Below are 57,671 nucleotides of genomic sequence, written 5' to 3' on the forward strand. Positions count from 1 at the left end.
GCGTGTTGGGAGTTCGAATCTCTCCACCCCTGCCATCTCACTGAAACCTTAACAGAAATGTTAAGGTTTTTTCGTTTCTATTCCTTCAGAAACATATCTAAATTAAAAATTTTTTACCATTGCTATTAATCGGGTTATTACTTTAATTTGCGACGTTGATCTGAGTTGTTATAACTCGCCAGAGAGCACTGACTAGTGGATTATCAAGTTGTGAACGTTTGCAGCATACGCCTAATTTAAAGGGCCTGATTGCAGGAACATTAATTCGCTGCACTTGATCTCTAAGTGGACTGTTATTGATCACAACATCTGGAGCGATCCCAATTCCACAACCAAGGGCGACCAAGCTAACAATCGCTTCATGACCTGCAATCTGAGCATAAATATTGGGTTTAATTTTCATCTGTTTAAACCACGCATTAGCTCGATCTCGAGCGGTACCAGCTTCAGGAACAATAAACGGTATTTGATTCCAGTCAGGAGACTCTTTTTGAATTTCAGCTAAAAAAAGATGGATACCTGTAGGGGCTATAACCGAAAGAGGAATTTCACTAATAGTTGCAAATTCAATTTTTGATGGGAAGCTAGACGGTATGGCTGAAATGGCAATATCGGCTTGATCATTAAGGACCTGATCAATTGCTTGTGCTGGATCGCCAGTGAGCAATTTAAATTCTATATATGGATGTTGAAGTCGAAAAGCGTTGAGAAGCTCAGGTAAATGGCTATAGCTGGCGGTGACCGAGCAAAATAAGCGAATCTTTCCTTTTAATTCATTATCTTGATACTTGAGTTGAGATTGAATTTGTTGCCAATCATTCACGATTCTTAGTGCAAAGGGAAGTAGTTGACTGCCTGATGGGGTCAGTTCGACGCTGCGGTTATCTCGAATAAATAACCCATGACCAATCTCTTGCTCTAATTTTTGAATTTGCCTGCTGAGTGCAGATGGGCTGACATGCATGGTGTTTGCTGTCTTGCTGAAATTTTTACTCTCACATAGGTGAACAAAGAGCTGTAACGTTTTTATATTCATCAATCATCCATTCTTGCATTTATTGCAATAACTAATTGTGAATATATCACTTTAAGCAATTAAATGTCTGCATTACTATGGAGTTATTCGGTGCAAAGCCACCGGCTAAATGGAAAATTATCAAGGAGCACCCAATGGCTAATTATTTCAATACATTAAATTTACGTGAACAACTTGATCAGCTTGGTCGTTGTCGTTTTATGGCTCGAGATGAGTTTGCAACAGAAGCTGAGTTTCTAAAAGGTAAGAAAGTAGTCATTGTTGGATGTGGGGCTCAGGGTTTAAACCAAGGTTTGAACATGCGCGATTCAGGTTTGGATGTTTCCTATGCATTACGTCAGGCTGCTATTGATGAACAGCGCCAATCTTATAAAAATGCGAAGGATAATGGATTTGCTGTAGGTAGCTATGAAGATCTTATTCCACAAGCTGATCTTGTGATCAACCTAACTCCAGATAAGCAGCATTCCAATGTTGTTGAAACTGTAATGCCTTTGATGAAAGATGGCGCAGCATTGGGTTACTCGCATGGCTTTAATATCGTAGAAGAAGGGATGCAGATCCGTAAAGATTTGACAGTTGTGATGGTTGCGCCTAAGTGTCCAGGTACAGAAGTTCGTGAAGAATATAAACGAGGCTTTGGTGTACCTACCTTAATTGCTGTGCACCCAGAGAATGATCCAAAAGGTGAAGGTTGGGATATTGCAAAAGCGTGGGCTGCGGCGACAGGCGGTCATCGTGCTGGATGTTTGGAATCTTCTTTTGTTGCTGAAGTAAAGTCTGACCTGATGGGTGAACAGACTATTCTATGTGGTATGTTGCAAGCGGGTTCCATCGTATGCTACGAGAAGATGGTTGCTGAAGGTATTGAACCCGGTTACGCCGGTAAATTGCTGCAATTTGGTTGGGAAACAGTGACGGAAGCCCTGAAGTTTGGTGGTATCACTCATATGATGGATCGTCTTTCTAACCCTGCGAAAATTAAAGCATTTGAGTTATCTGAAGAGCTCAAAGAGTTACTACGTCCGCTGTACAACAAACATATGGATGACATCATTTCTGGCCATTTCTCTAGCACCATGATGGCAGACTGGGCGAATGATGATGCTGAGTTATTAGGCTGGCGTGCGGAAACAGCAGAAACTGCTTTTGAAAACTACCCTGAAACTGATGTAAAGATTGCTGAACAAGAGTACTTTGATAACGGCATTTTGATGATTGCCATGGTCCGTGCTGGGGTTGAGCTAGCATTTGAAGCGATGACCGCATCAGGAATTATTGATGAGTCTGCTTACTACGAATCTCTGCATGAACTACCACTGATCGCTAATACCGTTGCACGTAAGCGTCTGTATGAAATGAACGTAGTGATTTCGGATACGGCAGAATATGGTAACTACTTGTTTGCTAACGTTGCGACGCCACTATTGCGTGAAAAGTTCATGCCAAAAGTGAGCACGGATGTCATTGGTAAAGGTTTAGATGCCACTTCAAATCAAGTGGATAACGCGACTCTGATTGAAGTCAACAGCATTATTCGTAATCATCCAGTGGAATATATTGGTGAAGAACTGCGAGGTTACATGAAAGATATGAAGCGTATTGCGGTTGGTGATTAATTAAATAATCTAAATATAAAAATGTAAACACAACACTATAAAAAACCGAAAGGGCTTAGTCAAAGACTAGGCCCTTTTTATATTTAGTGTCGAGAAAGTAGAGTGCTATTGCACGTAACGAGCTTCTACTTGTCTGCTAATTTAGCTTCTAATTCAGAGAGCTTTTGTTCCATTTCTGTTAGCTTTTGGCGAGTTCGCAACAATACCTGAGTTTGTACATCGAACTCTTCACGGCTGACCACATCGAGTTTATTGAGTTGGCCCTGAATGACCTGACGAACTTTTTGTTCAACATCTGCACCGAGCTCTTTAACAGGCTGCGGCATCGATTCGTGAATCTGTTTTGCAATTTGCTCAAGTTTTTTTGGATCAAACATTCGTTATTCACTCCTATATTTATTCCGCTCATTCTATGTAATTCATCATTGAAAGTCGTTAATAAGTGGCATAAAAAAGGCCACCAGTGTGGCCTTTTGTGATGATGAATATTCTTCACCGCTTATTTGTTTTCAGCGAATTGGCGTTGCGCAGCCTTAGCTTCATCAACTCGAGCCAGCTTTTCTAAATCTTTATCTTCAACAAAGATAGGTAGTGGTTTGTGTTTTTCAGCAAGATAACTGTAAATCACAGGTAAAACAAACAGGGTGAATAGCGTACCAATGGATAAACCTGCCACAATAACGATACCAATACTAAAGCGCTGAGCGGCCCCAGCCCCAGTGGCATACATCAGTGGAACTAAGCCGGCAATCATGGCCGCCGTTGTCATGAGAATTGGACGTAAACGAACTTTTGCTGCAGCTGTTACCGCATCAATTCGGCTTAGTTTATTGTGAAGTTGCTCCTCTTTGGCGACCTCACAAATTAAGATTCCGTGTTTGGTGATAAGCCCTACTAAAGTAATCAGCCCAACTTGTGAGTAAATATTCATGGTTGAGACTCCCCAAGCAAGGGCAATCAATGCACCACAGATGGCGAGAGGAACAGAGACCATGATCACTAATGGATCTTTTAGTGATTCAAATTGAATCGCAAGAACCAAGAAAATAATTGCTAGAGCTAAGCCGAAAGTGACATACAGAGCGCTTCCTTCCGTTACATATTGGCGAGCTTCACCCATATAGTCATGGTTATAGCCTTTAGGTAGCTTAGTTGACGCAATATTCTCAAACCAGTCAATAGCATCGCCCATCGCGGTTGTTGGCGAAGGAACCGCCCCAACGGTTGCTGAGTTGAGCTGGTTAAAGTGAGGTAATGCTCTTGGTTCAGCCACCACATCAATGGTAATTAAACTACCGAGAGGAATCATTTTTCCATCCACGGCTCGAACGAAGTAGTTTTTCATTGATTCAGGGTTTAGTCGCCATTTCCGTTCAACTTGCGGAATAACCTCATAAGAGCGGCCATTAAGATCGATACGGTTGACATAACCATCTGCCATCATAGTACCTAGAGTGATACCAATATCTTGCATGGTTACACCATAGGAACCTGCTTTGTCTTTATCGATGTTAATTTTCATCGTTGCAGAGTCATAATTCAGATCCAAGTTTGAATAAACAAACAGTGGACTGGATTGCACTTCGGCAAGCACATCACTTGCAATAGTGAATAAGCTTTCAAAAGCATTTGGCGTGGTCATGACAAACTGGATCGGTAACCCTGAACCTGCTCCTGGTAGCTCTGGCATTTGGAATGTAGTTACAGCCATACCTGGAATGTCTTTAACCAAGTTACCAACACGAGTGGCAAGTTCAGCTTGGCTCGTTTGTCGTTCACTCCAAGGCACCATGGAGGCAATTCCAAAGGCTTGGTTTGATTCAGGTACCCCAGTAAAGACCTGTGCAAATTGGACCTCAGGCTGAGCCGATAAGATTTTATTCACGTCATTCATGGTATTAGAAAGGTAATCCAAGTTCGCATTGGATTGCCCGGTTCCGAGTAACATGATCACCCCTTTATCCTCTGATGGGGCAAGTTCGCTGGGAATAAACTTAAACAACACGGGAAGGCTGGCAAAAACAATGAAAGCAAAGGCAATGACAACAGGTCGATGAGCCATGACCGATTGCAACATATGCTCATAACGGAGCGTCATTTTATCAAGGATATGATGGACTTTTTGCTCAAATTTATTTGGCTTCTCGTTAGCTTTTAACATTTTCGAACACATCATCGGGGAAAGTGTTAAAGCTATAATGCCGGAAACAAAGACAGAGCCTGCCAGAGTCAGTGCAAACTCTTTAAATAGTGCCCCAGTAATTCCTCCCATCAATGCGATGGGGGCATATACTGCACCTAAGGTGAGCGTCATTGAAATAACCGGAACAGCGATTTCTCGTGTACCAATGATAGCGGCTCTGAAGGGAGACTCCCCCTCTTTAATGTGTCGGTCAACGTTTTCTAAGACGACAATCGCATCATCAACCACCAAACCAATCGCCAGTACCATTGCCAGCAAAGTCATCAGATTCCAAGAGAACCCCATGGCTTGCATGACCATCGCAACCCCAATAAGAGACAAAGGAATCGTTACAATTGGAATGATGACTGCACGAAGTGAACCAAGGAAAAGGGTTATCACGATCAATACAATCAATGCGGCTTCAGCAATTGTTTTAATAACTTCATGAATGGACTCATTGATCGCTACTGTCGAATCGTACATCACATTCATTTTGATATTGCTTGGCATATTGCGTTTAAGCTCTGGCAATACATTCCAAACATCTTGGGCAATGTTTATCGGGTTTGCGCTCGGGGCTGCGTTGACGGCCGCAACGACCGCTTCCTGACCATTTGCACTGGCGCGGTAGGTATCATGACTTTTGGCTAGCGTTACTTTGGCGATGTCACCTAAGCGAGTAACACTACCATCTTCAGTTTTTACCACTAGGCTTTGTAGATCTTCCACATTGGAGACTTGTGTGTCAGCACTTCCATTAAACAGCACAAATTCACCGACAGCTTGGCCTGTGGCTGATTGGTAGTTATTGGCGCTTAAGACACTCATGACATCTGTGGCCGTTAAATTAAAGGCGGCCATTTTTGCCGGATCTAACCAGACACGTAGGGCGTATTTCATCCCACCATAAAGGTCAATGCTGGAAATACCATTAATGGCATACAGTTGGGGGTTGATAACCCGTTGTAGATAGTCCGTAATTTGGCTGGAGTTTAACTCATCACTGGTAAAACCAATGTACATGACGGCTGTTGTTGAACCCGTTGACATTGTCACAGTTGGGTCTTCTGCTTCCTTAGGAAGCTGAGAACGAACAGAGTTAGTTTTCGCCAGAATGTCGGATAATGCTGCATTAGGGTCAGTGTTTAGTTTCATACTGACCGTGATTTTTGAGCTACCTAACACAGACTGTGACGTCATATAGTCAATGTTGTCAGCTTGTGCAACTGCTTGTTCCAGAGGCTGAGTGATAAAGCCTTGGATCAAGTCAGCACTAGCACCATAGTAACTAGTTGATACCGTTACTATCGTATTTGTCATTTCAGGGTATTCACTGACCTGCATTTTGAATACGGCTTGCAAACCAAGTAACGCAATCAAAAAGCTGATCGATACCGCTAGAACTGGACGTTTAATAAAAACATCAGTAAAGCGCATAATTCCTCCGGTTACAGCATCGGTGTTTCGGCAGAGAGTGTGGTGGCATCACTTTCAACGATACGAACTTTCACACCATTACTTAAACGTACTTGACCGGATGTGACCACGACATCGCCTGCGTTAATACCTTCAAGGATGTGCGCAATATCTTTGGTGCGTTCACCCACTTTCACAACTCGTTGCTCAACGCGTTTCACGCCATCTTGCTCGGTAACCACAAAGGCGTTATTACCGTAAAGCGTAAAGGTGATCGCGGTTTGAGGAAGGGTGACTTGGTCGGTGAGTTTAGGCAGAATAATATTCGCACGCGCAAACATACCGCTGCGCAATTTGCCTTCACTGTTCGGAATATCTGCTTGAACTTGGATCAAACCACTTTGCACACTGACGGCAGGTTCTATTGCTGTAATGGAGCCTTTGAAAGAGCGGCTTGGGTAGGCATCAACAAAAATATCGACTTCTTGCCCCATTGAAATACGAGAAATATCAGTTTGCGGTACAGTAAAACGTAAACGCATAACAGTGGTATCTTCTAGGCGCACAATATCCGTGCCGGGCTGTAAATATTGGCCAAGGTATACGTTACGAATACCGACCACGCCTGCAAACGGCGCTTTGATTTCCCGGCGATCAATGGTGGCTTTTAAGCTTTCAATATCCGCAGAAAGTGAATAGTAGTTTGCTTCAGCTTCATCAAATGCTTCTTTAGAAATCGATCCTTTGCTAAATAGCCCTTTATAGCGCTCATATTTTGCTTTTGCTGCAGGCAGCCGAGCTTGTGAACTTTTTAAGTTGGCCTTTTCAACTTCAGAATCTAGCAAGACTAAAGGTTGGTTTTCTTCAACTTGGGTGCCAGATTCAAACTGAATGCGGTCAATTACGCCACTGGTTTCGGTTGTGAGTGTTACACCTTGATTTGGCTCGATAAAGCCAATGGCTTCAATCGCTGGAACCCAATCAACGGGGTCGACTGTAGTGACGGTAACTGGAAACTCAGCTTCTGGGCGATTAGCCAAATATTCAGCAATCTTCTGTTGTTTAAATACATTGAAACCTATCACGCTACCAAATAGCAGCACCACGATAAGTAACATAAAAAATGTCCACTTTTTCATTCTGGTGAGAACTCCAAATTAATATTGAATGATTGTGTCCCAACGAGCATCGATTACTACTTTCAGGCTTTCGTCATCCAGTTGAAATGCCCGTACACAAAATAGTGTATAGGCGACGGTTATTCAAAGACTAGGCTGAGTTATCGCACAGACCCTGATATGCATTCAAAAAAGAGAGAATGTCGATAAGAGTCCACATTCTCTGCTTAAGCGACCTTAAATTGCAACCCGTTGTTATCGTTTAGTTTGCATATTATTTATGACGACTTCGTTATATCGCCTATCGGCGGGTCTTAATCATCATGTTTGCATTATAGCCTATAACCCCGATAGTTATGCAATACACTTGTATAGCAAAATAAAAATACTCGGTTCTTTTCTTGGTACTAACCCCTAACCAGCATTATCATGACCAGCCCGAACCCTAGATCAGAAAACACGATGAAGCTGAATTTAAGACAAGACGAAGCGGTCAAATATGTGTCAGGCCCTTGCCTCGTACTCGCTGGTGCAGGTTCGGGAAAAACTCGAGTGATTACCAATAAAATAGCCTACCTCGTTCAGCAGTGTGGTTATAAAGCTCGTAACATTGCAGCGGTTACCTTTACCAATAAAGCGGCCCGTGAAATGAAAGAGCGGGTAGGCCAAACGCTGGGGAAAGCTGAATCTCGAGGTTTAATGGTTTCAACCTTTCACACATTAGGGCTCAATATTATTCGGCGTGAATATAAGTATCTTGGTCTAAAAGCGGGCTTTTCATTATTTGACGATCAAGATCAGTTAGCATTACTTAAAGAGCTCACGGACAAACAGTTAGAGGGTGACAAAGATTTATTACGTCAACTATTGAGTACCATCTCCAACTGGAAAAATGACATGATCTCTCCTGAGCAAGCAAAAATTCTGGCAAAAGGAGAGCAACAGCAACTCTTTGCATTCTGCTTTGAGCTCTACCAAAAGCAGATGCAATCCTATAATGCGCTGGATTTTGATGATCTCATTTTATTACCAGTATTATTGTTACGTAGTCAGCAAGAAGTCCGCGAACGCTGGCAAAGCCGTATTCGTTATTTATTAGTCGATGAATACCAAGACACCAACTCCAGTCAATATGAGCTGGTGAAGCTGCTGGTGGGAGAACGTGGGCGATTAACCGTGGTGGGCGATGATGATCAGTCCATCTACTCTTGGCGAGGTGCGAAACCACAGAACCTCGTTCAACTGGGGCGTGATTTTGTTAATTTAAGGCTGATTAAGTTAGAACAAAATTATCGTTCAACAAGTCGGATTCTGCGAGCGGCGAATATTTTGATCGCCAATAACCCCCATGTGTATGAAAAAACGTTATTTTCTGAAATACCTGAGGGTGAAAAACTCAAAGTGATTATGGCCAATAATGAAGATCATGAAGCTGAACGAGTAACGGCGGAGCTCATTGCTCACAAATTTCTTAACCGTACCGAATATCGTGACTACGCTATCTTATATCGTGGCAACCACCAATCACGATTAATTGAAAAGTCCCTGATGCAAAACCGTGTGCCGTATAAATTATCAGGTGGTACCTCATTTTTTGCTCGGGCAGAAATCAAAGATATCATGGCGTATCTACGTGTATTAGTGAACCCTGATGATGACAACGCATTCTTACGTATTGTGAATACTCCCAAGCGGGAGATAGGCCCCGCAACATTAGAAAAATTGGGTCGTTATGCCAATATGCGCGGGAAAAGCTTATTTTCGGCCAGTTTTGAGTTAGGGCTTGAGCAACATCTTTCCGGTCGAGGTTTAGACAATCTACGCCGTTTTACTCAGTGGTTGGTTGCCATTGCAGATAATGCTGAGCGAGGAAACACCGTTGAAGCGGTACGCTCATTAGTGCGCGATATTCACTATGAAGATTGGTTATATGAGACTTCTCCAAGTGCAAAAGCGGCGGAAATGCGGATGAAGAATGTTTCTGAGCTCTATTCATGGATTGTTGCTGATTTAGAAGGCGATAACCACGATCAACAAGAGAAAACCTTAAAAGAAGTTGTACAACGTTTAACGCTACGCGACATGATGGAGCGTGGAGAACAAGATGATGACAGTGATGCGGTACAACTGATGACGTTACATGCCTCAAAAGGCCTCGAATTTCCGTATGTCTATTTAATTGGCGCGGAAGAAGGCATTTTGCCACATCAAACCAGCATTGATGAAGATAACGTCGAAGAGGAGCGGCGGTTAATGTATGTTGGCATTACTCGTGCCCAAAAAGAGCTCACTTTCACCTTATGTAAAGAACGCCGTCAATTTGGCGAGTTACTCAAACCGACTCAAAGCCGTTTTTTAGATGAATTACCTTATGATGATGTGGAATGGGAAACCAAGAAAAAAGTCCTTTCGCAAGAAGAACGGATGAGTAAAGGGCAAGCCCATATTGCTAATTTAAGGTCGATGTTTAATAAAAAATGACCGACTCGGAGCTTGGTCAGCCAATGCCCCAAGCTCTGAGTGGAGGGTGGATTACAGCCCTGCAATCATATGTTCAATGGCAGCAACAATTTCTTCATCGGAGCAATTCATACACGTACCACGTGCGGGCATCAAGTTAAAACCTTGTATAGCATGTTCTGTTAGCACGTCTTTCCCTTGTGCGATACGGGGTGCCCAATCTTCAGCATTACCAATTTTAGGTGCCCCTGTGACGCCAGTCGCATGGCAAGCCGTACAAAAGGTTTTATACACCGTTTCGCCATCACGTGGGCCAGTTGGTTCTTCGTTGACAGGTTCACTACCAGCAAGATAAACGTTGCCAACGGGTTTGATGCGTTCCGCAATGGCATCATAATCACTTGGGTTTGTCGCAAATGCTGCAACTGAAAAGGTGAACGTAGCGAACCATACGCTTAAGGCTGATCGAGACATATCCATTAACTCACTTTACATTCCGAGGATAAGCGTGGCTTACCCAAATTTTATACTAAGTCTAGAGCGGGATTGATTTAAAGTGATATTTTCTGTTAAATCAATGTAAAAACATGGTGAGTATATCCTGTTCGGATGTTGCAATAAACAACAAGTTGCGATCTTCAAGGCATGAATCACATCCCATTAATCAGCTTTATAGCAGACGGTTGATGAAAAAGCCGTCAAACGAGAAAAAAAGTTGAAAAAGTACTAGACGACCTAGGGGGATATACGTATTATTCCACTCCGCCGATAGGGCATGCGCCCGTAGCTCAGCTGGATAGAGCGTTGGCCTCCGGAGCCAAAGGTCGAAGGTTCGAATCCTTTCGGGCGCGCCATCCGGTTGGTTGATTGGTGCATGTTGGCAACATTGATGGTGGCTATAGCTCAGTTGGTAGAGCCCCGGATTGTGATTCCGGTTGTCGCGAGTTCAAGTCTCGTTAGCCACCCCATTATTTAGGTAACGGATGTTTCCTTTCTTGATTAACTTCGAGATAAAACAAGGATAAAGTGGGGAATAGCGTAACTTAGTCGCGCATCTCCAGTTTTAGGAATAGCAGACCAGAGGGTGACCTTCTCGTCAAATATCCTTAAACAAAATTTCGTCGGTGAATAGCGCAGTTTGGTAGCGCATCTGGTTTGGGACCAGAGGGTCGGGGGTTCGAATCCCTCTTCACCGACCACTTATTCAAAAGCTAGGTAATGACGTAGCTTAAAATAACGGCAGATAAGCGGTTATTGCAAAAATTGATGGTGGCTATAGCTCAGTTGGTAGAGCCCCGGATTGTGATTCCGGTTGTCGCGAGTTCAAGTCTCGTTAGCCACCCCATTATTAAGTTATCGGTGAATAGCGCAGTTTGGTAGCGCATCTGGTTTGGGACCAGAGGGTCGGGGGTTCGAATCCCTCTTCACCGACCACTATATTAAGCTCTAGTCGAAAGACTGGGGCTTTTTGCTACCTGTCTTTCTATTAAGAGAAGAGAGGGGTTCGTCTGATATTCAAATTCGGCTCTTCACCGACCACTACATTAAGCTCTAGTCGAAAGACTGGGGCTTTTTTCTTTCTATGTTTTATTCATCAATGAGTGGGGTTGCCATGATTCAACCTGAGTTTCTCATTCACCACTCTGGTAGTTTTCCCTTATATTCTCAAATGGTGAGAATGATGAATTTTCAAAATCAGAGTTTTTATTTTTGCAATCATGCATAAAACCAGTGAGAAGTGATCAAGACGATGTACAGAGAGCCAGTATGGCAACCCTTGTTTATAAGAGGATGAAGCCTTTTTTTAACCTAGACTTTCGTAGGTTAATATACTGACTTTTGTTTATGTATTGTGTTTTATCACTAGTATTTTTATTAGATTCATTCTTTTGGGCTGTCTTATGGTTATACATCGATATTTGTTTCTATATTGTTAATTTTTAGCTTGGGTCGTGGTTGAGATAATATGCAAGCATGATTTTTATGATCTCTTTCTTGTTTTATAAAAATTAGCGATAAACTCTAACTTGTATCCATGTGTTATCAATATGGTTCGGTGGTTTGACCATTTTTATATCTATTAATTGTGCATGTTTATTCGATTAAGATGCTTTGTTTTACTGTGTTATCGAGTTTTTATCCTTTGATTGTTGCTTTTGTGTGAGATTTTTGCCACAATGATGAACTTGTAAATAGCCAGCAGATTGTACTGTGTTGGTAGAAGGGAATCATAGGTTTTATGCCATCAGCGATGCACATTGCAATGGTGTAAGCCTCAGACAGGGCAGTATTGTGCCAAAGCAGTGAGGTCTGGTTTACATGTCACTTTTAGAGGTTAGTCATCTACGCATTGAATATCCGTCACGTCATGGTGTCCATGCAGCGGTAAAATCGCTCAGCTTTAATATTGAGCGTGGTGAAATTGTTGGCGTCGTGGGTGAGTCTGGCGCAGGTAAGTCTACGGTTGGGAATGCGATCATTGATTTATTAAGCCCTCCCGGAACGATTGCAGGAGGTGAGGTATTCTTAGATGGAGAGAAAATCTCTGGTTTATCTCCTGAAAAAATGCGTCAAGTTCGAGGCTCAAAAATTGGGTTTATCTTTCAAGATCCCATGACATCACTTAACCCCTTGTTTACGGTTGAACACCAATTAACTGAAACTATTCACGCTAATATGAAGGTCAGCCATGAAGAAGCTTATCAACGGGCTTTATCTCTCATGCAGCAGGTGGGGATCCCTCAGCCTGAAAATCGCTTAAAGCAGTACCCCCATCAGTTTTCGGGTGGTATGCGTCAACGGGTCGTGATAGCGATTGCGCTGGCGGGAGAGCCGGATTTAATTATTGCTGATGAACCAACTACAGCGTTGGATGTATCGATTCAAGATCAAATACTGTCGCTGATCCGTGAATTATGCAAAAAGAATAACGTGGGTTGTATGTTGGTGACTCATGATATGGGCGTGGTTTCCAATGTGACCGATCGGGTTGCGGTTATGTATCGTGGCGAGTTAGTCGAATTTGGCCCAACGGCAAAAGTATTAGGTAACCCCGATCATCCTTATACGCGTAGTTTAATTTCAGCCGTTCCTCGCTCAGATATCAAGTTAGAGCGCTTTCCTCTCGTCAGTTACATCGAAGAAGCCAGTGAGCTGGCTCCACTAGATATTAAGCATCATTGGTTAGGTCAGAGCCAAGATCAGCGTGCTTATACTGGTCCACTGTTGAACATTGAGAATGTTAATCTTCGTTTTGTGACTAAAGATTCTCTATTTGAAAGCCGCCGTGAGTATGTGCAAGCGTCCAATAATGTTAGCTTTCAAGTCCATGAAGGGGAAACCTTTGGTCTGGTGGGAGAATCGGGCTCAGGAAAATCGACCATAGCACGAGTGATCGCCGGCCTATATCAACCCAATGAAGGGCGCGTAACTTTTGAAGGGATAGATCTTACCGGGCTCAAGTCAGAAAAACAGCGCCGCCCGATGCGCCGTCAGATGCAAATGGTCTTTCAAAATCCTTATACCTCCATGAACCCTCGAATGAAGGTATTGGATATCATCGCTGAGCCTATTCGTTTTCATAAACTGACCGACAATGAATCGCAAACCCGAAAAATTGTGAATGATTTATTGGACTATGTGGGACTGGGTCGAATGGCGGGGCTTAAATATCCCCATGAATTTTCTGGAGGGCAGCGGCAGAGGATTTCGATTGCTCGCGCTTTGGCAACCCGCCCTCGATTATTGATTTGCGATGAGCCGACCTCGGCGTTAGATGTGTCTGTTCAAGCGCAAATTCTTAACTTGCTGAAAGATTTACAGCAAGAGCTGAATTTAACCATGTTGTTTATCAGTCACGATTTACCCGTGATTCGGCAAATGTGCGATCGAGTGGGGGTGATGCAAATGGGAACCTTATTAGAAGTCGCCCCAACCGAACAGCTTTTTACAACGCCACAGCATGAATACAGCAAACAATTGATTTCCTTGATGCCTGAGTTTACCGGGTTAAGAGAAAAGGCAGAAACCGCTTAGTCGGTTTTCATTCCATATCAAGTGGAAAAAGCACGCATTAACAGCAGTACAATAACATAAGGGATATAAATTCCCGCATAAGGAGTTATGCAATGATAACCTTTAAAAGCAAGCTGACCTTAGCTTTAATGGCGGCAGGATTGAGTTTTTCACTCAGTGCTGCGCAGATTAAAGTTGCCTACGATTCAGATCCTGTCTCCATGGACCCTCATGAGCAGCTTTCGGGGGGAACGCTGCAATTGTCACATATGGTCTTTGATCCATTAATTCGTTTTACGCAGGACATGAAATTTGAACCTCGTCTGGCTCAGTCTTGGCAGCGCTTGGACGATGAAACGATGCGTTTTACCCTGCGCCAAGGTGTAACATTTCATTCAGGCAATCCTTTTACCGCAGATGATGTGGTATGGACCTTTAATCGATTGAAAGATTCGGCGGATTTTAAAGGTATTTTCGAGCCTCTTGCCTCAGTCACCAAAGTGGATGACTACACGGTCGATATTAAAACAAATGGGGTTTATCCGCTGATTGAAAACGTGGCGACTTATATTTTTCCTATGGATAGCAAGTTCTACACTGGGACAACGGCTGAAGGTAAAAATAAAGCAGAAATCGTTAAACACGGATCTTCCTTTGCTTCAACCCATGCCTCTGGGACGGGGCCTTTTATAGTGACCGAGCGTGAGCAGGGAATACGCGTCGAATTTGCTCGCTTTGCCGATTACTGGGATAAAGACAGCAAAGGCAATGTGGATAAGTTGACACTGGTGCCGATTAAAGAAGCCGCAACGCGAGTGGCTGCTTTGTTGTCTGGGGGCGTTGATATGATTGCTCCTGTTTCGCCCAATGATTACCAGCGAATTCGTAACGCTAAAGATATTGAACTGTACACCATGCCGGGTACACGAGTGATCACCTTCCAACTCAACCAAAATAGCCATGAAGCGCTGCGTGATGTACGTGTTCGCCAAGCGATTGTTTATGCGATTAATAACCAAGGTATTGTTGATCGAGTGATGCGTGGTGCAGCAACCGCCGCAGGGCAGCAAAGCCCAGTGGGTTATGCAGGTTATAACGAAAATCTCAAACCACGTTTTGACCTTGAAAAAGCCAAACAATTGATGAAAGAAGCCGGTTATGAGAAAGGCTTTAGCATGAGTATGCTCGCTCCTAATAACCGCTATGTGAATGATGATAAAATTGCGCAAGCCGCATCAGCCATGCTGGCTCGTATCGGTATCAAGGTCGATTTGAAAACCATGCCTAAAGCACAATTTTGGCCAGAGTTTGATAAATGTGCCGCTGATATGTTACTGATTGGCTGGCACCCTGATACGGAAGATTCAGCAAACTTCACTGAGTTCTTAACCATGACCCGTAATGAACAAACGGGTAAAGGTCAGTATAACTGCGGTTACTATTCAAATGCGGAAGTGGATGCTTTAGTTGATGCCTCTAATGTAGAAACCGACTTAGTTAAGCGTGGTGAAATGCTGAGAAAAGTAGAAGAGATTCTCTATAATGAAGCGGCCTTCGTTCCGCTCCACTGGCAAGATCCTTCATGGGCAGCTAAGAAAAACCTAGAGTTGGCTCCGATCATTAACGGTATGGATTTCCCTTACTTTGGTGATTTGGTGGTTAAAGAATAACCCATAAGGAAACTCAACCTGCATTAAGTGGGTTAACGAAAAGCGACAGAAGAGTCTCGTCGCTTTTCGTTTTATCTCTCACAGTGATATGTTTTTACGGGATACTGCGCTTACCTTGTCGAGCTTAATTTTTATTCGGTCGGATTAAGCATGCTATTAAGGTCGAAGAGTTTCGTTGTGCGAGTTCAAGCACAGCAGTTATGGATAGTTTAAGGGGCAGGGAATGTTTTCTTTTCTGGTCAAACGCCTGTATCAGGCAGTGATAGTAATGTTTGTCATCAGTTTGGTGGCATTTGCAATTCAAGATAACCTCGGTGACCCATTGCGTGAGTTGGTGGGGCAATCAGTTTCAGAAGAACAGCGCCAAGCGATGCGTGATGAGTTGGGGCTTAATGACCCGTTTCTCGTCAAATATACCCGTTTCTTAAGTTCTGCCGTTCAGGGAGATTTAGGCACCTCTTACACTTTCAAACGGTCAGCAGTTGAGGTGATATTAGATAAATTAGTCGCCACACTGGAGTTGGTATTTGCCGCAACCCTAATCATTATTAGCCTCTCCATTCCTCTTGGGGTGTATTCTGCCATTCATCCTAAGCGTTGGTTCTCAAAGTTGATCATGGCGGGCAGTAGTGTGGGTATTTCCATTCCGGTCTTTTTAACCGCTATCATGCTGATGTATGTTTTTTCCATTGAATTAGGCTGGCTACCCTCTTATGGACGGGGGCAAACCACCCAGTTATTGGGGTGGGAGTCGGGCTTATTTAACTTGGATGGTTTAAGTCATTTAGTGCTACCTAGTATTGCTTTGGCTTCTATTATGTTGCCGCTCTTTATCCGCTTGGTGCGTTCAGAGATGCTCGAAGTCTTAAGTTCCGAATACATAAAATTTGCTAAAGCCAAAGGCTTAGCCATGAATAAAATTTATTTTCAACACGCGTTAAGAAATACATTACTCCCAGTGCTCACCGTCGGTGGCGTGCAGATAGGGACCATGGTGGCCTACACCATTTTAACGGAAACCGTTTTTCAATGGCCGGGAACGGGCTTGCTCTTTTTAGAGGCGATTAACCGAGTGGATACACCGCTGATCACTGCCTATGTAATTTTTGTCGGGCTGCTTTTTGTGGTGACGAACACCATTGTCGATTTGCTGTATGGGTTGATCAACCCAACTGTTAATTTAACCGGAAAAGGGGCGTAATCATGACTTCGACAACAAGTACGCCTTCACTTTGGCAACGTTTTAAACAATCGGATTTTCTGTATTACTTTCTACGCGATAAAGTGGCGATGATCAGTTTTGCCTGCTTTATGCTGTTTTTGGCAATGGCATTAACCGCTCCGTTATTGGCTCCAACCAACCCTTACGATTTGGCTTCCATTGACATTATGGACTCAGAATTGCCTCCGGTTTGGTTAGAAGGCAGTGATGAACGCTTCCTGTTAGGGACGGATGAACAAGGGCGAGACATTCTATCGACGATTTTGTATGGCTCTCGGTTGTCTTTGACCATTGGTTTTTTGGCGGTGGGGCTGCAACTGCTTCTTGGGATTGTGATCGGACTGTCGGCAGGGTACTTTGGCGGCCGGATTGATAGCTTCTTGATGCGTTTTGCCGATATTCAGCTCTCTTTCTCTACCATGATGGTCGCAATTATTGTCTCGGCTATCTTTAAAGCCAGTTTTGGTGGTGAGTTTTATAGTCAATATGCAGTGGTGATGTTGGTGGTCATTATTGGCATCGCCGAATGGCCTCAGTATGCTCGAACCATTCGAGCGTCGGTATTGGCTGAGAAGAAGAAAGAGTATGTCGAAGCCGCACGAGTGATGGGGTTTAAATCGTTACGTATCATGTTTAGGCATATTTTACCTAATTGCCTGTCACCCATTTTGGTTATCTCAACGGTACAAATTGCCAATGCCATTATGTCTGAAGCGGCACTTTCTTTCCTCGGGTTAGGTTTACCCGTTGATCAACCCTCGTTAGGCGCACTCATTAGTATCGGTTTTAAATATATCTTCTCCGGTGCTTGGTGGATAACGGTCTTTCCTGGTGTGGTATTGATCAGCTTAGTTTTGGTCATTAACTTACTGGGGGACTGGTTACGGGATGTGTTTAACCCCAAAATTTATAAAGGGTAAGACGAGTCGGTTGATTTTATAGTGATAAGCCTCCTAAACTGAGAGTCGTAAGTAATTACGGCTCTTTTTTTGCATCTATTTTCGCACCTGAAGCCATTTACGCTGTCACTATAGTAGGGATAACTATGGATATAAAAGTGGTCGAAATGTCTAAAATCACCCATCGAATGCTATTAAGCTTGTTCTGCTGCGCGGTTTCTCTCTTCTCATTCCCCGTGCTTGCTCAGGATTTTCTCTGTGACGCGACACAAGCGGCCAGTGATCAACTCCCGGTTCTAGAACCGTCCTGTCCACTGGGGCAAGGGTTGTGGGGAAAGGCTTTGCCTAAAGGGCAACATTCCAAATTCTGGATTCAGTGTGGCTTATTAACGTCTCCCTTATCGGTGGAACAGGCGAAAGCACTCTACACAAAAATATCGACCGATGTGTGGATGAAATCAGAAGGCAACGGGACCCGTTGTTTAATTGGGCCTTATAATGATTATGCTCAAGCCCGTAAAGAACTGACGGGAGTACGTACCCTTGCTGGATATCAAGAAGCATTTCTTCGTGAAGTTGGAAAAAGTGCGGAATCTCAGCCCCCAGGCACTCAAACCAAACCGAAGTCCAAACCACGCTCGTCCGCGACAGTAGAAAAGGTCAAATCGGAGACAAAACCCAAGCCGGTGAAAAGTGCGCCACTCAGTAAGCCCCAAAATGGCAAGATTGTGATTCGGCACCAAACTTCTTTAAATGGATTAACTTACGCCATTCCCTATACCTCGTCACAGGCGGTGCAGTTTTATATGGAGCATAATCAGGCTTGGAATCGTTTGAACTATCGTGGCGCTAAAGCGATGTGTGAGAGCCTGAATATGCGTTTGGTAACCGAGGATGAATGGCAACAATTGCTCCGTTCAAAAGTCATGGAGAAAGAGCAATGGCCCATGTATTTGCCTTATTGGGGGACAAATAATAAAGGGTTATTTACCAGTGGGAAAATGACCAACCTTAAAGGAAATTCTCTGCTGAGCGTGTTGTGTGTGAAATAAAGGATAATGAAAAAGCCCGAACCATGCTGGTTCGGGCTGTATTTTAATCGAGCGCCATTCATGGACTAAGCATCTTTAGGGATTTTATGTCTTTGGGTGCGGAAAAGACGCATCACCATCACAAAGAATACCGGAACAAAGAAGATCGCTAGAATAGTGGCAGCGAGCATCCCGCCCACGACCCCCCAGCCAATCGCGTTACGACTCGCAGCTCCCGCCCCGGTACTTAGTGCCAAAGGTAAGACCCCAAGAATAAAGGCGAATGATGTCATCATGATGGGGCGCAAGCGCATACGGCAGGCTTCGACCGTTGCTTTCAGTAAGTCCATACCTTCGTCATAGAGGTCTTTAGCGAATTCGACAATCAATATCGCATTTTTCGCGGATAACCCAATCGTTGTCAGTAGGCCGACTTGGAAATAAATATCGTTGGACAAGGATTTGACGGTTGCCGCGGCAATCGCACCGAATACCCCAAGAGGAACCACGAGAATAATCGAGAAGGGAACGCTCCAGCTCTCATATAACGCCGCCAGACTCAAGAACACGATCAAAATCGACAACGCATAGAGAAGAGGGGCTTGTGAGCCAGATTCAATCTCTTGATAAGAAGAGCCTGTCCATTCCAACCCAATACCTTGTGGTAGCTGGTCAACGATATCCTGAATGGCTTGCATGGCATCTCCCGTACTTTTTCCCGGTGCCGCAGAACCTTGGATATTGAGAGCTGGAACACCATTGAAGCGTTCAAGACGCGGTGAACCATATGACCATTCTGTGGTAGCAAAGGCATCAAAAGGTACCATATTTCCTTCGGCATTGCTGACATGCCATAAACTCAGATCATCAGGGTTCATTCGGTATGGTGCATCCGCTTGTACATACACTTTTTTCACCCGTCCGTTATCAATAAAGTCATTGACATAACTAGAGCCTAGCGCTGTTGACAGTGTGGAGTTAATATCTGAAACAGAAACCCCCATTGCCATGGCTTTTTCATAGTCAATATTGATGCGAAACTGTGGTGTATCCTCCATCCCGTTTGGGCGAACAGAGGTTAGGTTTGGGTTGCTGGCTGCCATTCCCAGTAGTTGGTTGCGAGCGTCGATCAATTTGTCGTGACCCATATTAGTGGTATCTGTCAAATAGGCATCAAAACCACTGGCACTACCAAGCCCCTGAATAGCGGGGACGTTGAAGGAGAAAATTTGCGCTTCTTTAATTGAGGCAAAAGCTGGATAAGAACGCCCAACAACCGCATCGACCGATAAAGCAGGATCTTTTCGTTCATCCCAATCTTTCAAGCGGATAAAGGCCATTCCCATATTCTGTCCTTGACCGGCAAAACTAAAACCTGCAACCGTAAAGACGGATTCCACGGCATCTTTCTCATTGTCTAGAAAGTGGTGGCGTAGTTTGTCCATCACTTCCAGCGTTTGCTCTTGAGTCGCTCCTACAGGCAATTGCACAATGGAGAGGAAAATACCTTGATCTTCTTCTGGTACAAAGGAGGTTGGAAGGCGAACCCAAAGTGTCGCAAGAATGCCGACAATAACCCCATACACCAACAAGTAGCGGAACTGGCGGTTCACGCCGCGATCCACCACATTTTTATAACCGTGTGTTCCTCGATCAAACCATTGGTTGAACCAAACCAGAGGGCCACGGCGAACATGGTGATCTTCCCCTTTTTTTATCGGCTTTAACATGGTGGCACACAAGGCGGGAGTTAGAATCATTGCGACCAGTACAGATAACACCATGGAGGAGACAATGGTTAATGAGAACTGGCGGTAAATCGCCCCAGCAGCACCACCAAAGAAAGCCATCGGAATAAATACAGCACTCAGAACCATTGCTATACCTACGAGCGCACCAGTGATTTGTCCCATGGATTTACGCGTTGCTTCCCGAGGTGATAGCCCCTCTTCACTCATGACCCGCTCAACGTTCTCCACCACGACAATGGCGTCATCCACCAGTAGGCCAATGGCAAGAACCAAACCAAACATGGTGAGCGTGTTAATCGAGAATCCAAAAGCGGCCATAACCCCGAAGGTACCTAATAACACGACTGGTACCGCGATGGTTGGAATCAGTGTGGCACGGAAATTTTGCAAGAATAAGTACATCACAAGGAAGACCAGTACAATGGCTTCCACCAGAGTATGCACAACCTCCTCGATCGAAATTTTTACAAATGGTGTGGTATCGTAAGGATAAACCACCTCAATATTGTCTGGGAAAGTCGGCTCTAACTCAGCTAAGCGTGCTTTCACGGCATTCGCGGTTTCCAGCGCATTAGCGCCCGTGGCAAGCTTGATGGCGATGCCGGATGAATATTTCCCGTTGTACAGTGCAACCGCATCGTAACTTTCGGCACCTAACTCAATTCGTGCCACGTCTTTCAGACGAATCTGTGCGCCATCGGTATCCACTTTGAGTAAGATATTTTGGAATTCTTCGACTGTGGTAAAACGGCTTTGTGCGGTAATCGTGGCGTTCAGTTGTTGTCCTTCTACTGAAGGACTTGCTCCAAGTTGACCAACCGATACCTGAGTATTTTGAGTGCTGATGGCACTTTTGATTTGAGCGGGTGTCAGTTGGTAATTATTGAGTTTGTTGGGATCTAGCCAGATTCGCATCGCGTGTTGCGAGCCAAACACTTGAGCCTCACCCACTCCATGAACACGGCTAAGAGGATCTTTGACTTGCGAAACCATGAAGTCAGCAATTTCGGTGTTATCCATGCTACCGTCAGTCGAAATAAAAGCCGCCACCATCAAAAAAGAGGTGGAGGATTTCGCAACGGTAATCCCCTGCTGGGTGACTTCGGTGGGTAGGGTCGCTTCTGCCAGAGACAGTTTATTTTGTACCTGAACTTGAGCGATATCGGGATCGGTCCCGGATTCAAACGTCAAGGTGATATTAAAATTACCAGCAGAGTCACTGGTGGCAGACATGTACAGTAAGTTATCAATACCGTTCATGTTTTGTTCAATGGTCTGAGTGACGCTATTTTCGACGGTTTTTGCTGATGCGCCAGGGTAAGCCCCAGAAATCGAAACCGCAGGTGGTGCGATATCTGGATACTGCGAAACGGGCAGTGTCATGATGGACAATACCCCCGCCAGCATGATGATGATGGCGATCACCCATGCAAAAATAGGGCGATCTATAAAAAATCGTGCCATGTCTTATTGTTCCTTAACATCGTTGAGGACATTGGTGGTCACTGTGCTTCCTGGCTGGATTTTTTGCAGACCTTTGACGATCACTAACTCGCCAGCTTGCAAGCCAGAGTCAACTAACCATTGGTTGCCGATGGTACGGCTGGTTGTGATGGTACGTTTCTCGACCTGATTTTGTTCGTTAACGATAAATACGGAAGCTTCTCCTCGAGCATTACGGCTCACCGCAGCCTGAGCAATTAAGATACCGTTGGCACGGCGCTCCGTTGGCACGGCGGCCCGAACGTATAAGCCGGGAAGTAAGAACTGATTTGGGTTATCAACCGTCGCCCGGACATTGACGGTGCCGGTGTTTTCATTGACAGACACTTCCGCGAACTGCAATGTAGCTTGCTGTTCAATGGGGGTTCCATCGTCTAAAAATAGTTGAATACCGCTTAGTTCTTGGGTGTCTACTCCCGCTGATTGGCGTAATTTCAGCAGCTCCGTACTTGGCTGAGAAAGGTCAACATAAAGAGGATCCAATTGCTGAATGGTCGCGAGCACATTGGTTTGGTTGGCGGTAACAAGAGCCCCTTCCGTAATTAAGGTTCGGCCGATTCGACCTGAAATCGGTGCTTTAATCTGCGTGTAATCTAGGTTGATTTGTGCTGAATGTACATTGGCTTTGGCGGCGGCAACAGAAGCTAACGCTTCTTTATAGCTTGCTTGCGCATCTTCATAGTCCTGCTGGCTGACCGATTTCTTCGCCACTAATTCACGATAGCGTTTAGCTTGATATTCGGTTTGAGACAACGTTGCTTCTGCTTTAGCCAAGTTGGCTTTGGCGCTGGCGAGTGTGGCTTGATACGTCGCGGGATCGAGCGCGAACAAAATATCCCCTTGTTCAACCTGAGTACCTTCAACAAACAGACGTTTGGTGACAATTCCGCTGACTTGAGGGCGTACTTCCGCAATTCGGTAAGCGCTGGTGCGGCCCGGTAAGGTACTGGTCACTTCTACCGATTGCGTCATGACTTTAACCACATCCACGGCAACCGGTGGAGGCGCTGCATTATTCGTCGCTTGTGGGCTAGCTTCTGGTTGACATCCTGCAAGCGCAACGGTGGCCATGATGCTCATCAGCCAGCGTTTAGAAAAGGCTTTACCTTCGCCCATAATTTTTATCTCCTTTATCACTAGAGCGTATTAAATCCAGTCACTTTTTCAGGTAGACAGCTTCACTATCCCTTAGATTCACCGATTCTAGTGTTTTTTATAAAATGCTTGTTAATGCAAGGCATGGCGACATCCTCGGATCACCCTACTAATTAGGGTTAAGAGTCGTCATGATAAAACTACGATAGAACTCTGTCATTTATTGTACAGATGGACAAGTAATTTTTACTGCACGAATGGATAATTAATAGAATGTGATTTATTGGGCGGCAAATTGAATAAATAATAGTCGTCATCAAAGCCGAACTGTGTACCAAAAAAAACGCCCCGACACGAAAACGTGACGAGGCGTAAGTTTATATTTTTACGCCTCAGCGCATGGTAACAAATTCCTCACTGCCGGTTGGGTGGATGGCGACGACAGAATCGAAATCAGCTTTAGTTGCGCCCATTTTCATTGCCACGGCAAAACCTTGGATCATTTCATCGACGGTATAACCAATACCGTGTAAACCCACGACGGTTTCTTCTGGGCCTGCACATACCAGTTTCATTTTACAAGGCTGGCGATGAGAGGTGACGGCGGTGTACATGGCCGTAAAGCTGGAGGTATAGACTTTGACCTGTTCTGCGCCATATTTAGCAATGGCATCGGGTTCACTTAAACCGATGGTGCCAATCGGCGGGTGACTAAAGACAACGGTAGGGACTAAATCGTAATCCATTTTCGCTTCTGGTTTGTTATTAAACAAGCGCTCAGAGAGTTGTCTCCCCGCTTTGACCGCCACCGGAGTGAGCTCAATGCCGCCCTGCATAATATCGCCCACGCAGTAAATGCCCGGTACGTTGGTATTTTGGTATTGATCAACCTTGATGTAACCTCGTTCTGTGGTTTCAACACCGGTTACCGCTAGGTTAATTTCATCCGTTGCGGGGTGGCGACCAATGGCCCAAATGAGTGTATCGACATTTTGGCTATAACCATTTTCTAAATGAAGCGTGAGGCTGCCATCGGCTTCTTTCACCACTTCTTTCGGAATGGAATGCGTATGCAGGGTTGGGCCTTCGTTTTTCATCACTTCGGTTAAGGTATCGATGATCATCGGGTCAAAGCTGCGCAGAGGGGACTCTTTTCGTACAAAAAGGTGGGTTTCGGTTCCTAATGCATGTAGTACGCCTGCAATCTCGACAGCAATATAACCAGCACCGACGACGGCTACACGTTTAGGTTGTTCCGTTAATTCAAAGAAACCGTTTGAGTCGATACCATACTCGGCACCAGGAATAGTAGGAATGCTCGGGCGACCACCCACGGCAACTAAAATATGATCCGCGCTGTATTGTTTGCCATTCACTTCGACGGTTTTTTCATCAACAAAACGAGCAAAACCACGGATAACGTTTACCTTGTTGTTACCTAATACACGGTCATAGGATTGGTGAATTCGACCAATGTATGCTTGGCGATTTTTGATCAGTGTTGACCAGTCTAAGCCTTTTACATCGACATCAAAGCCGTAATCTTTGGCGTAAAGATGCAATGCTTCTGCGACTTGCGCGCCGTGCCACATGACTTTTTTCGGCACACAACCGACGTTAACACAAGTACCACCGAGATCCTTGGCTTCAATCAGAGCGACTTTGGCTCCGTACATGGCGGCACGGTTTGCTGAGGCGATACCGCCACTACCGCCACCGATACAGAGATAATCAAAATGTGTGGTCATTACTTTCTCCATTATTCTTTTTGAGTGCTTCTTGAATAGATTGGGTCAGTTTATTCTGGAACAACCCATTCGACTTTAAAATGTCCCGTTACGGGGGCGATGGCCTGTTTGAGAAACGGCAGTATTTCTTGCATTTCACTTTCCAACTTCCATGGCGGATTAATCACTATCATTCCAGAGGCCGTCATGCCACGTTCATTGGTATCTGGAGCGACGCCCAATTCAATTTGCAAAATTTTACGGATACCAAGGTTGGCTAAGCCTTCTAACATGTCATCAATATCACAGCGATTAACCACGGGATACCAAATCGCATAAATGCCGGTAGACCAGCGTTTATAGCTTTGAGCAATGGCTTGCACCACATCTCGATACTCTTTCGCCAGTTCATATGGTGGGTCGATCAGCACTAAACCTCGGCGCTCTTTCGGCGGGAGGCTAGCTTTTAAGCGGGTGAAACCATCTTCTTTATAGATGGCAACTTGACGATCACGCTGAAATTCTTGCTCAAGCAGTGGATAGTCACTTGGGTGTAGTTCGGTCAATACCATGCGATCTTGTGGACGGAGGTGTGTCCGAGCCACTCGCGGAGAACCCGGATAATAGCGTAGCGTGTTGCCATTATTGAGTGCTTTGATGGCCGCTAAATAGCTATCGATAGCGCTAGGCGTTACATTTTGTTGCCAAATGCGCGCAATCCCTTGCTTATATTCGCCGGTTTTTTCAGACCATTCGTGGGTCAGGTCATAACGGCCAACTCCAGAGTGGGTATCATGGTAGACAAAAGGCTTGTCTTTTTGTTGCAAGGCATTGAGGATAAGGCTTTGCACAATATGTTTTAATACATCTGCATGGTTGCCAGCATGAAAGCTGTGACGATAACTTAGCAAAATAAGCCCTCAAAACACTCAAATTGAGCGTTGGTTGTGAATCAAAAGTATTGACTGATTATACGCCACTATTGAAATTTGCTGAACCTACCTATATTTACTATTTCATCGCTGCAAAATATCTAGGCACATGTCTTAACCCAAAAGGAATGTTTTATGTCTAATCCACTTCTCACCTTTACGGATTTACCTCCGTTTTCTGCCATTAACCCCGAGCATGTAAAGCCTGCGGTTGAGAAAGCGATTGAAGATTGCCGCACTCAAATTGAACAGGTGCTGCAAGAGAATCGCCAACCCACTTGGGAGAGTGTGATCGCTCCAATTGAAGAAGTGGATGATCGTTTAAGCCGTCTTTGGTCGCCAATCAGCCATATGAACTCAGTGCTCAACAGTGATGAACTGCGTGACGCGTATGAAAGTTGCCTGCCACTGCTGTCAGAATATGGAACTTGGGTTGGACAACACAAAGGGCTATTTGAAGCTTATAAAGCGATCAAAGCCAGCCCAGAGTTCAGTCAGCTGAGCCGCGCGCAGCAAAAAACCATTAATGATGGGCTACGTGATTTTGAGCTATCCGGTATTGGTCTGCCTGCCGCTGAGCAAAAACGCTACGGTGAGATCAGTAAACGTATGTCAGAACTTAGCTCTAAGTTTTCCAATAATGTATTGGATGCGACCATGGGCTGGACGAAACATATTGCTGATGCAGAGCCATTGGCGGGTATGCCTGAGTCGGCGTTAGCGGCGGCGCAAGCGGCCGCACAGGCAAAAGGGCTTGATGGGTATCTCTTAACCTTGGATATGCCGTCTTATCTCCCGGTCATGACGTATTGTGAGAACCAAGCATTGCGTAAAGAGTTGTATGAAGCTTATGTGACTCGAGCTTCTGACCGCGGCCCGAACGCAGGGAAATGGGACAACAGTGAAATCATCGCTGAGAAGCTCAAGCTGCGGCATGAAATCGCTCATATGCTGGGTTTTAGCACTTACAGTGAAAAATCGCTGGCCACCAAAATGGCAGAAACGCCGGATCAAGTGCTCAGTTTCCTCAATGACTTAGCGAGCAAAGCTAAGCCGCAAGGGGAGCGTGAAGTGGAAGAACTGCGTCAGTTTGCCGAGCAAGAGTATGGCGTAACTGAGCTTGAGTTGTGGGACATCGCTTATTACAGCGAGAAACAAAAACAGCATCTGTTTGATATTTCTGATGAAGAGCTGCGTCCTTATTTCCCTGAAGCTAAAGTTGTCAGCGGCCTGTTTGAAGTGTTGCAGCGCGTATTTGGCATGCGTGTGCAAGAGCGTGATGGCGTGGATACTTGGCATCCGTCTGTGCGCTTTTTTGATATTTTTGATGGTCAAGATCGTTTGCGGGGCAGTTTTTATCTCGATTTATACGCTCGTGAGCATAAACGTGGTGGTGCATGGATGGATGATTGTCGAGGTCGCCGTATCACCCTCAATGGTGAGCTGCAAACTCCCGTGGCTTATCTCACCTGTAACTTTAACCGCCCAGTAGGGGATAAACCTGCCCTGTTTACTCATGATGAAGTGGTGACGCTATTCCATGAATTTGGGCATGGTATTCACCATATGTTGACGCAAGTCGATGTGGGCGCGGTTTCGGGGATTAATGGCGTGCCATGGGATGCGGTGGAACTGCCTAGCCAGTTCTTAGAAAACTGGTGTTGGGAAGAAGAGGCGCTGGCCTTTATCTCGGGTCACTATCAAACAGGCGAACCGCTACCTAAAGCGATGTTAGATAAAATGCTGGCAGCGAAAAACTTCCAATCTGCAATGTTTATTTTGCGTCAGTTAGAATTCGGCTTGTTCGATTTTACTCTGCATACCACGTATGACCCTGAAGTTGGTCCGAAAGTGTTAGAAACATTAGCGGAAGTGAAAAAGAAAGTGTCCGTATTGCCGAGCCTAGAGTGGAACCGCTTCTCCCACAGCTTTAGTCATATTTTTGCTGGCGGTTATAGCGCAGGATATTACAGCTATTTATGGGCAGAGGTGTTATCTGCTGATGCTTTCTCTCGTTTTGAAGAAGAAGGTATTTTTAATGCGGAAACTGGGCGGAACTTTTTAAATCACATCCTAGAAATGGGCGGCAGTGAGGAACCGATGGAACTGTTTAAACGCTTCCGTGGTCGTGAACCACAAATTGATGCCATGTTGCGTCACGCCGGAATTGCCGCATAATTCACGCGGAAATACCTTGCAAGGGGAGTCATAGTACTCCCCTTTCTTGTCATTTGGTTATCCCTTCGTTTAAGAGTATAATCGTGCAAAATATGTATAAATAACCAGTAGCCTAGCCATGATGGATCCTTCTCTTTTACTCGACGGCCTCAATGATAAACAGCGTGAAGCGGTCGCCGCGCCACTTGAAAATCTGCTTATTCTCGCGGGGGCGGGAAGTGGTAAAACACGGGTACTGGTCCATCGTATCGCCTGGTTAATGTCGGTGGAGCGCTCTTCCCCTTTTTCCATTATGGCAGTGACTTTTACCAATAAAGCCGCCGCTGAAATGCGCGGGCGAATTGAAGAACTGATGATGGGTAGCGCATCCGGCATGTGGACGGGTACTTTTCATGGCATTTGTCACCGCATTCTCCGCGCTCACTACCTCGATGCTAAGCTACCGGAAGATTTTCAAATCCTCGACTCAGAAGATCAACAGCGTTTGTTGCGCCGCTTGATTAAAGCACAGAATTTGGATGAAAAGCAGTGGCCCGCCAAGCAAGTGTGCTGGTGGATTAACGGCAAAAAAGATGAAGGGCTGCGCCCCCGCCATATTGACGCTTATCGAGATCCCGTTACCCAAACCTATTTACAGCTCTATACCGCGTACCAAGATGCGTGTGATCGGGCGGGGTTGATTGATTTTGCGGAAATATTACTCAGAGCCCATGAACTGCTGCGTGATAAACAGCATATTCGTGAGCATTACCAAGCGCGTTTTAAGCATATTCTGGTGGATGAGTTTCAAGACACCAACAACATTCAGTATGCATGGTTACGGATGATGGCGGGCCCTGACTGTCACGTCATGATCGTTGGGGATGATGATCAATCCATTTATGGTTGGCGCGGAGCAAAAATTGAGAATATCGAAAAATTCACGCTGGAATTTCCGAGTGTGAATACCATTCGCCTTGAGCAAAATTACCGCTCCACCAAAACCATTTTGCAAGCGTCCAACGCATTAATCGCCAATAACACCGAACGTATGGGCAAAGAGTTATGGACCGATGGCAGTGAAGGTGAACCGATTTCTGTCTACTCAGCGTATAACGACTTGGATGAAGCGCGGTTTGTGGTGAGCAAAATCAAAGAGTGGCAGGATAAAGGCGGGGTGCTGAATGATTGTGCGATGCTTTACCGCAATAACGCCCAATCACGGGTGTTGGAAGAAGCGTTGCTGCAAGCAGGATTACCTTATCGTATTTATGGTGGAATGCGCTTCTTCGAACGGCAAGAGATCAAAGATGCACTCAGTTATTTACGCTTAATGGCGAACCGAAATGATGATTCGGCATTTGAGCGAGTGATCAATACCCCCACCCGTGGTTTAGGTGATAAAACCTTGGAAACGGTGCGCTTTGCCGCGCGGGATCGGGGCTGCACGTTATGGGAAGCCTCGCTTGCTCTACTCAATGAACAAGTACTGACGGGGCGTGCAGCGGGAGCTTTGGGCCGCTTTGTCGAACTGATTAATGCATTGGAAGATGACAGTGCGGAAATGCCGCTCCATGTACAAACTGACCATGTGATTAAAACCTCAGGCCTGTACGCCATGTATGAGCAAGAAAAAGGTGAAAAATCCAAAGCCAGAATTGAAAACTTAGAAGAACTCGTTACCGCGACGCGTCAGTTTGAAAAACCGGAAGAAGCGGAAGAAATGAGTCTATTAACCGCTTTCTTAACCCATGCCGCATTAGAAGCAGGGGAAGGGCAAGCGGATGAGTTTGATGATGCGGTGCAATTGATGACCTTGCACAGTGCGAAAGGCTTAGAATTCCCTCTGGTCTTTATGGTAGGGGTTGAAGAGGGCATGTTCCCGAGCCAGATGTCGGTTGAAGAAGCGGGGAGTTTAGAAGAAGAACGCCGTTTGTGCTACGTAGGCATGACCCGTGCAATGCAAAAGCTCTACATGACTTATGCAGAAATTCGTCGTTTATACGGGCAGGATAAATACCATAAACCCTCGCGTTTTATCCGAGAATTGCCTGAGCAATGTTTGGATGAAGTGCGAATGAAAGCGCAGGTAAGCCGTCCGGCAAGCAGTGGACGCTTTAGTGCTACTGCAGTGAAAGACAATTTTAATGAAACGGGCTTTAGTCTCGGGTCTCGGGTGCGCCATCCAAAATTTGGTGAAGGTACCATTATCAACTTTGAAGGTAGTGGCCCGCAGAGCCGAGTTCAAGTTGCGTTTAATGGTGAAGGCATTAAGTGGTTAGTGACTGCTTATGCCAAATTAGAAAAAGTGTAGTCGCTTTCAGCGATACTTCGGTGTATCGCTGATACTGAACGGTCAAGTTTTAGCTCGATAGCAAAAGAAAACCCCGCGGGCAAAGCCCTGCGGGGTTATGGTCTTACTCGCAGCAATCCAGCTACTAAATAGGTGCTCCCTGCATCTATTCCTTGATAGTGTGCTATTCCTTCAGCGTAATCCGTTCATCGCCTTCCTAGCGGTGTCCTCGATCATCCTGATCTGCTAACCATCCTGTTAGCGCACATTACTTGTTCCCTGAGCAGTGTCCTTGACATCATCCTGATGTTTAGTCCTTGCCTCATCCAGAGGGGTCCATTGTCATTCCGTTGTCGCTACCATCCTAGTAACGATCGAGTCCGTTCAATGTCCTTGATGCTATCCTTGCCGATTGTTTATCCTCAACAATCGCGCCTTCATCCTGAAGCTCACTATCCTTAGTGATTCCTTTTCCCTGTCAGCATCCTTCCGACACCCTCCATATTACGGATTTGTCTGAACCTCACAAGAGTAGGAAATTGATGATTTTATCCATACTTTGATGTCTTTTGTCTATATTTCTTACTTATCAATAAGTTAAATTGTTTTCTTCGGTTTTTGTCAGTAAGGAAAGCGAGATTTACTTACTTATTTGTGCGAGATCTCTTACAAGAGCTCAGGGCGATTTACTGCTGTTAAAAAATAGCTTCGTAGGCTTAAACGCTATGTCAGCACGCTAAACAGTGCTTGGCATAGAATGATTGAGCCAATTAAGCTAAAAATTATGCCACAGAGCGCGTCAATATAACGATGGGCTTGCTGCAATCGACGTTGCAAGCTTTCTGTTGAAAGCATCCAAGCCAGTGATGCGAACCATAGCAGCGATAATCCCCATAGAATAATTAAAGCGAATCCTTTTCCTTGTAGCGACATCTCAGTTGGTACTAGGGTCGACATCAAGCTAATGAAAAAGACTAAGGCTTTCGGGTTTAAAATATTGGTGATAAAACCCCGCGAAAAAGCCTGACGTTTGTTACTGAGCAGCAAAACAGGACGTGAAGAGGTTTGGTCAGTGGTTGTTTGCCAATGTTGTACCGTGTGTCGTAAGGCATGAAGGCCGAGATAAAGTAAATAACCCCCTCCTGCGAGCTGTAAAATCGCAAACAAAACGGGGTGCTGATGCACTAAGTAGCTGATGCCCGTCAAGCTCAAGAGTGAATGAAGAAAAATACCACACGATAGTCCAAGTGCGATAAATAGACCGGTTTTTCGTCCGTACCGTGTCGCGTTTTGGATCACTAATGCGACATCCGGCCCCGGACTCATTAAGGCGATGAAATGGACGCTAGCAAGCGTAAGTAGTAGGCTGATTTCGTTCATGGTTAAGTCTTGTGATGAATCATTTGCAATAGCCTGCCAGAAGAATGGGCCAGACGATTGTAAATTTTTGACATGTTAGTTAATCGCTGAGGGGGATACGCCATAGGTGAGTTTAAATGCTTTGGTAAAATGAGCTTGATCGTAAAATCCAACTTGCAGAGCAACGTCAGTACCACACACACCACGTTGCAAGAGTTTCATGGCTTGCTCTAAGCGTAGCCGAGAAAACCAGGCATAAGGGGTGATGCCCATTTGTGCTTTAAAATGTCGTTGAAACTGTGTTGGGCTTAATTGACAAAGTTGCGCGAGTTGCTCTAACCGTATTGGCTGATCTAAATGAGCGAGTAAAAACGCTTTCAATGTCCCGATGGTCTGTTTACCTAAAGGAATAATGGGCTGTGGTTTATGGACACCATAGCGGGAAAGTAGTGAGTTAAAGCCTTCATAAGGTAAGCAATCTTTCGCCAGTTGGCTTAAGTGGGGCTGAGTCAACGCTTTGTGGAAGTGATCTAATTGTGAAAAGATGGCGCTATCACTCACAATCAGATGCTTAAAGCGGATGATGTTTTCTGGCGAAGAAAGCTCAAAATATTCACTAAACCACTCGGGTGTAACGGAAAAAACTCTCACTTGATAACCGGAATCTAACAACGACCGACCATCATGTAATTCATCCGGAGGCATAATGACCACTTCTCCCGGTCCAACCAAATGCTGATCTCCACGGTGAGCAAACTTTTGTTGCCCACCGGTGATGAGTCCAATGTGGAAATCCAAATGGTAATGACGCCGAAAAGCAAACTTTTTATAGTCTGCTTCAATCAAGCTTATCGCTTGGTGCGGTGTTGAATAATAGTGAACTTTGTCCATGTGAAATCAGTGGTGGAATAAACATCATCTTACTAAGTTAGCGGCTGGAAAAACGCTTGTCTTGTAAAAAATGATCAGCGATTGCGACGTCTACGGTTATAGACGGCGGCATCAAAGCTAAATACCAACAATGCTCCCCAAATAAATAGAAAGGTCACGGCTTTATCACTAGAGAAAGCTTCGCCATACACCAACACGGCCAATAGAAACATAAAGCTTGGCCCAATATATTGGAAAAAGCCGAGCGTGGATAATTTTAGCCGAGTGGCTGCCCCAGTAAAACAGAGCAAAGGGAGTGTGGTGATAATGCCCGCACTGACCAGCAAGAGATTCAGGTGCCAGTCATTGCTTGTCAGTGAGCTGGTGGACGAATCTGCCAGAAAAAACAGATACAAAGTAGCCACGGGTAGTAACACTAACGTCTCAATAAATAAACCACTTTGTGCGCCGACGCCCACTTTTTTACGCAGTAAGCCATAGATACCAAAGGTGGAGGCGAGCGCTAAAGCGACAATGGGAATAGAACCAAATAAGATTAACTGAATCCCCACTCCAATGGCGGCTAACAGTACGGCAAACCACTGCAATTTACGTAGTCGCTCACCTAAAAACAGCATCCCGAGAAAGACGTTCAGAAGGGGGTTGATGTAATAGCCTAAGCTGGCATCCAGCATATGGTTGGAGTTAATTGCCCAGATAAAAATCAGCCAGTTTCCCCCGATCAATAGAGAGGTCAGTAGCAGATAGAACAGCTTACTTTTTGACTGAAAAACATTGATTACGGCTTTCCATTGGCGGCCAAAGTGCAACAGCCCAGCCAGTAAAAAAAAGGACCAAATGATTCGGTGGCTGAGAATTTCAAGTGGGGAGACCTGACTAAGCTGTTTGAAATAAATCGGGGCAATACCCCATATGGTATAGGCACAGATGGCGAATATAATGCCTTTCTTGGCTTCTTGTTGTTGTTCCGGTGTCATGCTTTACATCTCGTTGAGTACGCAACCATGAATATTGCGAATAGGCCGCCAGTATAGCGTGTAAATCGGATTCCTCGAACATTTTGCGGTTTTATTCACCGACAAAGGGCACTACAATAGCCGATCTGTTCTGATGCTGAAGTATCAGTCTCCCCACTCATAATAAAGAGCCAGCATGACCGCCACTTTACTCGCTGAACAATCGGATTTCGCCTTGCACCCGCAGCATGTATTGCGTGAGGTTTTTGGCTATCAGACTTTTCGAGTCGGCCAACAAGAGGTGATTGAGGCGGCGGTGGCTGGTCAAGACAGCTTGGTGATCATGCCAACAGGTGGGGGCAAATCGCTCTGTTATCAAATTCCAGCCCTTATCCGCGACGGCGTTACTGTGGTGATTTCTCCGCTGATTTCGCTGATGAAAGATCAGGTTGACCAACTTAAAGCAAACGGTGTGGCGGCTGAATGTGTGAATTCAACCCTGAGTCGAGAAGCGCTACAAAGTATTTATCAACGTATGCATGCGGGCCACCTTAAACTTTTGTATGTGTCACCGGAACGGGTTCTCACCTCCGAATTTATCGAACGGCTCAACCATCTGCCAATCGCTATGATTGCAGTGGATGAAGCGCACTGCATTTCACAATGGGGGCATGATTTTCGCCGCGAATATGCCGCATTAGGTCAGCTTAAACAGCAGTTCCCTCATATTCCGTTTATGGCTTTGACCGCCACCGCCGACGATGCCACTCGCGGCGACATCTTGCACCGCCTGCAACTCAATGAGCCGCATATTTATCTAGGTAGCTTTGATCGCCCCAATATCCGTTACTCATTGGTCGAAAAGCATAAACCCGTGTCGCAAGTGATTCGTTATTTGGAAACCCAAAAAGGGTTATGCGGGATTATCTACTGTGGTAGCCGTAAAAAAGTGGAGATGTTGACGGAAAAATTGTGCAACAACCGTATTCGTGCCGCCAGCTACCATGCAGGAATGGAAGCCGATGAACGCGCTTATGTTCAAGAAGCGTTTCAGCGAGATGATATTCAGATCGTGGTGGCAACGGTTGCCTTTGGGATGGGTATTAATAAACCCAATGTCCGTTTTGTGGTGCATTTTGATATTCCGCGCAATATTGAATCTTATTATCAGGAAACCGGACGAGCCGGGCGCGATGGTTTGCCTGCCGAGGCGATGATGCTGTATGACCCCGCTGATATTATCTGGCTGCGACGTATGCTGGATGAAAAAGAAGAGGGGCCACAAAAACAAGTCGAAAGCCATAAGCTGACCGCTATGAGCCATTTTGCCGAAGCGCAAACCTGTCGTCGCCAAGTGCTGCTCAACTATTTTGGCGAATACCGTGATAAGCCGTGTGGTAACTGTGATATTTGCCTTGATCCGCCTAAGCATTTTGATGCAACCGAACAGGCGCGCAAAGCGCTCTCTTGTGTGTATCGAGTTAACCAAAGTTTTGGCATTGGTTATGTGGTGGAAGTGCTGCGTGGGATGCAAAATATCCGTATTCGTGAAAATGGCCATGACAAGCTCTCCACTTACGGCTTAGGGCGCGATCATAGCCATGATTACTGGGTTAGTATCTTTCGGCAGTTGATTCACAAAGGGTTACTGCACCAAAACATCACTCGCAACTCGACTTTACAGTTGACGGAAGAAGCGCGTCCGGTATTACGTGGTGATAAAGCGATAGAGCTGGCGGTGCCCCGTTTAGATACGGCCGCTCGGACCGTAAAAGCCGATAAACTATCGAGCAAGAACTACGATAAAAAACTGTTTGCGAAATTGCGTAAGTTACGTAAATCCATTGCTGATGAGGAAGGCTTACCGCCTTACGTGGTCTTTAGTGACGCCACCTTAATTGATATGGCGGACATTTTACCCACCTCTTATGGAGAGATGCTGGCAGTCAATGGGGTCGGACAACGCAAACTGGAAAAATATGCCGACCCATTCTTAGATGCGATTCAGGAGCATTTGACCGGACATGGCTGAGTTTGGCTTAAGTGAATATTTAGCCTCGCAAGGGCGCATTATTTTACGTATTCCACCATGGGATTTTGACGCTTTTCCTGAGCTAGCCGAGCGTCTACTCCGGTTACTTTCGGCGACGGTGATCGAAAAACAGTTGGATGCCGATATGCATAGCTGGCTGATCGATTTTGAAGGTTGCCATCTGTTGCTACGAGCGGAACATTACAGCACCAGTGTATGGATTGAAGCCATGAGTGAAGGGCAAAGCCGTGAAGAGCTGGACTTTATCGCTCAGCTTTTGGCTAATCGGGTGCGATAAGTCCGCTCTTGGTGATTTGGCAAAAAGGTCATTTCACCTCAATATCGGTTCGTTGCAAATGAGAGTTATGGTTCGGTGGTTTCCCCAATGAATCCACCAGTTTGATGATCCCACAACTGAGCATAAAGACCATGACGGGCGAGCAGTTCTTGGTGTGAGCCTTGCTCAATGATCTCTCCCTGATCCATTACGATTAAACGGTCCATGGCCGCAATGGTAGAAAGGCGGTGTGCAATCGCAATGACGGTTTTACCTTCCATCAGCCGTTGTAGATTGTCTTGAATCGCAGCTTCCACTTCGGAATCGAGAGCCGATGTCGCTTCATCCATAATTAAAATGGGCGCATTCTTGAGCAAGACCCGAGCAATCGCAATACGCTGACGTTGCCCTCCGGAGAGTTTCACCCCGCGCTCACCCACTTGTACATCGTAGCCACTATTCCCGCTCTCATCTTGTAGAAGATCAATAAAGTCATAGGCTTCTGCTTGGTGGCTGGCATCCATCAGCGCTTGTTCATTGGCATCTGGGTTGCCGTAGAGAATATTGTCACGAATCGAGCGGTGCAGCAGTGAGGTATCTTGAGTGATCATACCGATTTGCTGTCGTAGTGACTGTTGCGTGACTTGGTCGATGGCTTGCCCATCTATCTCTATCTTACCAGATTGAATATCGTAAAAGCGGAGCAGGAGATTCACTAAGGTTGATTTTCCGGATCCAGAACGGCCAACAATGCCCACTTTTTCACCCGCTTTAATATGCAGGTTTAGGGCGTTAAATACAGGTTTCTGCTCGTTATAGCGAAAAGAGACCTGATGAAAACGAATATCGCCCTGGGTCACGGTAAGTGGCTGTGCATTGGCGGCATCTTCAATGTCTACCTCATTGGCAATGGTATTCATGCTATCGATGACCATACCAATACTTTCAAACATGCCGCGAATCTCCCACATGATCCATTTCGACATACCTTGTAAACGCAGGGCAATGCTGATCCCAATCGCAATCACGCCAACAGTGATGGATTCGGCTAACCAGAGTTGAATGGAGAGTGCTGCAATAGAAAATAGCAACAGATAGTTCAGGACATCAACGCTGTACAGTAGGCTGGTTAAGGTTCGCATCTGTTGATATACAGTGGCGAGATAGCCTTTCATGCCTTGTTGGGCATACTCAGTTTCTCGCTGAGAGTGGGAAAATAATTTGACGGTCGTGATATTGGTATAGGTATCGACAATACCACCAGTCATGGTGGACTGCGCATGCGCTTGCGCGGTCGAAATGCGTTTTAAACGGGGGATAAAGTAGCATTGAATCAGAATATAGAGGTAGAGCCAAATCACAATGGGGAGCACCAATATTTGATCAGCACTGGCGATCATGACCAACATCGAAATAAAGTAAACCGAGATATAGACCGATAAATCCACCAGTTTCATCACCACCTCACGTACGGAATGCGCACTTTGCATCACTTTGGTGGCGACGCGCCCCGCAAAATCTCGATGGAAGAAGCCGACACTTTGTTTGAGTAGGTAGCGGTGTACCCGCCAGCGGATCGACATTGGGTAGTTACCCATAATGGTTTGGTGTAGCAAGTTTGAGTGAACCAACGCCAAAATCGGCATGATGACTAACACCAGCGCCGCCATGGTGAGTAGGGAAGTGCCGTTATCTTCCCAGAAGTGGGTACGGTCACTATGACTGAGCATATCCACCAACTCCCCTAAATAGCGCACCAACGTGACTTCAGCGATCGCCACGCAAGCACTGAGTAGAGACATGACCAGCAGTGGTTTTTCAAACCCCCGAGTGTAATAACGGCAAAAGCCAAATAGGGTTTTAGGCGGTTGTTGGGGATCGTGCTCAGGGAACGCGTTGGTAAGATTTTCAAACCATTGAAACATGCAGAAGTTGACCTAGGTTAATGAAAGTAAGAGTGGTTCGCATTTCTTCTTTTAATTGTGAGAATTATTAGTAAAATACCAAAACAATAATAATGATAATTAAAATAGTTCTCAAATACTACCGCAGAGGTTTTTCCTAATATGGTCGACATTCGCCCAACTCGCTTAATTTTGTCTATTCGTCATGCACTTTGTTTAACGATGATCCCGTATCTAGGAGGAATGAGCCCTTCGGTACTGGCGAACGAGCAGGCACCTGCTGCGGAGATAGAAACTATGGTGATCAGTGCTTCTGCCTTAAAAGTGGATACCCCTGCTCAGGAAACACCTAAGTCGGTGTCGGTGGTGACGGAAGAAGATTTACAATATCGCGCTCCCCAGAAACTCGATGAAGCCCTGCGTTATACCGCCGGAGTGATGGCTCAGCCTTATGGCGCAGATAACGATACCGATTGGTTGAAAGTCAGAGGGTTTGATGCCGCCTCTTATCTTGATGGGCATCGCCTATTTCGGGATGGTTATTATACTTGGTTGCTGGAGCCTTACGGGCTAGAGCAAATTGAGGTATTAAAAGGTCCGACGGCGATTTTGTATGGTGAAGCGCCTCCGGGCGGGGTAGTGAATGCGGTGCAGAAAAAGCCCACTGAGGTTCCCCAAGGTGAAATTAAGCTAGAAGTCGGTAATCAAAATCATCGAGGCATTGCCTTTGATTTTTCTGATTATGCGAATGAACAAGGGTCGGTCCGTTATCGGTTAGTGGGGGCGATGAAAAATAGCGATGGCGAGCTCAATGGCTCAGAGAACCATCGTTACTACTTGGCACCCAGTTTAACGATGGATCTTTCAGAGCGAACTCAGTTAACCTTATTAGCCAGTATCTTGGAAGATAAAGGCGTACCCACCAACCCGTTTTTTCCCGCAGCCGGAACCTTAATAGGGAGCGAGCATGGGCATATTGATCCCGCAACGAATTTAGGCGAACCGGATTACGATAAATATGAGCGCACTCAGATCTCGGTAGGTTATCAGTTAGAGCATGAGCTGGATGAGGTTTGGAAGTTATCGCAGCGCTTTAATTATGGTTACAACGAACTTTATCTCCGTAGCTCTTATGCCTTTCCTAATGATGATCCCTCGGCATCTGAAGTGCCTCGCGGTATCGTGTTTCGTGATGGGCGTACCCATAGTTTTAGCTTAGATAATCAAGCGGTAGCGAAGTGGTACTCCACACGGTTAGAACATACGCTCTTGATGGGGCTGGATGTGCAGCAGCATAAAACCAAAGGGATGGAGCAAGACAATTATAACTTTGGTAATATCAACCCGTTTCATCCTGTCTATGGCAAATATAATCCTATTGATGAGGCGCTCTCCGTTGATCGTGACATTGTGAAACGCCAAGCCAGTGGTTATAGCCAGTATCAGCTCAAACTGGATCAACAATGGGTCGCTACACTTGGGGCGCGATATGATTGGGTAAGTACCGAAAATGAAAGCCACAAGCAAGCTGAGAATGAAAGCCGTGATGATAACCAATGGTCATTCAGTACCGGAGTGATGTATCTGGCTGATAATGGCTTGAGCCCTTATGTGAGTTACTCGCAATCTTTTGATGTGTTAAGCACCATCGACTCCAGTACCGGCAAGCTGTACAAACCATTAGAAGGTGAACAGACCGAACTGGGGATAAAGTATACCCCTGCCTTTTTCAATGGCTATATGAACTTAGCTTGGTTCGATATTAAGCAAAAGAATGCGCTAGTGACGGATCCGGCAACCTTTCAAGCAACCCAAACTGGGGAAGTGACGTCACATGGTGTTGAGTTAGAAAGTGTTGGCTATCTGACTAAGCAACTAAAAATGACCGCCAGCTATACTTTCACCGATGCGAAAACGGAGGAAACCAATGGGCAAGGGAAAAAACAAGCAGGTTTAATTCCTCGCCATATGGCTTCGCTTTGGTTGGATTACAATGCAGCACCAATGGGCTTAGATGGATGGAATTTTGGTTCCGGCGTGCGCTATATCGGTGAATCAAAAGATAATCCGAAAAGCAGTGATCGCACTGTACCGAGCGCTACCCTTTGGGATGTAATGGTGTCGTATGACATTACTCCGCAGTGGCAAGCGCAGCTCAACATTAATAATGTGTTGGATAAAGAGTATGTGTCTGCCTGTGATTATTGGTGTTACTACGGTCAATCACGCAGTGCGGTATTAAGTGCAAATTACCGTTGGTAATCCTTATCACATCTTATGCTACAGACCAAAGCGTAAGGCGTGCATGATTCCCGTTGCGACGGGAATTTGATTTTTTTACTCTGGTCGATTTTCAAAGGAAAAGCGATGTTTACCTTATCAGATATTCAGATGGTGCGGGGTGGGCGAACAATTTTAGCGATTGAGTCGCTCTCTATCCCCACCACAGAACTGACTGTGGTGCTTGGGCATAATGGGTCTGGAAAATCGACACTGGTGAGTTTGCTCTCTGGTCAGCAGATGCCTGATACAGGCAATATCTTGTTAAATGGGCAATCCTTAGCGCAACATTCGGCGAAATCATTAGCGAAAGCGGTGGCTTTTTTACCGCAGAAACTGCCGACCTCGGCGGGGTTAACCGTGCGCGAGTTGGTGCGGCTGGGGCGCTTTCCTTGGCGCGGCGCATTAGGTCGTTGGAAGTCTGATGATGAACACGCTATTGACCAAGCGATGGAAAAAACCGGTGTAACGGCTTTTGCCAATACCTTAGCCGATGAACTCTCTGGTGGTGAGCGGCAACGGGCTTGGGTTGCCATGTTGCTGGCTCAGCAATCTCCAGTGCTGATTTTAGATGAACCAACCTCAGCACTGGATGTGCACCACCAATATCAACTGATGTCGTTACTGGCGGAGCTAAACCAGATACAAGGCTGTGGCATTATCGTCATTTTGCACGATCTTAATTTAGCGCTGCGCTATGCTTCGCACATTGTTGCCTTGAAAGGCGGCAAAGTGGCTTTTGATGGTTCAATCGAGTTAATGCTAGATGAGCAGCGTTTAAGTGAATTATACCATTCCCCCATTCAACTGCTTGACCATCCTCACCCTTCTTCAGACTCAAAAACTAACAAGGTGGCTATTGTATGTGCGTAAAGCCGACGACTCTTTTTCTGCGTCTTTTGTTGCTGCTGGTGCTAGGAAGTAGCCACGCCATGGCAGCCATTCAGATTCAAGATGGGCGGAAAACACACAGCTTTGAGCAAGTGCCACAACGTGTGGTGGTGCTGAATTGGGATTTATTAGAGCAAGTATTGGAACTTGAGGTAACACCAGTCGGTGCGCCGAATTTACCGGGTTATCGTGAGTGGGTGGTCTTTCCTGCGGAGCCTGACCAAGTGGTTGATATTGGTACTCGCGCTGAACCGAATCTAGAAACCATTGCCGCGTTAAAACCGGATGTGATTTTAGCGGCTTCTCCTCAGCGGGATCTGATTACGACGCTGGAGCGCATTGCACCGGTTATCTATCTGCCTAACTTTGAGCAGCAGGACAACGCCGCTCAAATTGCTATTCAGCAATTTAAAACCTTAGCGATTCTGTTTGATAAAACCGACTTGGCTGAACAAAAGTTAGCCGATATGGCGCAGCGGTTTGCGGAACTCAACCAGCAATTACAACAAGTGTTGGGTTCCCCTTTGCCCTCTGTGGTGGTGATGCGCTTTTCAAACCCAACCTCGGTTTTTCTCTATGGAGAAAATTCCACCACTCATTATGTTTTAGAGCAATTGGGACTTGCTGAGGCATTGCCTCAACCGGCTCGGCAGTGGGGCATCATCCAAAAACGTTTGAATGTGTTGCAACATGTGAAACAAGGCTATGTGCTGTACATTTTACCGTTCGCGGAAGAAGAGAAGATCAAACAGTCCATATTATGGAAAGCCATGCCTTTTGTGCGCCAAGGTCGGGTTAATTCCGTGCGCTCGGTCTGGAGTTACGGGGGCGCGATGTCATTGCGCTATACCGCCGAGGCAATAACCGAAAGTTTACTTGAGGTGGCGCCTAAGTCATGAGAGTTCGTCATCTTGGTTTTTTATGGATTGGTGTCCTACTGACGGCTGCGCTGAGTTTACAAATGGGTAATGAACTATCGCTCTCGATGCAGTGGCAGCTCGCCTCGCTGCGCTGGGAGGCGGAAGAATTTGCGGAGATTAACTTTCTCTATGCTCAGCTTCCGCGTGCGGTGATCACCCTGTTAGTTGGTGCGATTTTAGGCTTAGTGGGCAGTTTAATGCAGCAACTGACGCAAAATAGTCTCACTTCCCCTTTAACCTTAGGCACCTCTTCTGGCGCTTGGCTTGCGCTGATCATCGTCAATATCTGGTTCCCTCATTGGGTGGCGGATTACAGTGCATTGGCCGCCATGAGTGGCGCATTAATGGCGTTTGCGTTGATCATGTTAATTGCTGGTGTACGCAATATGACTGGGCTGCCGTTGGTTGTCTCAGGGATGGTAGTCAATATTTTATTGGGAGCCATTGCTACCGCCTTGGTGCTGCTTAATGAGCAGTTTGCCCAAAATGTCTTTATGTGGGGAGCGGGGGATCTTGCGCAAAATGGCTGGCAGTGGCTTGCTTGGTTAGCGCCAAGGTTGTTGATTGCGATTCCACTGTTGATGGTTGCTCCGCGGATTTTAACCTTGATGCGCTTAGGGCATCAGGGAGCAGCGGCGCGTGGTTTAGCCGTGGTTCCCGCTTTTCTTATTTTAATGGTGGTGGGGATCTGGCTGGTCTCTGCCTCAATTACCGCCGTCGGAGTGATCAGTTTTATTGGTTTACTCACGCCCTATATAGCACGAGCCATGGGGGCTAGAACGCCAAAAATGGAGCTGTACAGCAGTGCCTTACTCGGTGCTTTACTGTTACTGCTGACCGATATGCTGGCTATGGGGTTAAGCCAATGGACGGCAGAGGTGGTTCCCAGCGGTATTACCACCGCACTGATTGGCGCTCCTGCGTTAATCTGGTTTAGTCGGCGTCAACTTAAAGCGCAAGACTCGTTAGCGATTTCTCTCCCGCATCGGCGGGCGAGTGTGAGTGGCTACACCATTGGGTTACTGATTGTTGCCTTTGTACTGGGGCTGGCACTACATGGGTTGTTGCAGGTCAATAGTGGCAGTTGGCAGTGGGTGGTGCCGAATGAATATCAGTGGCAGCTACGTTGGCCAAGGGCGATCACCGCTTTGTTTGCTGGCATGGGGTTGGCAGTAGCTGGAACCATTTTGCAGCGTTTGATTTATAACCCATTAGCCAGCCCAGATATTCTTGGTGTCTCTTCGGGGGCAACCTTTGCTTTAGTGTTTGCCAGCTTGTTTCTAGGTCAATCCATGCTTGGTGCACAGTGGCTGACGGCATTACTCGGTAGTTCTATCGTATTGATCGTATTATTGCTGCTGGGTAAAAAGCACCACTATGCGCCTTCAAGCTTAATTTTGACGGGGATAGCCATCACCGCATTACTCGAAGCGCTGGTGCAATTTTGTTTAGCCAAAGGCAGTGCCGACAGTTATCAAATCTTATTGTGGCTAGCTGGGTCCACTTATCGCGTTTCTCCCTCACAAGCTGGTTTACTTGCCTTGGGCGTGATATTGCTTTCTGGCGTGGCTTTCGCCACTTCGCGTTGGCTTACCTTAATTTCGATTGGTCGGCAATTTGCTGGTGCAAGAGGGTTAAACCCACAGCAGGCGAGCGTTATTTTACTCAGTGTTGTGGCTTTACTCTGTGCGCTGGTGACGTCAACCATGGGGCCGGTTTCTTTTGTTGGGTTAGTCGCTCCACATATGGCAATGATGTTAGGAGCACAGCAGGTTAAATCCCAGCTTATGATCGGCAGTTTGGTTGGCGCTAGCTTGATGTTATGGGCCGATTGGCTTGGGCAAACGCTGCTCTACCCAATGCAAATTGCTGCCGGTACTTTAGTGGCGATTCTTGGTGGTGGGTATTTCCTCTTATTGCTGGTGACAAGCCGTAACCGCTAGCTTTTTCGCAGCGTCACTCGACAAATATTGCTATAGTTTGCCGGAAAGCGCCGCTTTGGAGCGCTTACTCTGTTTTGATGATAGGTCAGTGATGAAGATGGATTTAACCCAATGGATTACCGAAAGCCGTAATCCTGCCAGTGCGGAAATTGATACCTTATCCACCTTGGATATGTTGCGCGTCATCAACCAAGAAGATCAAAAAGTGGCCCTTGCGGTAGAAAAAACCTTACCGCAAGTGGCTCAAGCGGTTGATGTAATCAGCACTGCTTTTCAGTCGGGTGGACGCTTGATCTATATGGGCGCGGGAACCTCGGGGCGGCTGGGTATTTTAGATGCCAGCGAATGCCCTCCCACTTATGGCTCGTCTCCAGATTTAGTGGTGGGGCTGATTGCGGGAGGGCATCCGGCAATTTTAAAAGCAGTAGAAAATGCAGAAGATAATTCCGCGTTGGGAGAAGCCGATCTTCAATCGTTAAACCTGACCGATAAAGATGTGGTGGTCGGAATTGCGGCCAGTGGGCGAACGCCGTATGTTCTGGGTGGAATGGCGTATGCGAAAGCGCTCGGAGCCACCGTTGTTGCGATTGCCTGCAACCCAAACAGTTTGATGGAACAGGCAGCAGATATTGTGATTACGCCGGTGGTTGGCCCGGAAGTGGTGACTGGTTCATCGAGAATGAAAGCGGGCACGGCGCAAAAATTGATTTTAAATATGCTCACCAGCGGGGCAATGATCCGCAGTGGTAAGGTATTTGGCAATTTAATGGTGGATGTGGAAGCCACCAATGCCAAGCTGATTAAACGGCAAACGCATATTGTGGTGGAAGCCACCGGTTGTGGTGAAGAAGAAGCAGAACAGGCGTTACAGGCATGTCAGCGGCATTGTAAAACCGCCATTTTGATGATTCTCGCTGAGCTAGATGCAAAGCAAGCCCATACGCTATTAACTGAGCATCATGGATTTCTACGGCAAGCTTTGCAAGCGAGTTTATCGTAATCGAAGCCCTGTTGGTTGACCTCAACAGGGCATGAGTTACTGCGCTACTTTTTAGTGATCTTATCGAGATAGCCCATGATAAAGGCGGACAACACAAAGGTAATGTGCAGCAGCAAATACCATTTTATTTTGTCATTGGCGATATTTTCCGTGTTCATAAACACTTTAAGTAAGTGAATGGAGGAAATTGCCACGATAGACGCCGCCACTTTATTTTTGAGTGAACTGGCATCCAGTTTCCCTAGCCAGCCTAATTTGTCATCCTGCTCATCCACATCAAGTCGAGAAACAAAGTTTTCATAACCAGAGAACATCACCATCACGATCAAACCGCCCACCAACGAAATATCAATTAATGATAGGGTGACCAGAATCAAGTCCACTTCTTTGATGGATAGAATATTGGGTAATAGGTGAAAAATTTCTTGAAAGAATTTAATGCCAAGCGCGATCAGAATAAAGCTCAACCCGAGGTAAATTGGGGCCATCAGCCAGCGAGATGAGTAAAGCAGTTTTTCTATAATTCGTTCCATAAACATTCCATTCAACAGGCGGCGAAAAGTAGGCCGATATTACTCTGTTTCTGAGAGGCTTGGCTACGTTGTTTATGGGAAAAATAGAAGAGAGTGAGGAGTGGCCTCCTCACTTTATGGGCTTTATTAGAGCGTATTTTTATACAATTGGCCATCTTTCATGATGGCTTGAATGTTGTTTGTTTGTTCCAAAAGGTGGATGTCTTGCAGTGGGTTTCCATCGATGATTAATACATCGGCCAGCGCCCCTTGTTCTATCACACCTAATTTACCTTTATAAGGTGAACGTTCACCAGACAGCATCAATAATTGGGCATTATCGTGAGTGGCCATTTTTAATACTTCAAATGGAGTGTACCAGTCCGTCATTTTCGTGAGGAGCTTCGTTTGTTCACTGAGGCGTTCTGCACTGAATAAAATATCGGTTCCCCAAGCCACTTTGGCATGGTATTTCTTCGCTAAGCCAAAGACACGTTGTGTGCCTTGTTCAACCAAAATCTGTTTATTACGCTGTGCAGACCCTTCTTTAAAGGCTGAACCTCGCTCTGAAGTAAAGGGTTGCAAGCTCCACCAAACGCCCTCTTTCGCGATACGTTTAGCCGTTTTTTCATCAGCAAGTTGCCCATGTTCAATGGACTTCACACCAGCATCAAGCGCTTGGTTAATGGCTCTAGGTGTATAAGCATGAACGGCGACATAGGTGCCCCAGTTTTCAGCGGCTTCTGTCGCGGCTTTAATTTCTTGGGTGGTGTATTGAGTCACGTCAATGGGGTCATAAAAAGAAGAGACGCCGCCGCCCGCCATGACTTTGATTTGTGATGCCCCTAATGCCAACTGTTCCCGAGTATGTTGACGGACTTCATCTGGGCTATCGGCAAGCGCTGCGGTAGCCGTTTTCACTGAGAAGGTGGTTTTTTTGCTGTCTGGGGTAATGATTTCATTGGGTAAACGGAAATCACCGTGACCTCCGGTTTGGGAGATAAATGCTCCCGCCGGCCAGATACGAGGCCCGGTGGTGATGTGTTTATCAATCGCCATTTTTAACCCAAAAACAGGGCCACCTAAATCGCGCACACTAGTATAGCCACGCTGCAACATATCAGATGCAGTTTTTGCGGCAACGATATTAATAAAGCCTTGATCAGCAAGCATTAATGTTTGCTGCGGCAATGCGGCAAGCATCAAGTGGGTATGTGCATCAATTAACCCAGGCATTAAGGTTTTACCTTGCCCATCAATGACGATGAGATTATCACCCGAAGTGATGCCGTTTGATGAGTAATCTTCTATCTTGCTGATGTATTGATCTTGTATGTAGACATTTTTAGCTGCGCTCAGCTCAGCTTGAGTACCATTGAATATGTGCACATTTTTAAAGACATATTGAGCGGCAAAAGTGGGTGAGGTCAGTAGACTTGAACCTAGCAATAGGAGGAGAGACTTGTTCATCATTAGCTCCAAAAGAAATGATCAGTGACGTTGGCGAGAGCAGCATAAAGAACCCAGTTTGCTGTAACGCTAGGGGTTAAGTGTAGCGAAAAATGAGCTAAAGGTAATGCAACAATATGACTATTTGGCTTTTTATTCTCAATATTTTATTAAAGTAAAAGATTCGACTTTCGTTATCCATTTCTCTGACAATGTATCGAAGTATCATATAATCAGTCGGTTATATTTTGGTGATGAAAAGCTTTCTTAATGAATATCAATAAAAAGTGAAGGTATGGTCTTTAGAGCAAAGAGCAGTGGTACGAAATGATGATTATGCAAAAAATGTCTCAAAATTGGCTGTTAACTGGCTTGTGGTTCGTTTTACTTTCTGTCGGTTTACCGGTGCAAGCCGAAGACGCTCCGTGCTCTGCCACCAAGCAGTTAGTCAACACTTTTCCTCTTTTGGATCATACGTGTCCAATTGGGCAGGGGTTATGGGGGAAGTTGTTGCCGAAAGACGAGCCCTCTTTTTTCTGGATTCAATGTGGCTTATTTAAGAAACCCACGTTTCTAACTCGAGTCACAATGCTCCATTCACACATATCTACTCATATTCAGCTTAAGCAGGAAGACGAAAGCCAAGCTTATCGCTGTTTAATCGGCCCTTATAATGATTATGAGCAAGCTAAAATTGAATTAGCCGCGATACAGAAGCAAGCTGATTTCCGGCAAGCCTTTTTGCGTCAAGTCGCAGTCACTTCATTACCTCAAGCTGAAAAGAACAAGATAACCACTAACGTCAGTGCAACCGTTAATGGGGTTGAATATAAAGTCCCTTATTCATGGGATGAAACGATTCCTTTCTATACTGAATATCATTTAGCATGGAACCGCCTACGCTATGATGAAGCGACGAAAATGTGTCAGACCCTGAACATGCGCCTTGCCAGCGAGCATAAGTGGCAGCAATTCTTAGCGAGTAAAGCGATCCAAAATAACCCATGGCCAGTGGAGCTTCCTTACTGGGGCGATGGGCAAAAAGGATTATTTATTAATGGGAAAGTCAGCACGTTAAAAGCCACGTCCCAATTAAATGTTTTGTGTGTACAAGAAGCTCCAATGGAATAAGACCCCATTGGGTTAGGAGCTTTCCTAACAAGAAAGAGGGTGTGCTTACTAATATGTCGATAGCCTCGACATATTAGCAAAAGACCATGATATCTTTAGGTGGGTAATCGAACTATTCGATGTTTTGGATCTGTTCGTCGAGCAATAAGTTTTATTACTTAAAAATCAGAAACTTAGTGGCTTTGTATTGTCTGATTTAGAATTTTACTACCCAATATACTACCCAGTTGGTTTAAGTTGCTATGTTTCTTACGTTGACAATAGTTCTGTTTTTGATGAAATAATCTTCACTCAGTCACTTTAAGTTGTGACAGTATCCTGTAGTTCAACTATCGATTACTATGTCGCCAGAATATTAATGATAATGATGTTCATTTGCATGTGTTCTGTTTGACTAATCGAAGCACCAAGCTGTCAGAGTGAGTTATATTTGTATACTGAGGTACTACACATAGTGTCATGTAATTCTGCCGTAAACAACTGTGCCTTTGTTTTAGGTGTTGCTACACCAGAGCATCTAGAGCAGAGCTCGATAGGCGTGAGCTTTAACCACCTCCTCCACCTTTGGCTTTCTTACTAAGTTCAAGAGTCTCACTTTAAGAGTGTATATTTTATTTTGATACCAGAAGAAGCCTTCCTTACCATGTAGATAATAATCTGGCTTTTTGGCAGTTAAGTTTTCCTCTGTGTCATCATAGATGCTTTCTTGAGCGGCAATGCTTTTTATGAAGTTGTCATAATCTTGTTCAGGGGCAGTCTGAATCTTAGGTGTACCTGCTTCTGGCTCTTCTTTTGGTATTGTTTTCCCTTTTCTAAATAGAGAAGTAAATTTCAGTACAAATGTGCTGGTAGGTTCAATAAAACAAGGAAGAGTCACCTTGTCGATATCTGCCCGTCTTTGGTGAAAAACGATTAATCCCATTTCTTCGAGTGATTTGATACTGACGGTTATCTTACGGCTGTTAGTTCCAAGTCTAGTGGCCAGCATTTTTATCCCCATTGGGATTCCGCCTAGTTTCTCATCATAATTTTTTGCTAGCAACATACACAAACAAATGAGAGTAGATTTTGGCTGTTGCCTGATGCTCTTTTCTTCGAAATAACGATAGATGTTTTGATACTCAACGAATTCATCAGCTATGGGTTTATTTCGAAATCTTGATTCGCTTAACGGACTGAATGGCATCAGGTAAGCGTCATCAAAAGGGGTGAACCCCGGCCATATTGATTTTAGTTGTTCCCAGTTTTTTATTCCCAAATAACGTGTGGGAGAGTGACGATTTTTATCAATAACTAGCGTCTTTGAATACCCTCCTGAAAGCAAAATATAACTGTCTTGCCTATCAAACGGGTTGATGAAATTGTGGAGCTGGTAGGTTGTATCTGTTATCTGATTTGGGGTCATAGTGATCTACTTATTGGTAGCTGTTTTTAGCTGATTATTTATGTTCATAAAGTGTAGTCCGATTGATCTATCTAAATAAATTATTTTTTGGATTGTCACTTTTTATGTGAGTGAACTCCAGAAGTAAAAATGCATGAGCCGTGATTTTTGATAAAAAATGAAGGTTAGCTGGTTGGATTTAGCCGATGTGAAGACTCAGTAATCACCTAAAAACAGAGTGGGAGTGAATCGAGGGGGATCGGTAATTAATAATATATATACCTCTCCATCTACTCATCTAATCCCACACCTCAACCAACGACCTCATCACTCGATATCTTGGTAGGGGATGGGTTCCCCTACCCAAAGAGAGACTTAGAAAATAACGTCACTATCAGTACCTATGTCATTAACAAAACATAGGTCTCTATCATGTCTAAAAATCTAACCATCACACACGAATCCACTTTCAACGGAAACAAGATATACATCGACAAGGAGGGGTTGGTCATTGAATACCTAGAAGGGATAGAGTCAGTCCTTGAGAAAGCTCTAGAGCAATATGCGAGAGTTTTTATCGTTCGAGTGGATCTTAACTTACCAACAGACTTTAGAGGGGATGATTCAGCAGTGATGACTCGTTTCTTCCGCTCTTTGAAATCTCAGGTAGCGGCATATCGAAGACGTAGTGCTCGCCTAAATCGCAAACTCTATCGAGAGACCACTATTCGTTATGTGTGGGCTAAAGAATGTGATACCTCAACGAGCAGTCATTACCACGTTGCACTTATCTTTGACCGGAACATATTTCGCTCTCTGGGGGATTTTGGAGAGTATCAGCAAAGTTTGGCTAACCGTATTCGTAATGCATGGAAGCGTTCAGTGGAAGCCATGTACTCAGGTAAAGAGAAACCAGCTATCCATTTCTCCAAACAAGGCCAGTATCACTTGCTACGTAACTCTGAGGAGTTTGAGGAGGTGTTTCAATCTGTCTTTTATCGACTGAGCTATCTAGCGAAACGAAGAACGAAGCATTTTGGAAAGCGTATGAATAATTTCGGTCATAGTCATAAGTAGCTTAAAAAGTAACGGTAGTACCAGTTCCTGTGGGAATCACAACAAACCACAGGAACCAATCATGACTCATCAACTTAACGTTACTCATAGTCGTTCAGATGCTCTTAACCACCACACCATCACTTATGACCGAACCTTTAATGGAAAGCCACTCTACTACCACAAGGATGGTCTCGTTCTCGAATACCTAGAGGAGATAGACCGAGCGCTGACTGAAGCACTAAACCAATACCCAAGAATCTTTGCTGTTCACATCAACCTAAACCTACCGAGTGACTTCGGGGAAGATTACCTAGCGGTGTTTGCCCATTTCTTTCGTATTTTAGAATCGGAGACTAATGAGCTCTGTAGAGACAAATACACCGACAGAACTTATCAATACCAGCAAACGGTCATTCGCTATATCTGGGCGAAGGCCAGTGAATCCACCAGCCAGCATCATCATCTTATCTTGCTCTTTGATAGGGATCTCTTTCAAAACTTCGGCACTGGACGAGAGGGTTGGGGGCGTTTTCTCTACAAAAAAGTGAGGAAGACATGGGATAGGGTGGTTGAAGCTTATTACAGCCAACCATGCTCTGGATTAGCTTACTCTCCTACGAATGAAGGTTTTGAGCTGTTGTCTGACGCTGAAGTGTTCCCGTTACAGTTAAACGAGTTCTTCTATCGAATCAGTCGTCTCGCGAAGCCCATTGCCAACCGGAACGATCACTTCAACAAGAGCTTTGGTTGCAGTCACGACTCACCTAAAAAATACAGCGCGAGTAATGCCTATGTCATTCACACACAAAAAGGCATTACTCATGGCGAATAGAACCTACCTCCCAAGCATTACTCTTGATAGAACTTTTGAAGATTACCCGCTGTATTACAGCGACAAGGGGTTATACGAGTCAGCATTGACCTCGATGGTCGATGTCTTTGAGCAGGCACTCAGTCAGTTTGACATCGCTCTCGCCACACGTTTGGACTTGTTTTTGCCAGAAGACCATCAAGATTCCGACCTCAGTATCCTCAACGATTACTTTAATCTGCTTAAAGAAAAGCTTGATACGGATTCTCTGTTCTATGTATGGCGTAAGCGGGAAGACAAGGTGCCATCCCACAACTATCGCGTGATGCTGTTTAGTGACTATAGCCAGCACTTTGGTCCCGCTATTTGTTGGGATAAGCGCAATGAATTGGTCGAGCACCTTAAAACGGCTTGGCAAGAAGCGATAGAAAAGCACTACAGCGGCGAAGCGCGTTCATTGGTGTTTCTCAATGACCGAGGCAATTATGGGGTAGGGACTCGTTGTCGTAGTAAAGACACCAACATAAAGAACACTGTCTTCCACCGTATGAGTAGCCTTGCTGAAGCGTGGGAAGAAAAGCGTTACTGCTTTGGCTTTAGCTTGGAGTAGACCGACTGCATTTTTTTACAATGGCGGCTTATCACATGGGTATATACAAAGCAGGAGACGATTCCCAGTGAAAATGAAATTTCTACGACTTAAAGACGTGATGTCACTAACAGGGCTAGGCCGCTCCACTATCTACAAGTTTATGGACGACGAAGTTTTTCCAAAAACCATTCCACTCGGCGGACGAGCGGTAGCTTGGGTCGAAAGTGAAATCGAAGAATGGATGGAGCAGCGTCTAGCACTGCGAGACAACCAAGAATCCTTTCAGTAACACAAACATCAAATCACATCATCAACGGGGCGCTGGCTAAGCAAAGTCATGCGCCCTTTTTACAATTAGAGAGAGATAAAAAATGAGCTATTCAATTTACGTAGACGGCGCTGCACCAAACAACCAACACGGATGTACACGAGGTGGTATCGGGCTGGTGGTTATGGATGAAGACAATGAGATTGTTCATGAAGAGAGTTTTACCATCAATCGAAAAACCGACAATGCTGAGCTGGAACTACTGGCCTTAATTGAAGCATTGGAATACGCAGAAGATGGGGACGTTATCTATTCGGACAGCGATTATTGTGTGAAAGGTTTCAACATCTGGATGGATGATTGGAAAGACCGAGGCTGGCGTCGAGCGGATAAGAAACCGGTTAAAAACCGCCAGCTTTGGCAACAAGTGGACGAATTGAGTTCTAGGAAGTATGTCGAGGTATTTAAGGTCAAAGCACATTCGGGCATTGAAGGGAATGAAAGAGCTGACCTGTTGGCGGTTGAAGCGGCGGAAGCCGACTAATACAAGAATTCATAGTTTGGGAGGGTAACACCTCTCAAGCTATGCCCTATTTTTTGTTTGGGCTAAGTTGGTTAATGATGAAGTCATTATCAATAGGTTTGGTTCCAGTGGGTGAAAATCACAATGTCTGCAATTGGTAGACCGAACTTATGGTTATCAATCCTGCAACTCCCGCAGCTTAGGTAGAATACACCCATTGAAAGTAGCGGATGGATTTAACTGTGGGTTATCGAGTGGTACGGTTAACCGAACTGATGGCATATGAGTTTGGTCAGGTTGAAGGTGACATTGGTCGGCTGGACGAAAGAGCGTTAGGCTCAGCACTCCCTCAGGGGATGAGCTATTCGAGTTTTATGGAGAAGTTGAAAAGTGGTGAGTTAGCACTATTGACGGACTCCCCTTCTAAGCCTGTGATGCTCCGAGATGGCATGAGCAAATCATGGAGCTTGTCGGCGCAAGGGCAAGAGGCGTTATCGCCAGAAGCGAAGAATGCCTACTTGTCCAGAACGAGAATGTCAGGCGGTGCGGCTGGCAGTGCTGCGCCCACTCAAAGCGCCGCGGGCTATGCGCCAAACATTGAAGAAACCTATGTTCCTGAGCCCGTGAAACCTGATACCTCAGATGCACCACCAAAACTGCAATACGAATATTGCTTTGAAGTGGCTTGCTCGGATGAGGCGTTGAGAAAAAGCGTGGGGTATGCGTTTGAACTGGCGAAAACCAAACAAGAAGCCCTGATTGGCCGCTGGCAGACGGAGGCAACCGAACACGGTACAAAATATACCGCTCATGCCGCCTTTGATGAACCGAAAAAATTAGTCGCTAAAGTGGCTTCCAATGCTTTGGGAATGAGTGTTCCCGACAATGTGCAGGTAAAGCCTATAGGCTCCGGTGTAGTACGAGAGGCCTTTATTCCTGTTGTTCCTTCAGTGCAGCTTGGTGAGCGTTTGGGGCTACCAACAGAAGGCTACTACTACCATTTCTACAATGGCCGTTTAGTTCAAGAATACAAGCTGCTAGGAAATGGCAAGTGGGCCTTCTACGCGACACGTTCCACTCACGAGCAGCTTAATGATGAGCAAGGCTACAACGTCTATCAAAGTGCCATTCTGGTTTACTGGAAGCTCGAAGGTAAAGACGTTGAAAACCAACATCTGATTTATCTTGAACAGCCAATTACCCGAGAGGAGCTCGACGGCCTCAATGATGACTGGTTGGCGCAACATGGTATTAAGCTCGATATCAACGAATTGCTTGCTGCACCCAAACAATCTGTCGCCGAAAGACAAAACACTCAACCAGCGGAAACGGAGAAAGCAGAGAGCAAACCAGAAACGCATACTGTTGGGGCGGATTCTAAAACCAACCAACGAGAATCATGGGGAGCCATTGCAGAGCAATATGGCTTGTCGGCGAAACAATTACTGGATTTGAACACACAGTACAATGCCGATCTGATGTCATTGAAAGTCGGGGATACGCTGACCGTTAAGGCCGTCGAACAAAACCAGAGCACTCCAGAAAAAGCGACCGATTTACCTCCGCTTTCCCCTTGCACCTATAGCTGCTTGGCGAACACGCATTATGATTACTCTGATTCGCTTATCTCAGGAACCCAGTTTAAGGCGATAAACAGCGATAGTCTGTTCGAGAAAGAATTGCCCGTCACGAACTTAACCACCATCACCACGGCTTCTAAAGCCACCGACTATGGAAAAACGGCACTCCTTGCGATCCCCGCAAATGGCGCGGCAACGAACCTTGGTATTCTCAGTAGCAATACGACCAATACGATTGGTACGTGGTCGATTTCAGGAGAAGCGTTAGCAGGCTTTGCTCGAATGGGGGGCTTTCTAGTGGCCGCTTTATGGCCGTCTCAGCTTGCGGATGGTACTTTAGAAGGAAATCCAGATTTTGCGACCGGTGACACCACGACGATGCGTGTACGTTTCAATATGTATACGGATGAGAATGGTAAACAGCAAGTGGTCGGCATCAAAACGGGAGAGGGTAGTGCCTATGGTGAGCGAGTTGCGAAGCGTGAAGCGGTACAGAAAGGACAGCACTTTGTTGCTGAGCTAGAGAATGGGATAACCATTACATGGACACCGGATGGTTCAACGGATGTACTAACACCTGATACTGTATTGCCCGAAAACGATCAACTCGATGTTCACAATATCTGGGTTCGTCCTATTGAAGAGCATGAACAAGAGATTGGCACGGCTCTCTACCCTGAGGACGATCTTGCCGAGTATATTGTGACTTTCCCTGCGGATGCAGGACTCCCTCCTCTATACCTAGTATTCCGAAAAACTGCACGTGATGAATCTGGTGTGGTAACTGGAACTGGCGAAGATATTATGGGGATTTGGTTAGAGAAAGCCAGTGAAGGATTAGGCTCTCCAGTTCCATCACAAATTGCTGATAAGTTGAGAGGTAAAGAGTTCAGTAGCTTTGATGCGTTTAGGGAAGCGTTCTGGACGGCTGTTGCTGAGGAGTCTACACTGCTAAACCAGTTTAGTCGCTCTAATCAAAGACTAATTAAGAGAGGATTAGCACCATTTTCAGTTCCCGAGGGGCAAGTTGGTGGGCGGCAAAGGTATGAGATTCACCATCAACAAGAGATACAGTATGGTGGTAAAGTATACGATGTTGATAATTTACGCGTAATGACTCCTAGAAGGCATATAGATATACACAAAGGTTTATAACATGGAACTGAAAGCTAAATTGAAAGATTACACAGAAGCAGAATTTCGTCGCTTGCTAGAAGATTTTTTTGAGGATACCGAAACAAACGACTTACCAAATGATGAATATGATGAGTATATATCTCAGTTAGCTGAGCATTTTACAAATATTGTTGAGCATCCTGAAGGCAACGGGTTGATATTCCACCCTGCTAATGGGAGAGAAGATTCACCAGAAGGCGTGATAAAAGAATTGAAGCTTTGGTACAAAGAGCAAGGAAGACAGTGCTTTAAAGACTCATGACTGATTCTTAAGAAATTAAATCTTACTTATGTATGAATTGAACTTTTATGGCAAAGAAACCGAAGAGCTTGTAATTGGTATTGAGCTGACAGGTTTATCCGGTGATGATGTATTGAGGATTTTTGGGTTTGCTTTAGAGGGGAATTGTGCAGATGTATCTCCTGCTCAATTATCTGAAATAGAAGCTTGTGTAGGCTATACCTTTCAAAAGGTTGAAAGTGACATCTCAATATGTGAAGTCATTGATTAGATTTGTGTTTTACGCATGAATTGGATATTTTGGATTGCTTGTTTTTAAGAGTTATGCCGCTTTTTAACAGATAACATATACCTTCAAACTGGTGTATTGAGACAAAAAAAGAATGGGGAGCGGATTGCTCCCCATTGTCGTTTTTTATCGTTGCTGGTGGTATTACTTTTCTTTGACTGCTTCACAGCCTTCAGGAACGGTGATGGTCGATACATCCTTGCCTTCCTGCTGTGCCGCTTTCACATCCATTTTGTATTGAGTGCACTTGCCCACACTGACGTTGACGGCTCCCGAATCTGCTAATGGGTTGCCGCCCAGTGTTCCACCAGCAAAGGCGAAAGAGGTAGAGAAAACTAATGCTGCCGCGATGAGTAGAGTTGACTTGTTCATAGTTGATCCTTACGAGTTGGTTGAGTGTGTTATTTGGGAATTGGAAGTTAGAAGGTGTAGACAAAGGTGCCAGCGCTGGAGGTGACTTCGATTTCTTTTACGCTGTCTACGGTGCAGTTGTTGCTGTATCCGGTGTAGGTTTGGCCGAACTGCAATGAAACATTTCTTGATAGCTCAGAGGCTGTGCCCGCAGGTAATCGGCAGTTGCCTCGGTTAATCACCACATTGCTGATTACGGTGTTATCGGTGATAGCTTGCAGGTCAAAAACCAATGTTCCCCAATGCGAGTTAGTCGATATCGACACTTCAATATCTGCTGTTGCTGCTTGAGTCTCTTCTTGGTCGCCACAAGCGGTGAGCCCGATAAACAGGATGGTCATAGCGGCGTATCGGAGTAGGGTGTTGATTAATGTCATAACGGTGCTCTCCTTATCGGTGAGTGAAATTCAGGATGCACTGACTTCATCGTGTTCACGCATGAACTGCTCAAGATTGAAATCAGTCGGATAGGTAAAAGAAAACGTCGATACACTGGCCTCATCAATCAGAGGCAAAGCTAGGGTGCGTATCTTGTTTTGACCGGTTAAACGAAAGAGCAGCAAGAGCGCGTCACACTGAACCGAGAGTCCCAGAGGCTCAATGAGCGCCTTCTCCTGCTGCAATACTTGGCTCGATATCTTGAGCATACGGTTGTGCAGTAATGCTGTATGTACTGCATTCAACACTTGCCGTTGCCCGTCACTCCACTTGCGAATAGTGGGCAAAGCCACATGTACTTTTGCTAACCACGCTTGCTCTTTTGAATGTGCTGAACCCTTATGGGGCAAGGGTTTGTCTCTCTCCGAGGAGCACCCTTGCCCATAATTCAGTGCATCAGGAACCAGCGGTAGTAAGTACTTGTTGGTCAGTTGCCAATAGAGCATTTCCTGCTTGTTGAGCTTCAGTAATTGCTCTGAGGTTTTGCGATAAACATGGGGCATGCTCATCGAATCACACTCCACGTTAAACACCTCCACAATGATGTCATCGAGGTAGCGTTTAATGCTGCGCGTGGTGCGGTGGATATCGAGTAGGGCTAACTGCTGCTGCAACTCCCTAACGGTGATCCATCGATGTTGAGGAATAAGCATCAGCGTGTGCAGCAAAGCGGATAACCCTTCAATGCTGGTTTTATTGCTCATGACTACGCTCTCAATACATCAAAGCTCCACACCGGAGTCGGACATTTAATGTCGGGAGAATAGAGGCGGGTCAGACACATAATGTCCAACGGTGAAAACAGCATCAATCGGCATCACCAAAGCGTGAGCCGATTAACATTAACGAGGCTTATGCTTATCACTGAGCTCGGCAATCGCTACCAATAACCCAATCAACAGCACCACCAGAAACCCTAAAGTAGATAGGGCTCCGATGGCACCGAAGAACGGAGACAGTGAAAACAACGTGATGAGGGCAGTGACAAGTTTGATGATTTGTAGAAGAAGGGAAGTCATGAGTTATTGCGGAGTGACGACTATCTCATCGTAAGCGTCCATATCGACATAGGCCAGAAAGTTATTCTCCCATAGCCGATACAGCTCTTTGGCATCACGGCTACCTTGCATCGGTAGCCAGCCACGATAGGCCACAAAGAACTGCCCTACCCGAAAATCAAAATCTAAGTTGCGCTCTAGCTCTGGGTAGTAGTTACCCATATAAGC

46 protein-coding genes and 5 tRNA genes (1 of these 51 running past the window's edge) are annotated in these 57,671 nt (G+C 45.4%); 30 read left to right on the top strand and 21 right to left on the bottom strand.

Going from position 1 to position 57,671, the window contains the following annotated elements; all coding sequences use genetic code 11:
- Positions 1 to 142: 142 nt before the first annotated feature.
- Positions 143 to 1,036: an HTH-type transcriptional activator IlvY gene (gene ilvY / locus EXA13_RS13830; RefSeq protein ID WP_238133706.1), complete on the bottom strand. Its 894-nt coding sequence runs from the start codon at positions 1,034 to 1,036 to the stop codon at positions 143 to 145.
- A gap of 134 nt (positions 1,037 to 1,170) precedes the next feature.
- Between ilvY and ilvC the strand changes: the two genes are divergently transcribed.
- Positions 1,171 to 2,655, top strand: coding sequence for a ketol-acid reductoisomerase (gene ilvC / locus EXA13_RS13835; protein ID WP_238133707.1), 1,485 nt, complete (start codon positions 1,171 to 1,173; stop codon positions 2,653 to 2,655).
- A 125-nt stretch (positions 2,656 to 2,780) separates the two neighbouring features.
- On the opposite strand, the gene ubiK is transcribed toward ilvC, so the two are convergent.
- The 3 genes from ubiK to EXA13_RS13850 all read right to left on the bottom strand — a co-directional run bounded on the left by ubiK (position 2,781) and on the right by EXA13_RS13850 (position 7,395).
- Entirely contained in the window at positions 2,781 to 3,032 is a 252-nt protein-coding gene (gene ubiK, locus EXA13_RS13840; RefSeq protein ID WP_238133708.1) for a ubiquinone biosynthesis accessory factor UbiK, read from the bottom strand.
- A gap of 122 nt (positions 3,033 to 3,154) precedes the next feature.
- Positions 3,155 to 6,277: a multidrug efflux RND transporter permease subunit gene (locus tag EXA13_RS13845; RefSeq protein WP_238133709.1), complete on the bottom strand. Its 3,123-nt coding sequence runs from the start codon at positions 6,275 to 6,277 to the stop codon at positions 3,155 to 3,157.
- Between the two features lie 11 nt (positions 6,278 to 6,288).
- Positions 6,289 to 7,395 (bottom strand): efflux RND transporter periplasmic adaptor subunit, encoded by a 1,107-nt coding sequence (locus EXA13_RS13850; RefSeq protein ID WP_238133710.1) that lies wholly within the window; start codon positions 7,393 to 7,395, stop codon positions 6,289 to 6,291.
- Positions 7,396 to 7,836: 441 nt separating this feature from the next.
- On the opposite strand from EXA13_RS13850, the gene rep reads away from it, so the two are divergent.
- Positions 7,837 to 9,855 carry a DNA helicase Rep gene (gene rep, locus EXA13_RS13855; protein ID WP_238133711.1) on the top strand — a complete coding sequence of 673 codons (2,019 nt, stop codon included), beginning with the start codon at positions 7,837 to 7,839 and terminating at the stop codon, positions 9,853 to 9,855.
- A 51-nt stretch (positions 9,856 to 9,906) separates the two neighbouring features.
- Here rep and EXA13_RS13860 read toward each other — a convergent pair whose 3' ends face one another.
- Positions 9,907 to 10,314, bottom strand: a complete 408-nt coding sequence (locus tag EXA13_RS13860; RefSeq protein ID WP_238133712.1) for a c-type cytochrome — start codon at positions 10,312 to 10,314, stop codon at positions 9,907 to 9,909.
- 297 nt (positions 10,315 to 10,611) lie between these two features.
- On the opposite strand from EXA13_RS13860, the gene EXA13_RS13865 reads away from it, so the two are divergent.
- The 10 genes from EXA13_RS13865 to EXA13_RS13910 all read left to right on the top strand — a co-directional run bounded on the left by EXA13_RS13865 (position 10,612) and on the right by EXA13_RS13910 (position 18,691).
- A tRNA-Arg gene (locus EXA13_RS13865) sits at positions 10,612 to 10,688 on the top strand.
- Between the two features lie 38 nt (positions 10,689 to 10,726).
- Positions 10,727 to 10,802, top strand: a tRNA-His gene (locus tag EXA13_RS13870).
- Positions 10,803 to 10,956: 154 nt separating this feature from the next.
- A tRNA-Pro gene (locus EXA13_RS13875) sits at positions 10,957 to 11,033 on the top strand.
- Positions 11,034 to 11,103: 70 nt separating this feature from the next.
- Positions 11,104 to 11,179, top strand: a tRNA-His gene (locus EXA13_RS13880).
- A 12-nt stretch (positions 11,180 to 11,191) separates the two neighbouring features.
- A tRNA-Pro gene (locus EXA13_RS13885) sits at positions 11,192 to 11,268 on the top strand.
- Between the two features lie 885 nt (positions 11,269 to 12,153).
- Positions 12,154 to 13,869 (top strand): dipeptide ABC transporter ATP-binding protein, encoded by a 1,716-nt coding sequence (locus tag EXA13_RS13890; RefSeq protein ID WP_238133713.1) that lies wholly within the window; start codon positions 12,154 to 12,156, stop codon positions 13,867 to 13,869.
- Positions 13,870 to 13,961: 92 nt separating this feature from the next.
- Positions 13,962 to 15,518: an ABC transporter substrate-binding protein gene (locus EXA13_RS13895; RefSeq protein WP_238133714.1), complete on the top strand. Its 1,557-nt coding sequence runs from the start codon at positions 13,962 to 13,964 to the stop codon at positions 15,516 to 15,518.
- Positions 15,519 to 15,741: 223 nt separating this feature from the next.
- Positions 15,742 to 16,719: an ABC transporter permease gene (locus EXA13_RS13900; protein WP_238133715.1), complete on the top strand. Its 978-nt coding sequence runs from the start codon at positions 15,742 to 15,744 to the stop codon at positions 16,717 to 16,719.
- A 2-nt stretch (positions 16,720 to 16,721) separates the two neighbouring features.
- Positions 16,722 to 17,660 carry an ABC transporter permease gene (locus EXA13_RS13905; RefSeq protein ID WP_238133716.1) on the top strand — a complete coding sequence of 313 codons (939 nt, stop codon included), beginning with the start codon at positions 16,722 to 16,724 and terminating at the stop codon, positions 17,658 to 17,660.
- Between the two features lie 125 nt (positions 17,661 to 17,785).
- Positions 17,786 to 18,691, top strand: coding sequence for an SPOR domain-containing protein (locus EXA13_RS13910; RefSeq protein WP_238133717.1), 906 nt, complete (start codon positions 17,786 to 17,788; stop codon positions 18,689 to 18,691).
- A 65-nt stretch (positions 18,692 to 18,756) separates the two neighbouring features.
- Here the strand turns inward: EXA13_RS13910 and EXA13_RS13915 are convergent, their stop codons facing one another.
- The 4 genes from EXA13_RS13915 to EXA13_RS13930 form a co-directional block, all read right to left on the bottom strand.
- On the bottom strand, positions 18,757 to 21,885 hold the full coding sequence (locus EXA13_RS13915) for an efflux RND transporter permease subunit (RefSeq protein WP_238133718.1): 3,129 nt from the start codon (positions 21,883 to 21,885) through the stop codon (positions 18,757 to 18,759).
- Between the two features lie 3 nt (positions 21,886 to 21,888).
- Positions 21,889 to 23,040 carry an efflux RND transporter periplasmic adaptor subunit gene (locus EXA13_RS13920; RefSeq protein WP_238118465.1) on the bottom strand — a complete coding sequence of 384 codons (1,152 nt, stop codon included), beginning with the start codon at positions 23,038 to 23,040 and terminating at the stop codon, positions 21,889 to 21,891.
- A 371-nt stretch (positions 23,041 to 23,411) separates the two neighbouring features.
- Positions 23,412 to 24,767 carry a glutathione-disulfide reductase gene (gene gorA / locus EXA13_RS13925; RefSeq protein WP_238133719.1) on the bottom strand — a complete coding sequence of 452 codons (1,356 nt, stop codon included), beginning with the start codon at positions 24,765 to 24,767 and terminating at the stop codon, positions 23,412 to 23,414.
- Between the two features lie 50 nt (positions 24,768 to 24,817).
- Entirely contained in the window at positions 24,818 to 25,657 is an 840-nt protein-coding gene (locus EXA13_RS13930) for a 23S rRNA (adenine(2030)-N(6))-methyltransferase RlmJ (RefSeq protein WP_238133720.1), read from the bottom strand.
- Positions 25,658 to 25,813: 156 nt separating this feature from the next.
- Between EXA13_RS13930 and prlC the strand changes: the two genes are divergently transcribed.
- Positions 25,814 to 27,856: an oligopeptidase A gene (gene prlC, locus EXA13_RS13935; RefSeq protein ID WP_238133721.1), complete on the top strand. Its 2,043-nt coding sequence runs from the start codon at positions 25,814 to 25,816 to the stop codon at positions 27,854 to 27,856.
- 118 nt (positions 27,857 to 27,974) lie between these two features.
- Positions 27,975 to 30,149, top strand: a complete 2,175-nt coding sequence (gene uvrD / locus EXA13_RS13940; protein WP_238133722.1) for a DNA helicase II — start codon at positions 27,975 to 27,977, stop codon at positions 30,147 to 30,149.
- 702 nt (positions 30,150 to 30,851) lie between these two features.
- Here the strand turns inward: uvrD and EXA13_RS13945 are convergent.
- From EXA13_RS13945 to rarD, 3 genes are all read right to left on the bottom strand, one after another.
- Positions 30,852 to 31,508 (bottom strand): LysE family translocator, encoded by a 657-nt coding sequence (locus EXA13_RS13945; protein ID WP_238133723.1) that lies wholly within the window; start codon positions 31,506 to 31,508, stop codon positions 30,852 to 30,854.
- 75 nt (positions 31,509 to 31,583) lie between these two features.
- Positions 31,584 to 32,378 (bottom strand): AraC family transcriptional regulator, encoded by a 795-nt coding sequence (locus tag EXA13_RS13950; RefSeq protein WP_238133724.1) that lies wholly within the window; start codon positions 32,376 to 32,378, stop codon positions 31,584 to 31,586.
- 74 nt (positions 32,379 to 32,452) lie between these two features.
- Positions 32,453 to 33,355 (bottom strand): EamA family transporter RarD, encoded by a 903-nt coding sequence (rarD, locus tag EXA13_RS13955; RefSeq protein ID WP_238133725.1) that lies wholly within the window; start codon positions 33,353 to 33,355, stop codon positions 32,453 to 32,455.
- Positions 33,356 to 33,530: 175 nt separating this feature from the next.
- Between rarD and recQ the strand changes: the two genes are divergently transcribed.
- A complete protein-coding gene (gene recQ, locus EXA13_RS13960; RefSeq protein WP_238133726.1) occupies positions 33,531 to 35,366 on the top strand; it encodes an ATP-dependent DNA helicase RecQ in 1,836 nt (611 codons plus the stop codon).
- Positions 35,359 to 35,664, top strand: a complete 306-nt coding sequence (locus EXA13_RS13965; protein ID WP_238133727.1) for a DUF3630 family protein — start codon at positions 35,359 to 35,361, stop codon at positions 35,662 to 35,664. Before recQ ends, EXA13_RS13965 begins: the two co-directional genes overlap by 8 nt.
- A 65-nt stretch (positions 35,665 to 35,729) precedes the next feature.
- Here EXA13_RS13965 and EXA13_RS13970 read toward each other — a convergent pair whose 3' ends face one another.
- Positions 35,730 to 37,568 (bottom strand): ABC transporter ATP-binding protein, encoded by a 1,839-nt coding sequence (locus EXA13_RS13970; protein ID WP_238133728.1) that lies wholly within the window; start codon positions 37,566 to 37,568, stop codon positions 35,730 to 35,732.
- Between the two features lie 141 nt (positions 37,569 to 37,709).
- Between EXA13_RS13970 and EXA13_RS13975 the strand changes: the two genes are divergently transcribed.
- From EXA13_RS13975 to murQ, 5 genes are all read left to right on the top strand, one after another.
- A complete protein-coding gene (locus tag EXA13_RS13975; protein ID WP_238133729.1) occupies positions 37,710 to 39,809 on the top strand; it encodes a TonB-dependent siderophore receptor in 2,100 nt (699 codons plus the stop codon).
- Between the two features lie 105 nt (positions 39,810 to 39,914).
- Positions 39,915 to 40,700, top strand: coding sequence for an ABC transporter ATP-binding protein (locus EXA13_RS13980; RefSeq protein ID WP_238133730.1), 786 nt, complete (start codon positions 39,915 to 39,917; stop codon positions 40,698 to 40,700).
- Positions 40,691 to 41,617, top strand: a complete 927-nt coding sequence (locus EXA13_RS13985) for an iron-siderophore ABC transporter substrate-binding protein (RefSeq protein ID WP_430794492.1) — start codon at positions 40,691 to 40,693, stop codon at positions 41,615 to 41,617. The genes EXA13_RS13980 and EXA13_RS13985 overlap by 10 nt, the downstream gene beginning before the upstream one ends.
- The gene (gene fhuB / locus EXA13_RS13990) at positions 41,614 to 43,581 is read left to right on the top strand and encodes a Fe(3+)-hydroxamate ABC transporter permease FhuB (protein ID WP_238133731.1); all 1,968 of its coding nucleotides are present in this window, start codon (positions 41,614 to 41,616) and stop codon (positions 43,579 to 43,581) included. The genes EXA13_RS13985 and fhuB overlap by 4 nt, the downstream gene beginning before the upstream one ends.
- A gap of 91 nt (positions 43,582 to 43,672) precedes the next feature.
- Positions 43,673 to 44,581 (top strand): N-acetylmuramic acid 6-phosphate etherase, encoded by a 909-nt coding sequence (gene murQ / locus EXA13_RS13995; protein WP_238133773.1) that lies wholly within the window; start codon positions 43,673 to 43,675, stop codon positions 44,579 to 44,581.
- Between the two features lie 44 nt (positions 44,582 to 44,625).
- Here murQ and EXA13_RS14000 read toward each other — a convergent pair whose 3' ends face one another.
- Both EXA13_RS14000 and EXA13_RS14005 read right to left on the bottom strand, forming a co-directional pair.
- The gene (locus EXA13_RS14000) at positions 44,626 to 45,114 is read right to left on the bottom strand and encodes a TIGR00645 family protein (RefSeq protein WP_238133732.1); all 489 of its coding nucleotides are present in this window, start codon (positions 45,112 to 45,114) and stop codon (positions 44,626 to 44,628) included.
- A gap of 126 nt (positions 45,115 to 45,240) precedes the next feature.
- A complete protein-coding gene (locus EXA13_RS14005; protein WP_238133733.1) occupies positions 45,241 to 46,563 on the bottom strand; it encodes a metal-dependent hydrolase family protein in 1,323 nt (440 codons plus the stop codon).
- 315 nt (positions 46,564 to 46,878) lie between these two features.
- On the opposite strand from EXA13_RS14005, the gene EXA13_RS14010 reads away from it, so the two are divergent.
- A complete protein-coding gene (locus EXA13_RS14010) occupies positions 46,879 to 47,673 on the top strand; it encodes an SPOR domain-containing protein (protein WP_238133734.1) in 795 nt (264 codons plus the stop codon).
- Positions 47,674 to 48,190: 517 nt separating this feature from the next.
- On the opposite strand, the gene EXA13_RS14015 is transcribed toward EXA13_RS14010, so the two are convergent.
- On the bottom strand, positions 48,191 to 49,078 hold the full coding sequence (locus EXA13_RS14015) for a hypothetical protein (protein ID WP_000188664.1): 888 nt from the start codon (positions 49,076 to 49,078) through the stop codon (positions 48,191 to 48,193).
- A 411-nt stretch (positions 49,079 to 49,489) separates the two neighbouring features.
- Between EXA13_RS14015 and EXA13_RS14020 the strand changes: the two genes are divergently transcribed.
- The 8 genes from EXA13_RS14020 to EXA13_RS14055 all read left to right on the top strand — a co-directional run bounded on the left by EXA13_RS14020 (position 49,490) and on the right by EXA13_RS14055 (position 55,578).
- Positions 49,490 to 50,134 (top strand): inovirus Gp2 family protein, encoded by a 645-nt coding sequence (locus tag EXA13_RS14020; protein WP_000042050.1) that lies wholly within the window; start codon positions 49,490 to 49,492, stop codon positions 50,132 to 50,134.
- Positions 50,135 to 50,195: 61 nt separating this feature from the next.
- Entirely contained in the window at positions 50,196 to 50,948 is a 753-nt protein-coding gene (locus EXA13_RS14025) for an inovirus Gp2 family protein (protein WP_238133735.1), read from the top strand.
- Positions 50,938 to 51,537 carry an inovirus Gp2 family protein gene (locus EXA13_RS14030; protein WP_238133736.1) on the top strand — a complete coding sequence of 200 codons (600 nt, stop codon included), beginning with the start codon at positions 50,938 to 50,940 and terminating at the stop codon, positions 51,535 to 51,537. Before EXA13_RS14025 ends, EXA13_RS14030 begins: the two co-directional genes overlap by 11 nt.
- 73 nt (positions 51,538 to 51,610) lie before the next feature.
- Positions 51,611 to 51,808: an AlpA family transcriptional regulator gene (locus tag EXA13_RS14035; protein ID WP_238133774.1), complete on the top strand. Its 198-nt coding sequence runs from the start codon at positions 51,611 to 51,613 to the stop codon at positions 51,806 to 51,808.
- A gap of 82 nt (positions 51,809 to 51,890) precedes the next feature.
- Complete coding sequence (locus tag EXA13_RS14040) at positions 51,891 to 52,331, top strand: ribonuclease HI (RefSeq protein WP_005496785.1); 441 nt, start codon at positions 51,891 to 51,893, stop codon at positions 52,329 to 52,331.
- 209 nt (positions 52,332 to 52,540) lie between these two features.
- Positions 52,541 to 55,045 carry a T6SS effector antibacterial DNase gene (locus tag EXA13_RS14045; RefSeq protein ID WP_238133737.1) on the top strand — a complete coding sequence of 835 codons (2,505 nt, stop codon included), beginning with the start codon at positions 52,541 to 52,543 and terminating at the stop codon, positions 55,043 to 55,045.
- 1 nt (position 55,046) lies between these two features.
- On the top strand, positions 55,047 to 55,328 hold the full coding sequence (locus tag EXA13_RS14050) for a bacteriocin immunity protein (protein ID WP_019827566.1): 282 nt from the start codon (positions 55,047 to 55,049) through the stop codon (positions 55,326 to 55,328).
- 28 nt (positions 55,329 to 55,356) lie between these two features.
- Positions 55,357 to 55,578: a DUF7683 domain-containing protein gene (locus EXA13_RS14055; RefSeq protein WP_238133738.1), complete on the top strand. Its 222-nt coding sequence runs from the start codon at positions 55,357 to 55,359 to the stop codon at positions 55,576 to 55,578.
- Between the two features lie 162 nt (positions 55,579 to 55,740).
- Here the strand turns inward: EXA13_RS14055 and EXA13_RS14060 are convergent, their stop codons facing one another.
- From EXA13_RS14060 to EXA13_RS14080, 5 genes are all read right to left on the bottom strand, one after another.
- Complete coding sequence (locus tag EXA13_RS14060; protein ID WP_238133739.1) at positions 55,741 to 55,968, bottom strand: hypothetical protein; 228 nt, start codon at positions 55,966 to 55,968, stop codon at positions 55,741 to 55,743.
- A 47-nt stretch (positions 55,969 to 56,015) separates the two neighbouring features.
- Entirely contained in the window at positions 56,016 to 56,384 is a 369-nt protein-coding gene (locus EXA13_RS14065; protein ID WP_238133740.1) for a hypothetical protein, read from the bottom strand.
- Between the two features lie 30 nt (positions 56,385 to 56,414).
- On the bottom strand, positions 56,415 to 57,149 hold the full coding sequence (locus EXA13_RS14070; protein WP_238133741.1) for a WYL domain-containing protein: 735 nt from the start codon (positions 57,147 to 57,149) through the stop codon (positions 56,415 to 56,417).
- A gap of 138 nt (positions 57,150 to 57,287) precedes the next feature.
- Positions 57,288 to 57,464, bottom strand: a complete 177-nt coding sequence (locus EXA13_RS14075) for a hypothetical protein (protein ID WP_001914530.1) — start codon at positions 57,462 to 57,464, stop codon at positions 57,288 to 57,290.
- Positions 57,465 to 57,467: 3 nt separating this feature from the next.
- On the bottom strand, positions 57,468 to 57,671 hold the final stretch of the coding sequence (locus tag EXA13_RS14080) for a DUF2787 domain-containing protein (RefSeq protein ID WP_238133742.1). 240 nt of this gene lie beyond the right edge of the window; only the last 204 of its 444 coding nucleotides appear in the window; the start codon falls outside the window, past its right edge — the gene reads right to left on this strand; its stop codon occupies positions 57,468 to 57,470.

The organism is Vibrio cincinnatiensis (assembly GCF_022113815.1).
Lineage (GTDB): Bacteria > Pseudomonadota > Gammaproteobacteria > Enterobacterales > Vibrionaceae > Vibrio > Vibrio cincinnatiensis_A.

What these genes read in the sequence shown, in the direction of transcription:
- EXA13_RS13845 (WP_238133709.1), bottom strand. Translation starts at nt 6,277, where the DNA reads ATGCGCTTTACTGATGTTTTTATTAAACGTCCAGTTCTAGCGGTATCG.
- prlC (WP_238133721.1), top strand. Translation starts at nt 25,814, where the DNA reads ATGTCTAATCCACTTCTCACCTTTACGGATTTACCTCCGTTTTCTGCC.
- EXA13_RS13850 (WP_238133710.1), bottom strand. Translation starts at nt 7,395, where the DNA reads ATGAAAAAGTGGACATTTTTTATGTTACTTATCGTGGTGCTGCTATTT.
- EXA13_RS14060 (WP_238133739.1), bottom strand. Translation starts at nt 55,968, where the DNA reads ATGAACAAGTCAACTCTACTCATCGCGGCAGCATTAGTTTTCTCTACC.
- EXA13_RS13900 (WP_238133715.1), top strand. Translation starts at nt 15,742, where the DNA reads ATGTTTTCTTTTCTGGTCAAACGCCTGTATCAGGCAGTGATAGTAATG.
- EXA13_RS13950 (WP_238133724.1), bottom strand. Translation starts at nt 32,378, where the DNA reads ATGGACAAAGTTCACTATTATTCAACACCGCACCAAGCGATAAGCTTG.
- ilvY (WP_238133706.1), bottom strand. Translation starts at nt 1,036, where the DNA reads ATGAATATAAAAACGTTACAGCTCTTTGTTCACCTATGTGAGAGTAAA.
- EXA13_RS14040 (WP_005496785.1), top strand. Translation starts at nt 51,891, where the DNA reads ATGAGCTATTCAATTTACGTAGACGGCGCTGCACCAAACAACCAACAC.
- gorA (WP_238133719.1), bottom strand. Translation starts at nt 24,767, where the DNA reads ATGACCACACATTTTGATTATCTCTGTATCGGTGGCGGTAGTGGCGGT.
- EXA13_RS13860 (WP_238133712.1), bottom strand. Translation starts at nt 10,314, where the DNA reads ATGGATATGTCTCGATCAGCCTTAAGCGTATGGTTCGCTACGTTCACC.
- rarD (WP_238133725.1), bottom strand. Translation starts at nt 33,355, where the DNA reads ATGACACCGGAACAACAACAAGAAGCCAAGAAAGGCATTATATTCGCC.
- EXA13_RS13890 (WP_238133713.1), top strand. Translation starts at nt 12,154, where the DNA reads ATGTCACTTTTAGAGGTTAGTCATCTACGCATTGAATATCCGTCACGT.
- ubiK (WP_238133708.1), bottom strand. Translation starts at nt 3,032, where the DNA reads ATGTTTGATCCAAAAAAACTTGAGCAAATTGCAAAACAGATTCACGAA.
- EXA13_RS14075 (WP_001914530.1), bottom strand. Translation starts at nt 57,464, where the DNA reads ATGACTTCCCTTCTTCTACAAATCATCAAACTTGTCACTGCCCTCATC.
- EXA13_RS13920 (WP_238118465.1), bottom strand. Translation starts at nt 23,040, where the DNA reads ATGGGCGAAGGTAAAGCCTTTTCTAAACGCTGGCTGATGAGCATCATG.
- EXA13_RS14035 (WP_238133774.1), top strand. Translation starts at nt 51,611, where the DNA reads ATGAAATTTCTACGACTTAAAGACGTGATGTCACTAACAGGGCTAGGC.
- EXA13_RS14050 (WP_019827566.1), top strand. Translation starts at nt 55,047, where the DNA reads ATGGAACTGAAAGCTAAATTGAAAGATTACACAGAAGCAGAATTTCGT.
- fhuB (WP_238133731.1), top strand. Translation starts at nt 41,614, where the DNA reads ATGAGAGTTCGTCATCTTGGTTTTTTATGGATTGGTGTCCTACTGACG.
- EXA13_RS13980 (WP_238133730.1), top strand. Translation starts at nt 39,915, where the DNA reads ATGTTTACCTTATCAGATATTCAGATGGTGCGGGGTGGGCGAACAATT.
- EXA13_RS13945 (WP_238133723.1), bottom strand. Translation starts at nt 31,508, where the DNA reads ATGAACGAAATCAGCCTACTACTTACGCTTGCTAGCGTCCATTTCATC.
- EXA13_RS14005 (WP_238133733.1), bottom strand. Translation starts at nt 46,563, where the DNA reads ATGAACAAGTCTCTCCTCCTATTGCTAGGTTCAAGTCTACTGACCTCA.
- recQ (WP_238133726.1), top strand. Translation starts at nt 33,531, where the DNA reads ATGACCGCCACTTTACTCGCTGAACAATCGGATTTCGCCTTGCACCCG.
- EXA13_RS13970 (WP_238133728.1), bottom strand. Translation starts at nt 37,568, where the DNA reads ATGTTTCAATGGTTTGAAAATCTTACCAACGCGTTCCCTGAGCACGAT.
- EXA13_RS13965 (WP_238133727.1), top strand. Translation starts at nt 35,359, where the DNA reads ATGGCTGAGTTTGGCTTAAGTGAATATTTAGCCTCGCAAGGGCGCATT.
- EXA13_RS14055 (WP_238133738.1), top strand. Translation starts at nt 55,357, where the DNA reads ATGTATGAATTGAACTTTTATGGCAAAGAAACCGAAGAGCTTGTAATT.
- EXA13_RS14030 (WP_238133736.1), top strand. Translation starts at nt 50,938, where the DNA reads ATGGCGAATAGAACCTACCTCCCAAGCATTACTCTTGATAGAACTTTT.
- EXA13_RS13975 (WP_238133729.1), top strand. Translation starts at nt 37,710, where the DNA reads ATGGTCGACATTCGCCCAACTCGCTTAATTTTGTCTATTCGTCATGCA.
- EXA13_RS14070 (WP_238133741.1), bottom strand. Translation starts at nt 57,149, where the DNA reads ATGAGCAATAAAACCAGCATTGAAGGGTTATCCGCTTTGCTGCACACG.
- EXA13_RS14020 (WP_000042050.1), top strand. Translation starts at nt 49,490, where the DNA reads ATGTCTAAAAATCTAACCATCACACACGAATCCACTTTCAACGGAAAC.
- EXA13_RS13905 (WP_238133716.1), top strand. Translation starts at nt 16,722, where the DNA reads ATGACTTCGACAACAAGTACGCCTTCACTTTGGCAACGTTTTAAACAA.
- EXA13_RS14045 (WP_238133737.1), top strand. Translation starts at nt 52,541, where the DNA reads ATGGATTTAACTGTGGGTTATCGAGTGGTACGGTTAACCGAACTGATG.
- ilvC (WP_238133707.1), top strand. Translation starts at nt 1,171, where the DNA reads ATGGCTAATTATTTCAATACATTAAATTTACGTGAACAACTTGATCAG.
- EXA13_RS14015 (WP_000188664.1), bottom strand. Translation starts at nt 49,078, where the DNA reads ATGACCCCAAATCAGATAACAGATACAACCTACCAGCTCCACAATTTC.
- EXA13_RS14025 (WP_238133735.1), top strand. Translation starts at nt 50,196, where the DNA reads ATGACTCATCAACTTAACGTTACTCATAGTCGTTCAGATGCTCTTAAC.
- EXA13_RS14065 (WP_238133740.1), bottom strand. Translation starts at nt 56,384, where the DNA reads ATGACATTAATCAACACCCTACTCCGATACGCCGCTATGACCATCCTG.
- EXA13_RS13895 (WP_238133714.1), top strand. Translation starts at nt 13,962, where the DNA reads ATGATAACCTTTAAAAGCAAGCTGACCTTAGCTTTAATGGCGGCAGGA.
- EXA13_RS13985 (WP_430794492.1), top strand. Translation starts at nt 40,691, where the DNA reads ATGTGCGTAAAGCCGACGACTCTTTTTCTGCGTCTTTTGTTGCTGCTG.
- rep (WP_238133711.1), top strand. Translation starts at nt 7,837, where the DNA reads ATGAAGCTGAATTTAAGACAAGACGAAGCGGTCAAATATGTGTCAGGC.
- EXA13_RS13915 (WP_238133718.1), bottom strand. Translation starts at nt 21,885, where the DNA reads ATGGCACGATTTTTTATAGATCGCCCTATTTTTGCATGGGTGATCGCC.
- EXA13_RS14010 (WP_238133734.1), top strand. Translation starts at nt 46,879, where the DNA reads ATGCAAAAAATGTCTCAAAATTGGCTGTTAACTGGCTTGTGGTTCGTT.
- uvrD (WP_238133722.1), top strand. Translation starts at nt 27,975, where the DNA reads ATGATGGATCCTTCTCTTTTACTCGACGGCCTCAATGATAAACAGCGT.
- EXA13_RS14000 (WP_238133732.1), bottom strand. Translation starts at nt 45,114, where the DNA reads ATGGAACGAATTATAGAAAAACTGCTTTACTCATCTCGCTGGCTGATG.
- murQ (WP_238133773.1), top strand. Translation starts at nt 43,673, where the DNA reads ATGAAGATGGATTTAACCCAATGGATTACCGAAAGCCGTAATCCTGCC.
- EXA13_RS13910 (WP_238133717.1), top strand. Translation starts at nt 17,786, where the DNA reads ATGGATATAAAAGTGGTCGAAATGTCTAAAATCACCCATCGAATGCTA.